The sequence below is a fragment of the Rhizobium sp. RAF36 genome, assembly GCF_052114105.1.
Taxonomy (GTDB): Bacteria; Pseudomonadota; Alphaproteobacteria; order Rhizobiales; family Rhizobiaceae; genus Rhizobium.
The window spans coordinates 387333-443629 of sequence record NZ_JBFREC010000001.1 but is presented as its reverse complement, the minus strand read 5'-3'; the positions used below and the strand labels follow the sequence as shown (position 1 = coordinate 443629).

The 56297-nt window shown below is 61.1% G+C and carries 52 protein-coding genes and 1 other RNA gene (1 of these 53 only partly in view); 15 read left to right on the top strand and 38 right to left on the bottom strand.

Features of this window, described 5'->3' with window-relative positions:
- Positions 1 to 217: 217 nt before the first annotated feature.
- Both AB4Z25_RS02215 and AB4Z25_RS02210 read left to right on the top strand, forming a co-directional pair.
- Complete coding sequence (locus AB4Z25_RS02215; protein WP_112537731.1) at positions 218 to 895, top strand: DUF1275 family protein; 678 nt, start codon at positions 218 to 220, stop codon at positions 893 to 895.
- Positions 896 to 963: 68 nt separating this feature from the next.
- Positions 964 to 3420, top strand: coding sequence for a UvrD-helicase domain-containing protein (locus AB4Z25_RS02210; protein ID WP_112537732.1), 2457 nt, complete (start codon positions 964 to 966; stop codon positions 3418 to 3420).
- Positions 3421 to 3425: 5 nt separating this feature from the next.
- On the opposite strand, the gene AB4Z25_RS02205 is transcribed toward AB4Z25_RS02210, so the two are convergent.
- From AB4Z25_RS02205 to AB4Z25_RS02195, 3 genes are all read right to left on the bottom strand, one after another.
- The gene (locus tag AB4Z25_RS02205; RefSeq protein WP_112537733.1) at positions 3426 to 4187 is read right to left on the bottom strand and encodes a DUF5131 family protein; all 762 of its coding nucleotides are present in this window, start codon (positions 4185 to 4187) and stop codon (positions 3426 to 3428) included.
- Positions 4187 to 5038 (bottom strand): three-Cys-motif partner protein TcmP, encoded by an 852-nt coding sequence (tcmP, locus tag AB4Z25_RS02200; protein WP_442207831.1) that lies wholly within the window; start codon positions 5036 to 5038, stop codon positions 4187 to 4189. Before tcmP ends, AB4Z25_RS02205 begins: the two co-directional genes overlap by 1 nt.
- A 139-nt stretch (positions 5039 to 5177) precedes the next feature.
- A complete protein-coding gene (locus AB4Z25_RS02195; RefSeq protein WP_112538001.1) occupies positions 5178 to 5525 on the bottom strand; it encodes a hypothetical protein in 348 nt (115 codons plus the stop codon).
- Between the two features lie 713 nt (positions 5526 to 6238).
- On the opposite strand from AB4Z25_RS02195, the gene AB4Z25_RS02190 reads away from it, so the two are divergent.
- Both AB4Z25_RS02190 and pncA read left to right on the top strand, forming a co-directional pair.
- A complete protein-coding gene (locus tag AB4Z25_RS02190; protein ID WP_112538002.1) occupies positions 6239 to 6790 on the top strand; it encodes a hypothetical protein in 552 nt (183 codons plus the stop codon).
- A 223-nt stretch (positions 6791 to 7013) separates the two neighbouring features.
- Positions 7014 to 7640: a bifunctional nicotinamidase/pyrazinamidase gene (gene pncA, locus AB4Z25_RS02185; RefSeq protein ID WP_112537735.1), complete on the top strand. Its 627-nt coding sequence runs from the start codon at positions 7014 to 7016 to the stop codon at positions 7638 to 7640.
- A 3-nt stretch (positions 7641 to 7643) separates the two neighbouring features.
- Here pncA and AB4Z25_RS02180 read toward each other — a convergent pair whose 3' ends face one another.
- Complete coding sequence (locus AB4Z25_RS02180; protein WP_112537736.1) at positions 7644 to 7892, bottom strand: DUF2164 domain-containing protein; 249 nt, start codon at positions 7890 to 7892, stop codon at positions 7644 to 7646.
- 128 nt (positions 7893 to 8020) lie between these two features.
- Between AB4Z25_RS02180 and AB4Z25_RS02175 the strand changes: the two genes are divergently transcribed.
- Both AB4Z25_RS02175 and AB4Z25_RS02170 read left to right on the top strand, forming a co-directional pair.
- On the top strand, positions 8021 to 8740 hold the full coding sequence (locus AB4Z25_RS02175) for an AzlC family ABC transporter permease (protein WP_112387451.1): 720 nt from the start codon (positions 8021 to 8023) through the stop codon (positions 8738 to 8740).
- A gap of 2 nt (positions 8741 to 8742) precedes the next feature.
- On the top strand, positions 8743 to 9051 hold the full coding sequence (locus AB4Z25_RS02170) for an AzlD family protein (protein ID WP_112387008.1): 309 nt from the start codon (positions 8743 to 8745) through the stop codon (positions 9049 to 9051).
- Positions 9052 to 9101: 50 nt separating this feature from the next.
- Here AB4Z25_RS02170 and AB4Z25_RS02165 read toward each other — a convergent pair whose 3' ends face one another.
- A complete protein-coding gene (locus tag AB4Z25_RS02165; protein WP_112537737.1) occupies positions 9102 to 10937 on the bottom strand; it encodes an aminopeptidase P family protein in 1836 nt (611 codons plus the stop codon).
- Positions 10938 to 11215: 278 nt separating this feature from the next.
- Between AB4Z25_RS02165 and AB4Z25_RS02160 the strand changes: the two genes are divergently transcribed.
- Entirely contained in the window at positions 11216 to 11389 is a 174-nt protein-coding gene (locus AB4Z25_RS02160) for a hypothetical protein (protein ID WP_310294647.1), read from the top strand.
- Positions 11390 to 11559: 170 nt separating this feature from the next.
- On the opposite strand, the gene AB4Z25_RS02155 is transcribed toward AB4Z25_RS02160, so the two are convergent.
- From AB4Z25_RS02155 to AB4Z25_RS02145, 3 genes are read right to left on the bottom strand one after another with little or no spacing between them, the layout of a single operon-like run.
- Positions 11560 to 12438, bottom strand: a complete 879-nt coding sequence (locus tag AB4Z25_RS02155) for a 50S ribosomal protein L11 methyltransferase (RefSeq protein ID WP_112537738.1) — start codon at positions 12436 to 12438, stop codon at positions 11560 to 11562.
- Positions 12439 to 12452: 14 nt separating this feature from the next.
- Positions 12453 to 13580: an FAD-dependent oxidoreductase gene (locus AB4Z25_RS02150; RefSeq protein ID WP_442207830.1), complete on the bottom strand. Its 1128-nt coding sequence runs from the start codon at positions 13578 to 13580 to the stop codon at positions 12453 to 12455.
- Between the two features lie 3 nt (positions 13581 to 13583).
- On the bottom strand, positions 13584 to 14192 hold the full coding sequence (locus tag AB4Z25_RS02145; RefSeq protein ID WP_112538003.1) for an SCO family protein: 609 nt from the start codon (positions 14190 to 14192) through the stop codon (positions 13584 to 13586).
- A gap of 368 nt (positions 14193 to 14560) precedes the next feature.
- On the opposite strand from AB4Z25_RS02145, the gene AB4Z25_RS02140 reads away from it, so the two are divergent.
- Positions 14561 to 16525 carry a methyl-accepting chemotaxis protein gene (locus tag AB4Z25_RS02140; RefSeq protein ID WP_112537740.1) on the top strand — a complete coding sequence of 655 codons (1965 nt, stop codon included), beginning with the start codon at positions 14561 to 14563 and terminating at the stop codon, positions 16523 to 16525.
- Entirely contained in the window at positions 16525 to 16995 is a 471-nt protein-coding gene (locus tag AB4Z25_RS02135) for a chemotaxis protein CheW (RefSeq protein ID WP_112387003.1), read from the top strand. The genes AB4Z25_RS02140 and AB4Z25_RS02135 overlap by 1 nt, the downstream gene beginning before the upstream one ends.
- A gap of 53 nt (positions 16996 to 17048) precedes the next feature.
- Here the strand turns inward: AB4Z25_RS02135 and AB4Z25_RS02130 are convergent, their stop codons facing one another.
- Complete coding sequence (locus tag AB4Z25_RS02130; RefSeq protein WP_112387002.1) at positions 17049 to 17537, bottom strand: CreA family protein; 489 nt, start codon at positions 17535 to 17537, stop codon at positions 17049 to 17051.
- 73 nt (positions 17538 to 17610) lie between these two features.
- The gene (locus AB4Z25_RS02125) at positions 17611 to 18201 is read right to left on the bottom strand and encodes a 3'-5' exonuclease (protein ID WP_112537741.1); all 591 of its coding nucleotides are present in this window, start codon (positions 18199 to 18201) and stop codon (positions 17611 to 17613) included.
- Positions 18202 to 18534: 333 nt separating this feature from the next.
- Here AB4Z25_RS02125 and AB4Z25_RS02120 point away from each other — a divergent pair, with 333 nt between their 5' ends.
- Complete coding sequence (locus AB4Z25_RS02120) at positions 18535 to 19002, top strand: GNAT family N-acetyltransferase (RefSeq protein WP_112538004.1); 468 nt, start codon at positions 18535 to 18537, stop codon at positions 19000 to 19002.
- Here AB4Z25_RS02120 and AB4Z25_RS02115 read toward each other — a convergent pair.
- The 11 genes from AB4Z25_RS02115 to aqpZ all read right to left on the bottom strand — a co-directional run bounded on the left by AB4Z25_RS02115 (position 18999) and on the right by aqpZ (position 32265).
- A complete protein-coding gene (locus AB4Z25_RS02115) occupies positions 18999 to 19376 on the bottom strand; it encodes an XRE family transcriptional regulator (protein ID WP_112537742.1) in 378 nt (125 codons plus the stop codon). The genes AB4Z25_RS02120 and AB4Z25_RS02115 overlap by 4 nt on opposite strands.
- Positions 19376 to 19672, bottom strand: coding sequence for a type II toxin-antitoxin system HigB family toxin (locus tag AB4Z25_RS02110; RefSeq protein WP_112537743.1), 297 nt, complete (start codon positions 19670 to 19672; stop codon positions 19376 to 19378). Before AB4Z25_RS02110 ends, AB4Z25_RS02115 begins: the two co-directional genes overlap by 1 nt.
- Positions 19673 to 19709: 37 nt before the next feature.
- Complete coding sequence (gene ligA, locus AB4Z25_RS02105) at positions 19710 to 21866, bottom strand: NAD-dependent DNA ligase LigA (protein ID WP_442207829.1); 2157 nt, start codon at positions 21864 to 21866, stop codon at positions 19710 to 19712.
- A gap of 387 nt (positions 21867 to 22253) precedes the next feature.
- The gene (gene recN / locus AB4Z25_RS02100; protein ID WP_442207828.1) at positions 22254 to 23927 is read right to left on the bottom strand and encodes a DNA repair protein RecN; all 1674 of its coding nucleotides are present in this window, start codon (positions 23925 to 23927) and stop codon (positions 22254 to 22256) included.
- 13 nt (positions 23928 to 23940) lie between these two features.
- Positions 23941 to 24810, bottom strand: a complete 870-nt coding sequence (locus AB4Z25_RS02095; protein ID WP_310294625.1) for an outer membrane protein assembly factor BamD — start codon at positions 24808 to 24810, stop codon at positions 23941 to 23943.
- Between the two features lie 266 nt (positions 24811 to 25076).
- Positions 25077 to 26033 carry a UDP-3-O-acyl-N-acetylglucosamine deacetylase gene (gene lpxC / locus AB4Z25_RS02090; RefSeq protein WP_112387448.1) on the bottom strand — a complete coding sequence of 319 codons (957 nt, stop codon included), beginning with the start codon at positions 26031 to 26033 and terminating at the stop codon, positions 25077 to 25079.
- 290 nt (positions 26034 to 26323) lie between these two features.
- A complete protein-coding gene (gene ftsZ / locus AB4Z25_RS02085; RefSeq protein ID WP_112386995.1) occupies positions 26324 to 28057 on the bottom strand; it encodes a cell division protein FtsZ in 1734 nt (577 codons plus the stop codon).
- Positions 28058 to 28114: 57 nt separating this feature from the next.
- Positions 28115 to 29446, bottom strand: a complete 1332-nt coding sequence (ftsA, locus tag AB4Z25_RS02080) for a cell division protein FtsA (protein ID WP_112386994.1) — start codon at positions 29444 to 29446, stop codon at positions 28115 to 28117.
- Complete coding sequence (locus tag AB4Z25_RS02075) at positions 29443 to 30375, bottom strand: cell division protein FtsQ/DivIB (RefSeq protein ID WP_112386993.1); 933 nt, start codon at positions 30373 to 30375, stop codon at positions 29443 to 29445. Before AB4Z25_RS02075 ends, ftsA begins: the two co-directional genes overlap by 4 nt.
- Positions 30363 to 31289, bottom strand: a complete 927-nt coding sequence (locus tag AB4Z25_RS02070; protein WP_112386992.1) for a D-alanine--D-alanine ligase — start codon at positions 31287 to 31289, stop codon at positions 30363 to 30365. The genes AB4Z25_RS02075 and AB4Z25_RS02070 overlap by 13 nt, the downstream gene beginning before the upstream one ends.
- A 289-nt stretch (positions 31290 to 31578) precedes the next feature.
- Positions 31579 to 32265: an aquaporin Z gene (gene aqpZ, locus AB4Z25_RS02065; RefSeq protein WP_112537746.1), complete on the bottom strand. Its 687-nt coding sequence runs from the start codon at positions 32263 to 32265 to the stop codon at positions 31579 to 31581.
- A 224-nt stretch (positions 32266 to 32489) separates the two neighbouring features.
- On the opposite strand from aqpZ, the gene AB4Z25_RS02060 reads away from it, so the two are divergent.
- Both AB4Z25_RS02060 and AB4Z25_RS02055 read left to right on the top strand, forming a co-directional pair.
- Positions 32490 to 33800 (top strand): MFS transporter, encoded by a 1311-nt coding sequence (locus AB4Z25_RS02060; RefSeq protein WP_442207827.1) that lies wholly within the window; start codon positions 32490 to 32492, stop codon positions 33798 to 33800.
- A 114-nt stretch (positions 33801 to 33914) separates the two neighbouring features.
- A complete protein-coding gene (locus AB4Z25_RS02055) occupies positions 33915 to 35009 on the top strand; it encodes a metallophosphoesterase (protein WP_112537748.1) in 1095 nt (364 codons plus the stop codon).
- Between the two features lie 7 nt (positions 35010 to 35016).
- Here AB4Z25_RS02055 and murB read toward each other — a convergent pair whose 3' ends face one another.
- The 17 genes from murB to AB4Z25_RS01970 all read right to left on the bottom strand — a co-directional run bounded on the left by murB (position 35017) and on the right by AB4Z25_RS01970 (position 53410).
- Complete coding sequence (gene murB, locus AB4Z25_RS02050) at positions 35017 to 35991, bottom strand: UDP-N-acetylmuramate dehydrogenase (protein WP_112386988.1); 975 nt, start codon at positions 35989 to 35991, stop codon at positions 35017 to 35019.
- Positions 35988 to 37403, bottom strand: coding sequence for a UDP-N-acetylmuramate--L-alanine ligase (murC, locus tag AB4Z25_RS02045; RefSeq protein WP_112386987.1), 1416 nt, complete (start codon positions 37401 to 37403; stop codon positions 35988 to 35990). Before murC ends, murB begins: the two co-directional genes overlap by 4 nt.
- Positions 37400 to 38524 (bottom strand): undecaprenyldiphospho-muramoylpentapeptide beta-N-acetylglucosaminyltransferase, encoded by a 1125-nt coding sequence (gene murG / locus AB4Z25_RS02040; RefSeq protein WP_112537749.1) that lies wholly within the window; start codon positions 38522 to 38524, stop codon positions 37400 to 37402. The genes murC and murG overlap by 4 nt, the downstream gene beginning before the upstream one ends.
- A 7-nt stretch (positions 38525 to 38531) precedes the next feature.
- Positions 38532 to 39686: a putative lipid II flippase FtsW gene (gene ftsW / locus AB4Z25_RS02035; protein ID WP_112515877.1), complete on the bottom strand. Its 1155-nt coding sequence runs from the start codon at positions 39684 to 39686 to the stop codon at positions 38532 to 38534.
- A gap of 1 nt (position 39687) precedes the next feature.
- Positions 39688 to 41100 carry a UDP-N-acetylmuramoyl-L-alanine--D-glutamate ligase gene (gene murD / locus AB4Z25_RS02030; protein ID WP_112537750.1) on the bottom strand — a complete coding sequence of 471 codons (1413 nt, stop codon included), beginning with the start codon at positions 41098 to 41100 and terminating at the stop codon, positions 39688 to 39690.
- A gap of 7 nt (positions 41101 to 41107) precedes the next feature.
- The gene (mraY, locus tag AB4Z25_RS02025) at positions 41108 to 42208 is read right to left on the bottom strand and encodes a phospho-N-acetylmuramoyl-pentapeptide-transferase (protein WP_112386983.1); all 1101 of its coding nucleotides are present in this window, start codon (positions 42206 to 42208) and stop codon (positions 41108 to 41110) included.
- Positions 42209 to 42230: 22 nt separating this feature from the next.
- The gene (locus AB4Z25_RS02020; protein ID WP_442207826.1) at positions 42231 to 43664 is read right to left on the bottom strand and encodes a UDP-N-acetylmuramoylalanyl-D-glutamyl-2,6-diaminopimelate--D-alanyl-D-alanine ligase; all 1434 of its coding nucleotides are present in this window, start codon (positions 43662 to 43664) and stop codon (positions 42231 to 42233) included.
- Positions 43661 to 45121 (bottom strand): UDP-N-acetylmuramoyl-L-alanyl-D-glutamate--2,6-diaminopimelate ligase, encoded by a 1461-nt coding sequence (locus AB4Z25_RS02015; protein ID WP_112537752.1) that lies wholly within the window; start codon positions 45119 to 45121, stop codon positions 43661 to 43663. The genes AB4Z25_RS02020 and AB4Z25_RS02015 overlap by 4 nt, the downstream gene beginning before the upstream one ends.
- Positions 45122 to 45183: 62 nt before the next feature.
- The gene (locus tag AB4Z25_RS02010) at positions 45184 to 46935 is read right to left on the bottom strand and encodes a peptidoglycan D,D-transpeptidase FtsI family protein (RefSeq protein WP_112386980.1); all 1752 of its coding nucleotides are present in this window, start codon (positions 46933 to 46935) and stop codon (positions 45184 to 45186) included.
- 3 nt (positions 46936 to 46938) lie between these two features.
- Positions 46939 to 47412 (bottom strand): cell division protein FtsL, encoded by a 474-nt coding sequence (ftsL, locus tag AB4Z25_RS02005; protein ID WP_112537753.1) that lies wholly within the window; start codon positions 47410 to 47412, stop codon positions 46939 to 46941.
- 1 nt (position 47413) lies between these two features.
- Positions 47414 to 48439, bottom strand: coding sequence for a 16S rRNA (cytosine(1402)-N(4))-methyltransferase RsmH (rsmH, locus tag AB4Z25_RS02000; protein ID WP_112537754.1), 1026 nt, complete (start codon positions 48437 to 48439; stop codon positions 47414 to 47416).
- 17 nt (positions 48440 to 48456) lie between these two features.
- Positions 48457 to 48894, bottom strand: coding sequence for a division/cell wall cluster transcriptional repressor MraZ (mraZ, locus tag AB4Z25_RS01995; RefSeq protein WP_112538005.1), 438 nt, complete (start codon positions 48892 to 48894; stop codon positions 48457 to 48459).
- Between the two features lie 418 nt (positions 48895 to 49312).
- Positions 49313 to 49709: RNase P RNA component class A (gene rnpB, locus AB4Z25_RS01990), an RNA gene on the bottom strand.
- A 55-nt stretch (positions 49710 to 49764) separates the two neighbouring features.
- Positions 49765 to 50940: an FAD-dependent oxidoreductase gene (locus AB4Z25_RS01985; protein WP_112537755.1), complete on the bottom strand. Its 1176-nt coding sequence runs from the start codon at positions 50938 to 50940 to the stop codon at positions 49765 to 49767.
- Between the two features lie 210 nt (positions 50941 to 51150).
- Positions 51151 to 51678 (bottom strand): lytic transglycosylase domain-containing protein, encoded by a 528-nt coding sequence (locus AB4Z25_RS01980; RefSeq protein ID WP_112515871.1) that lies wholly within the window; start codon positions 51676 to 51678, stop codon positions 51151 to 51153.
- Positions 51679 to 51944: 266 nt separating this feature from the next.
- Positions 51945 to 52706 carry an N-acetylmuramoyl-L-alanine amidase gene (locus tag AB4Z25_RS01975; RefSeq protein ID WP_112537756.1) on the bottom strand — a complete coding sequence of 254 codons (762 nt, stop codon included), beginning with the start codon at positions 52704 to 52706 and terminating at the stop codon, positions 51945 to 51947.
- Positions 52703 to 53410 (bottom strand): J domain-containing protein, encoded by a 708-nt coding sequence (locus AB4Z25_RS01970; protein WP_112386973.1) that lies wholly within the window; start codon positions 53408 to 53410, stop codon positions 52703 to 52705. The genes AB4Z25_RS01975 and AB4Z25_RS01970 overlap by 4 nt, the downstream gene beginning before the upstream one ends.
- Positions 53411 to 53745: 335 nt before the next feature.
- Here AB4Z25_RS01970 and AB4Z25_RS01965 point away from each other — a divergent pair, with 335 nt between their 5' ends.
- The 3 genes from AB4Z25_RS01965 to AB4Z25_RS01955 form a co-directional block, all read left to right on the top strand.
- A complete protein-coding gene (locus tag AB4Z25_RS01965; RefSeq protein ID WP_112537757.1) occupies positions 53746 to 54957 on the top strand; it encodes a pyrophosphate--fructose-6-phosphate 1-phosphotransferase in 1212 nt (403 codons plus the stop codon).
- 58 nt (positions 54958 to 55015) lie between these two features.
- Positions 55016 to 55651: a LysE family translocator gene (locus AB4Z25_RS01960; RefSeq protein ID WP_112386971.1), complete on the top strand. Its 636-nt coding sequence runs from the start codon at positions 55016 to 55018 to the stop codon at positions 55649 to 55651.
- 125 nt (positions 55652 to 55776) lie between these two features.
- Positions 55777 to 56297, top strand: partial view of a lytic transglycosylase domain-containing protein gene (locus AB4Z25_RS01955; protein WP_112386970.1) — the 5' portion only. The gene runs 433 nt beyond the window's last position; only the first 521 of its 954 coding nucleotides appear in the window; its start codon is at positions 55777 to 55779; its stop codon lies beyond the right edge, outside the window.

The window sequence follows — 56297 nt, the reverse complement described above, 5'->3', positions numbered from 1 at the left end:
CTGTCTGCGGCAATATCACCCCTTTACAAACCGGCTTCAAGCGTATCCGTCCGTCATTACAGAATTGTAATCTGGACGCGCCCCGGAAAGAGGCGATGCAAGTCACTTTTGCTTGAGAATGAGCGATTATCCGGGGAATTTTACCGTTTACTTCTTTAGCGGCACCAGAAAAGCGCAATAAAACCGGCGACACTCCTCCACAGAATAAGGCAGAACCATGCGCCGCGCCCTTCCCTTCCTGTTGAGTTTCACCGGCGGCTATGTCGATACCGCGGGCTTCCTGGCGCTCGGCGGATTGTTTACCGCTCACGTTACCGGCAACTTCGTGACGCTTGGCGCGGCCCTCACATTTGGCACTTCAGGCATCATCGCCAAGCTTCTGGCGCTGCCGGTCTTCTGTCTGACGATCTTTCTGCTGCGCTATGTGACGCGCCTGACGGCCACGGTTGAAGACCGCAGCCTGCGCCTGATGCTGATCCTGAAGCTCCTGTTCCTGATCGCCGCCGCTGTCATGGCGATCCGCCTTGGTCCGTTCGCCAATCCGGATGGCCTGCCGTTGGTGACAACAGGCATGTTGCTGGTGGTCGCCATGGCCATTCAGAATGCCGTGCACCGCATCCATCTAGCCAGCGCGCCGCCCACAACGCTGATGACCGGCACGACGACGCAGATGATGATCGATCTCGCCGACCTGGCACAGGGAACGCCCATTGACGCTGCTGCGCCGGTGAAAACCCGGCTGTCGAAGATGGCGCTCGCCGTCGCCTCCTTCGCGCTTGGCTGCGGACTGGCGGCACTGGCTTATGTCCTCGTGGGCATCTGGTGTTTCGCCCTTCCGCCGCTCCTGGCGCTGGTTTCGGTGACGCTGGCCTTCCAGTCACAGCAAACCCCATAAAAGCCTGGGGGTACGGAAGCAGAACATCTTTTCTGGTCTTTCGATACCGAATCACTACATTACGCGGCATGAGCAATAGTTTCGACGATATTCCCTTCTTCGACGAAGAGCCGCAGGCACCGCGCAAAGCGGTCCCCGCCGCGCAAGGCGGCGGCCTCGCGGCTCGCGCCATGGCGGCGCGAAATGGCGCAAACCAGAAGCCGGACTATCTCTCGGGCCTCAACCCGGAACAAACAGAAGCCGTCGAAACGCTTCAAGGCCCCGTCCTCGTGCTCGCCGGCGCCGGCACCGGCAAGACACGAGTGCTGACCACCCGCATCGCTCACATCTTGAACACCAACAGCGCCTTCCCCTCGCAGATCCTCGCCGTCACCTTCACCAACAAGGCAGCCCGCGAGATGAAGGAGCGTATCGCCCATCTGGTCGGCGGCGCCGTAGAGGGCATGCCCTGGCTCGGCACCTTCCACTCGATCGGTGTCAAGCTGCTGCGCCGCCATGCCGAGCTCGTCGGCCTGCGCTCCGATTTCACCATTCTCGATACCGACGACGTCGTGCGCCTCATCAAGCAGCTGATCCAGGCCGAAGGCTTGGACGACAAGCGCTGGCCGGCCAAGCAGTTCGCCGGGATGATCGACACCTGGAAGAACAAGGGCCTCAGCCCCGCCGATATTCCGGAAGGCGATGCCCGCGCCTTTGCCAATGGCCGCGGCCGCGAACTCTATTTCGCCTACCAGAACCGCCTTTCGACGCTGAACGCCTGCGATTTCGGCGACCTGCTGATGCATCCGATCCATATCTTCCGCAAGAACCCGGATCTGCTGAAGGAATATCACGGCCGCTTCCGCTACATCCTCGTCGACGAGTATCAGGATACCAACACCGCCCAATATATGTGGCTGCGGCTGCTGGCACAGCGTCCCAAGGGCGAGCCGCAGAATGTCTGCTGCGTCGGTGACGACGACCAGTCGATCTACGGCTGGCGCGGCGCCGAAGTGGACAATATCCTGCGCTTCGAGAAGGATTTCCCGGGCGCCAAGGTCATCAAGCTGGAGCGCAACTACCGCTCGACCGCCCATATTCTGGGCGCTGCCGCCCACCTGATTACCCATAACGAGGGCCGCCTCGGCAAGACGCTGTTCACCGATCGCTCCGACCCTGACGACGTCAAGGTGCAGGTGCATGCCTCCTGGGACTCGGAAGAGGAAGCCCGCGCCATCGGCGAAGAGATCGAGCAGCTCCAGCGCGACAAGCACAATCTGAACGACATGGCGATCCTTGTGCGCGCCTCCTTCCAGATGCGCGAGTTCGAAGACCGCTTCGTGACGCTCGGTCTAAACTACCGCGTCATCGGCGGCCCGCGCTTCTACGAGCGCCTCGAAATCCGCGATGCGATGGCCTATTTCCGCCTCGTCGCGCAGCCTTCCGACGACCTGGCTTTCGAGCGCATCATCAACACGCCGAAGCGCGGCCTCGGCGACACCACGGTGCGCGCCCTTCACGACTATGCCCGCGCCCGCGACATCCCGATGCTGGCGGCAGCCGCCGATATCATCGAGACCGATGAGCTGAAACCCAAGGCCCGCAAGGCACTGTTCGACGTGATTCAATCGTTCCGCCGATGGCAGGACATGCTTGAAAGAACTCCACATACCGATCTCGCCGAGCAGATCCTCGAAGAGTCGGGCTATACCGACATGTGGAAGAACGACAAGAGCGCCGAGGCGCCCGGACGCCTCGACAACCTGAAGGAACTGATCCGCTCGATGGACAGTTTCGAATCGATGCGCGGCTTTCTCGAGCATGTCTCGCTGGTCATGGATGTCGAGCAGAACGAGAACCTCGACGCCGTCTCGATCATGACCCTGCACTCCGCCAAGGGCCTGGAATTCGAGACCGTCTTCCTGCCGGGCTGGGAGGAAGGCCTCTTCCCGCATCAGCGGTCGCTCGACGAAAGCGGCCGCGCCGGCCTCGAGGAGGAACGCCGCCTCGCCTATGTCGGCATCACCCGCGCCAAGCGCCGCTGCCACATCTGGTTCGTCTCCAACCGCCGCATCCACGGCCTCTGGCAATCGACGATCCCCTCGCGGTTCCTCGATGAACTGCCGGAAAGCCATGTCGAAGTCGCCGAAGTCGAGCAGAGCTACGGCGGTTATGGCCGCGGCGGCTACGGCCAGTCGCGCTTCGACAAGTCGGACCCCTTCTCCAATTCCTATTCGACCCCCGGCTGGAAGCGCGCCCAGCAGAACAAGACCGAAGCCACCCGCGACAACTGGGGCAGCCGCTCCGGCCACGCCGTCGAGCGCATCGGCTATGGCGAAAGCGGCCCCAAGGGCCGCACCATCGAAGGCGAACTCGTCGCCAAATCGACCTCCGCCGAACCCTCTAAGTTCCAGACCGGCGACCGCGTCTTCCACATCAAGTTCGGCAACGGCAATATCACCGGCATCGAGGGCAACAAGCTGACGATCGACTTCGACCGGGCGGGGCAGAAGCGTGTACTGGATGGGTTTGTGGAGCGGGTTTGAACCTTTTAAGTTGAGATCGCCGCCCGAGGCATCTCATCCCAAGTTTTGCCTTGATATTCCCGTCCAGCCTTCTTCTTATTCACACCTCCCCATTGCTTGAAGAAGAATGCCGTTTCGGAGTAATCGCAGGCTGCCTTGATTTCATCAATCCAGTCTACATCCATAGGGCGTGCACCAGGCCCAGACTCACCGCCGACAATAGCCCAATCAATATCATCTAATTTAACTGGACCCACGCTCTTCAAAAGTGGCTCGAATGAAACGAACCGGACGGCCGCCGGCGTCGCTCGAAGCTCATCGATTCTGAACGTGAAGTCGCTACCTTCTACGGAAGTTCCAAGCCATACATTTTCGAGAATGGGAAATTCGCCGGACGATAATATCCTTGCCATGTTGTCCGGTCTCTTCGTCAAGATCTGGAAGACATGCCAATGTGCATCGCTCATAGTCTCCCATACGCGACGGATGAAATCGACCGGAACCTTGTCCTGAAAAAGATCAGACATGGAATTAACAAATATCATGCGCGGCTTGCGCCAGGAAATTGGAGCCTCGACAACACGATCGTTCAACACGACTTTGCCTGTCCAAACCTGCCGCTTGCCACTCTTTCTTGTTGTCTCGCGGTAGCCGGCATGCCCCATAGCATCTAGTCGCGCCGCCATCCGCATTGCGTAGCAGTTAGTGCATCCGGGTGAGATTATGGTGCATCCCGAAACCGGATTCCATGTGGCATCAGTCCATTCGATATCAGATAGGCCCGCCATTACTTCCTCGTCATTATTTCGCGCGCAACCTTTTGAGCTAGTTCCTTCGCACGCTTGCCTGGATTAGAGCACGCGAAAAGCAGCGAATAGTGTGGCTGACCTCCTCTACCGAGCGGAAGCCAACTTTTAGCAACGCCGCCGCCAAAAATGCTCGCCATACATTCAATCATGAAGCGCGTCATTCCGTCAGCGCTGGCAATTTTCTCTAGTTCAACCGGCGCGTCTGCGAAGAAATCACCTTGAGAGGAAGTAGTTTTTGCTATCGCATGACTACGCCAATCGAACGGTCCGAACATGCTATCAATGGATCGCTCAGCTTCCTTTACGACTTGGCCGTTATTTTTAACCTGACGCGCGATCCCCAACCATGCCGGAAAAAGATACCACAGATCGACTTTTTCCGTTGCCGCGATAATCTCTAGTGTCTCCCATCGAACTTGGTTTCCAAATGGGTCCAAGAATATTAGCGCCCTATCACCTTTACCCAAACTCGAGCAAAAATCTCTGACGACATCGTTAGCATCACGTCCAACGATCTCAATGTGATCTTTAAGGTGCGAATAGTCGGCCGCTAGGGTCTGCAGTTCTTTGGTATTTTTGCGGCGGAGATCAGAAAACACGTAACGAGAAAATGGCATATCAACGCTAAGTGCGCGTCGCACAGAGCCAACAATTACTTCCTCAGCATCAATTATGCCCTCCAGCGTCGGCAAGCTGACTCCCAGTGGAATTTCGCCGGTCCCTGCGAACGCATCAAGATAATGCAACCTAAACGGTCTCTCCGGAGAGGGTTTGTTTCGCAAGACTTTTGTGTAGAAATTTGCGTAATTAAATACCGTATCGAGCTTCACCTTTGTATGCGTGCTACCAAAGGATCTTTGCACCACGTCTGCCCCTCCGTGAACAATAAAGGAACAAACTACACAGGATTAGCAATAACACAACCCTGAATTTAATAAAGATTCAAGCAGAGGTCTACGAAACCTAACCTCACCCCAACATCTGCATCGACCCCAGCCCAAGAATATCATTCAGCAGCGCAATCCCCATGCCCAGCGCCACGATCACCAAGCCGATCAGAAACAGCCGGCGTGAGCGGTCGTATTTGGCGGCGATCAGCGAGTCGCGGGCGAGAAGGTCGGCGAAGACCTTAACCTGGATGGCGATGCCGATGGTCAGGAAGACCATTGGCACGATGTCGATGCGGCTCCAGTCGTTGGGGTTCGAGACCCAGCGGCCGATGAAGTTCAGCGAGAAGCCGAGGATGATCCCGGCCGCGGTCAACGAACCGTTGCGGAACGTCGAATCGATCTTCTCCTCAGGGTCCTGCTCGGCCATCGCTCTCCTCCCGATGACGGTCATCGAAAGAAAGGCAGAAATGGGCGGGATCGGCAAGAGCCCGTCTGCAGGTGCCGCGCGCGACGAAGCTTCGGTGGCCCGGGCATCGGCGATGTCACCCATTCGTGACTTCGTCCACAGCACCTCTTCCCGCATACTGCGCGCGGGCTGGCAAAGGAGGATGCAGATGAAACGCTACTCGCTGCCGATGATCGCCCTCGCGCTCCTGGTCGCCGTGCTCGGCAATCCGGGCATCGCCATGGCTTGCAACAAGATCATCGGAACTTGAGCCCTCGATGAGAACGAAGCGGAGGCGCGGGCCGGGGTTCGCGCCTTCATTGTTTTCGGCGAACGGAAACGAGCGCGCTGATTCTTCCGCCGCGCGAAAAGCGCAAAATCGCCCGACAATTTGCCGCAGCAGCACAAGCAGCGTCAAACAGCGCATTGCACCCGCTGGCTGCCGAGACGGCTGGCCATGCGCAACCGGCGGACGCCAACAGCACATAGATTCCGCCGCGGCAGACAAAAATTCAATAACGATTTCAATGAAATAAATACGGTAAACGAAAGATTAAACTGCGTCGCAGCCATCCGTCAATCGCAGTTATCCCCTGTCAAAACGTCGCTTTGACCACCTCCGCAAATCGGCTTAGCCCGGCTCCTGTCCGGCCATGAAGACCGGGCTTCACGAAGAACTCGCAAAGGAGGTTCCAGTGACCAGCGTTTCATCCTTGGGCAGCGCCCTCACCCAGTATCAGTCCCCGATTTCGAGCCTCGACAAGAACGGCGACGGCATTATTTCCGCCGACGAGCTTGCAGCGGCAAACATTTCCACCGGTGCTTCGACGACCGCCAGCAGTACTGCGAAGGCGTCCTCCACCAGCAGTGACGACGACAGCGGTTCCACCACAGACGTCGTGCAGCGCATCACCGCCGATATCCTCAACATGATGCTGCAGATGCAGCAGCAGTCCGATAGCGGCGCCAGCGATGACGGCAGTGACACCGGCAGCGATGCAAGCGGCACGCAGGGCATTCTCGCCTCGCTCGACGCCAATGGCGACGGCAAGCTGACGACAGACGAAATCCTCTCCGGCGATACGCAGGCCCTTTCAGGCGATGCCTCCGGCGGCGAAGACGATCAGTTCCTGACCAATATGCTGACCGATATCCAGAAATCGCAGCAGGCTTACCAGAGTACCTACGGTTCTTCGCCGGCCGCCGCGGATGCGGCAGACCATCAGGGCGAAATCCAGGCTATCTGACCCGTGCCGGGCTCCGCCGGGGGAGCCTTGCCGGTGAAGACCATTGTTTGAAGAAGGCCGCAGCATTTCGCGGCGCCGTCAGATTGGCGGAACTGCTTAAAGTACCGCACCATCAATCGAAATACCCGAAAAATAGGGCTTGCATGCTGAGCGCCAGCCCCCCACTAATCGGTGGATACTCACGATCCCGATTGCGGACGGCACGCTTCGACGGAGTCCTTGCATGAGAGCTCTTCTGCTCGTCGATATCCAGAATGGCTTTTGTCCCGGCGGCAATCTTCCTGTTCCCGAAGGCGACAAGGTGGTGGCGGTCGCAAACCGCCTGATCGACAGCGGAAAATACCAGTTCATCGTTGCCTCGCAGGACTGGCATCCACCGGGTCACGGCAGCTTCGCCTCCTCGCATCCGGGAAAGCAGCCTTTCGAAATGGGCGAGCTTGCAGGCAAGCCTCAGATGATGTGGCCCGATCATTGTGTCCAGTACACACTCGATTCCGAGCTGCATCCCGAACTGAAGGCCGAAGAGATCGACCTCATCCAGCAGAAGGGCGAAGATCCGCGCGTCGACAGCTACTCCGCTTTCCGCGACAACGATCACGACGCCTCGACAGGCCTTTCCGATTTCCTTGAGGACCAGGGCGTCACCGATCTCGACGTCTGCGGCTTGGCGACCGACTACTGCGTCAAGTTCTCGGCCATCGATGCGCTGGACATGATCCCCGGCGTCCGGGTGCGCTTCATCGAGGATGCCAGCCGTGGCATCACGCCCGAGGGTGTCGCGACCGCAATCGCCGAGATGAAATTCCGCGGCATTGCCATCATCGACAGCCGCGACGTGCTCGAAGGCTGAGCCTCAACCGGTCGCTGCCCGTTCCAGGCCGTAGATATCGTCGGCCAGATCCTCGGCGCGCTTGGTGAAAGCCGCATGCGCATCCTGCAGCCCCTTCTTGTAGTAGGCCGCCCCGACCTCCTTGGCGAAGAAATCCATCACCAGCTCCGCCTTGATGATACCTATGGATTGATCGAGTTCGGCATCGAAGAAATGCTGGATACTCGCCATCAGCTGCGCCTTCTCATCCTTTGAAAACTCGATCGCGACCATCTGCTGTCTCCGTGGTTTGCAGCCCACCGTTCAGCGAAATCGATCGTTCAATCAAGGAAATTCGATTGCGGCAGCGGCCTTTGCCTCCTAGAGGAAGCCTATTCGAGAAAAAGGAAGCATGCATGCCGATGAGTCGGTCGGAATTCGTTGACGGCTTGCGGGGCGGCTCTGCCGTGGCCCTCGCCTCCGCCCCCTTCGGCGCACTGTTCGGGGCGCTTGCCGCCGATCACGGCATGTCGCTGGCCGAGCTCACCTTCATGAGCGCCACGGTCTATGCCGGCGCCAGCCAGATGGTCGGCATCGAGCTTTTCGGCGGCAACGTCCCTGCCTGGGTGATCATCGCCTCGATCCTCGCCGTCAATTTCCGGCACGTTCTCTATTCGGCGGCGATCGCCAAGCACATCCGCCATTTCACGGCGCTGCAGAAATTCTTCACCTTCTTCCTGCTGGTCGATCCGCAATTTGCCGAAACGGTCAAGCGCAGCGAATCCGGGAGGCAGGTCACCTTTGCATGGTACTTCGGCTTCGGCATCATCATCTACGTTCCCTGGGTGCTGATCAGCCTGCTCGGCGGCGTGCTCGGCAGCTTCATCGGCGATCCCAAGACGCTCGGCCTTGATATCCTGCTACCAGCCTATTTCCTCGGCATCGTTCTCGGCTTCCGCAGCCGCGATAACTTCCTGCCGGTCGCAGCGGTCAGCGCCGTCGCCTCTGTCATCGCCTACCACCTGGTCGGCTCGCCCTGGCATGTCAGCCTCGGTGCGGCCGCAGGCATCGTGCTCGCCGCCGTCCTGCCGCTTCCCGCCGTCCACCAGCCGGAACCGGCCAACGAACCGCACGAGGTCTGATCATGGAATTTGATCTTCACATGGTCCTGGTCATCATCGCGGCCGCCATCGCCACCTATGCGACGCGTATTGGCGGCTACGTGCTGATCACCACGATGAAGCGCATCCCGCCGCGCATGGAAGCCGCACTCAATGCTGTCCCGGCAGCGGTCCTGACCACGCTCGTCGCCCCCGCCTTCTTCGACGGCGGCTGGGATTCGAAGCTGGCACTCGCCGCAGCGCTGGTCATCGGCCTGCGCTATTCGCATATGTGGATGCTGGGTGTTGCCTGGGTCATCGTCATGGCCTGGCGCCATACGATCGGCATGTAATGAAAAAGGGCGGTCAAACCGCCCTTTTCTTTATCCGCTCGTTGAGCCGCTCAATATTCCAGCGGCAGCGTCGCATTCTCCAGCCACGCCTGGATATCCTTGTCATGGATCATCGGCATCAGCGCCTCGCGGGTGCGGGCGTGATAGTCATTGAACCAGTGCAGCTCGTCATGGGTCAGCAGCTCAGGGATAACGATCGAGCGATCGATCGGGCAGAAGGTCAGCGTCTCGAAGCTGCGCATCGGCGTATCGCCGCCCTCGACCTCCTCGGCCTCGCGCACATAGATCAGGTTCTCGATGCGGATGCCGAAACTGCCCGGCCGGTAGTAGCCGGGTTCGTTGGAGAGAATCATGCCGGGCAGCAGCTCCTGCGTCGAAAGCTTGGAGATGCGCTGCGGCCCCTCATGCACCGAAAGATAGGAACCGACGCCATGGCCGGTGCCATGGCCGAAATCGGCCCCTGCCCGCCAGAGCGCGATACGTGCCAGTGGATCGAGGTCGCAGCCGCGCGTCCCCTTCGGGAAGCGCGCCGTGCTGATCTGGATCATCCCCTTCAGCACCAGCGTGAAGAAGCGCTTGTGCTCCTCGGTGACGGCACCGATCCCGACAGTGCGGGTAATATCAGTCGTGCCGTTGATATATTGCGCCCCTGAGTCAATCAGGAACAGCTCGCCCGCCTGGATCGGCCGGTCGGTATCGACGGTAACGCGGTAATGCATGATCGCCGCGTGCTCACCGGCACCGGAGATCGTATCGAAGGACACATCCTTCAGAGGGTTCTGCATGCTCTGGCCAACGCTGGCGCGCACCACCTCGAGCTTTTCGGCCGCCTGGATCTCGGTAATACCGCCGGGCTTCTGCGTCGAAAGCCAGTAGAGGAACTCGACCATGGCAGCACCATCCTGCAGATGGGCGGCAGCCGAGCCATTGATCTCGACATCGTTCTTGATGGCCCGCGGCAGCTTTGCCGGATCGGCACCCTCCACCACTTCACCGCCCGTCTTGCGAATGATGTCGGCCAGCGCATAGGAGGCGATCTCGGGATCGATCATCACCCGGCCACCGTCCCTGGACACAGCCGCCAGCCGCTCGTCGAGCGAAGACGGCGGCAGCTGGGTGGAGATCTGCGCCAGATAGGCTTCCTGCTCGATACCGGTCTTGCGCTTGTCGAGGAAAAGCTCGGCTTTGCCGTCGGCATGGATGATGGCGCGCGCCAGCGGATGCGGCGTATGCGGCACGTCGGCGCCGCGGATATTGAAGATCCAAGCGATCGAAGATGGATCGGCGATCAGCACCGCCGCCACCTTCTTCTTCGCCAGGTCGGCGGCAACGGTGGCGATCTTGTCGCGCGCCAGCACGCCTGCCTGGGCAATATTCTGGATCGCCACGGCACCGAGCGGTTCGGCGGGGCGGTCGCTCCAGAGCTTGTCGAGCGGATTGTGCGGCAGGAACACCAGACTTCCGCCGATCTCCGACAGCGCCTGCTGCAGCTTACGCACTTCCGAACCGGAATGCAGCCACGGATCGATGCCAAGGCGCATGCCTTCCTTGCCGTGCTTCGGCAGCCACAGATGCGGCGGCTCGTTGACCAGATCACCGCCGGTGAAGACCGAACCGTCCACCTGCTCGGCAAGCTGCGTCACGTAACGGCCATCGACGAAGACCACGGCCTGGGTGCGGGCGATCAGTGCGATACCGGCCGAACCGGTGAAGCCGGTCAGCCATGACAGCCGCTCGGCGCATTTCGGCACATATTCGCCGTTGAACTCGTCGCCGCGCGGCACGAGGAAGCCATCAATCCCGAGCGCATCGAAACTCTCACGCAAGGCGCTGACGCGATCGCGGCCGAATTGCGGCGTGGAGGTCACTTCGAAAGACTGAAACATGCTGAAAACCCAATGCTGAAGGCCGAATCCGCTTAGAGCGGTTGGCGCTATGTTACCGGAATTCCTAGGGAAGTGGAGAAAAACAAGATCACCTCCCCTTAAGGCAAGCCGCCCATTATTTTGGCAGAAATGTGACAACAAAACCGAAACTGGCACGCTTTATGCATTCCGTGCATGGCTCCCATGACGCAAACCCTCTGCCAGAGTTTTTTCGGATGGTTATATAGGGCGCATCAAACGGGTTCGAGATGAACCTCAAACGAAAAAGGAATTATGAAATGACTGCCTCTCTGTCGCGCTTCGCTTACAGCAGCCCGGTGCAGGCTGGCGAGCGCCAGACTGTCCGTCACGTCATCGGCGCGCGCCGCCCGCTCAACGAGGATAGCCTCAAGATGCTCGGCACCAGCCACAAGTCTACGCGCCACAAGGGCGCACCCAGCTACGCGTTCTGAGCTATTTGCCGCTTCGTCTCTCCTCCTCCCTCGACGGACCGGCAATCAGAACTGTAGAGCCCACTCGAGCGCTCCTCCTCCTTTAGCTCGTGGGCACGACCGTTTGACGGTCAAAAGGCGGTGCCACTGGCACCGCCTTTTCTTTTTCCCGGTATTGCTCTTCCCTGACCTTACGGACGATCGAGATGGATCGTCACCCAGCCGTTGCGCCAGATGGTGCGCACATGGCGAAGCTTCTGGCCGTTATAGGCCGACAGCACCTTCCAGCGCTGCGATGCCAGAATGCCAGACAGGATCACCGTTCCGCCGGCCGCCAGATTGTCGGTCAGCTTCGGCGCCATGCGGATCAGCGGCCGTGCCAGAATATTGGCGATGATCAGGTCGAAAGGTCCGTATTCGGAGAAAGCCGTCGAATGAAAACCCGGCGCCGTCTTGGTGACGATGCCGTTGGCAATGCCGTTGGTGCGCACGTTCTCCGCGGCAACGCGCGTGGCGATCGGATCGATATCGGTCGCAAGAACCGGAATGTTCTTCAGCTTCCGCACAGCAATCGCCAGCACACCGCTGCCGGTACCGAGATCGAGGGCGTTCCGGATGGTGCGCGAGCGCATCACGCTGTCGATGACTTCGAGGCAGCCCGCCGTCGTCCCGTGATGGCCGGTCCCGAACGCCTGGCCGGCATCGATCTCGATGCCGATATCGCCGGAGCGTACCTTGTCCCGGTCATGCGAGCCATGCACCAGGAAACGCCCTGCCCGGACAGGCTTCAGACCTTCCAGCGACTTCGCCACCCAATCGACATCCGGGATCACTTCGCGCTCGATGGAAAGTTCGGGATAGGCGGCCGTCAGCGCCTCATCGACGCGCTGCCGCACCTCGTCCTCGTCCTCGCGCATCATGTAGACGGACGCTTCCCAGATGTCCTTCTTCTCGTCGATCTCTGTCGTCGCAATGGCGAAATCCTCTTCGCCGAAAACTTCGCTCAGGAGGTCGAGAACCTGCTCGGCCTGCTTCTCGGTGGTCGAGACGTAGAGGCGGATTTCACTCACGAATTCGTCTTTCTTTATTTGGCGCCGTCGATCCAGGGCGGAGGCGGCGTATCGTAACCTGCAATGCCGCGCAGAAGGCGGTCTGCAACGAATGGGATGCGGACGGCGATCGGCATCAGCGCGTTTCGCAGTCCTGTCACCACCGGATTACGCATCGTCACCAGCGACGTCAAACCATAGGTTTGCTTCAGCACGGTTTCCACCGCGGGAAGGCGCAGCCCGGAATACTCCTGTTCGCGTCCTTCGGAGATCAAATAGGCGAGCCAGCAGGCATCCTCGATGCCGAGATTCATACCGCGCGCACCGGCCGGCGAATGAATATGCGCCGCATCACCCGCGAGAAAGATGTTGCCCGATGACATGCGCTCGACATGGCGGAAATGGATGCGGAAATTCGAAACCCAGACGGCCTGGCCTCCCGCAACCGGATGCCGAATCCGCTTTTCGAAATCCGAAAGCGTCGAGAGATAGCGCACCGTATCCGAAGATACCGGCAGACGACCGATCATGCCCGGATTGAACAGATCGATTTCGACATAATGCGGATCGATCGGCGCAGGATAGCGGAAGTCGGCAATGTAGAAGCTCTCTTCCAGCGCCTGCCCGGGAAACCCGAGACCAGCCCCCTTGCGCACCGCCGAATGCGCTCCGTCAGCGCCGATCAATATATCCGGGGTCAGTTCTTCCGCCGAACCATCGGGACGCCGAAGCACGACATGCGGCTTGCCGCCGGCGTTTTCGACGCGCTCCAGAACCGTCTGCCATTCCGGCACCACTTCATAGTCGGAGAGCTTGCTGAGCAGCAGCCGCTCGGTCTGTCCCTGCGCCAGCATCTGGATGGCAGGGAATTGTCCGGTGACCCGGCCGGGATCGAGTTCGAAAAGCAGCTTTCCGCCGGAACGGGCCCGAAACCGGTCGATGCGGTACGCATCCTGCAGTACGACATCGCTCACCCGGGAGGGCGAAAGCAGCGTCAGCGTCCGGGCATTGATACCGAGCGCCCGGCTTTCCACCATCGGCACCGGCCCCTCATCGCTGTCGATGATGCGCGGCCGGTGACCCCGCCGCACAAGTTCCAATGCTGCCGTAAGCCCGGTGGCGCCTGCCCCGGCAATCAGAATGTCACGATGTCCCCCCGGCATGTGTCACCCCTTGGTAACCAGGTTCTCCAGCTTCTTTACAGCCGTATCGGGATTTTCGCCATAGGCGATGGTTCCGGCAAAGCGGCCCTGCCCGTCGAGCAGGAAGACCGATGCCGTATGGTCCATCGTGTAGTCACCGTTCGGATTGTTCTCGTCGACCGGCACCTTCTTGGCGTAAACGCGGAAGCCCTTGACGACATCGGCTATCTTGTCCGGCGGGCCGGAGATGCCGGTGATGCGCTTCGAGACATTCGAGACATACTGGTTCATGATCTCCGGCGTATCACGCTCCGGATCGACGGTAACGAAATAGGCATTGAGCTTGTTGCCCGCCGGATCAACCTTCTCCATCCAGCCATTGAGCTCGAACAGCGTCGTCGGGCAGACCTCCGGGCAATGGGTAAAGCCGAAGAACAGTGCGCTCGGCTTGCCGCGCAGCGCCTGCTCGGTGATCGGCTTGCCGTCCTGGGCGACAAGCGTGAACGGAACGCCGTAGGGACCCTCAGCCGCCAGCGGCAGGTCCTTGGTCTTGGTAATATTGAGCGTCAACCAGCCCAACACACCGGCAACGAGCAGCACGGCAATCCAGACGGCAATACGAAAATTCTTCATCATCCAACCCCTAGCGGCGCCAAAGCGCCCATCGACAGCGGGATATAACCTCCCGCCCGTCCACGCAATTCAACAACCCGTTTTCTTACCCGTGATTAATTGCCTCACCTTGCAAGATCCGAAATGTTGAAAACCGGGAAGGCAGGTTTCTTAAATTGCATATCCTGCAAGCATTTAGATGGTATTTCTGTATCACTTCCAAGAAATACATCGTTATCGAACGCTTAATTTCTGAAAGCTATATTTGACACTGCGTCCGGCGCTATTGGTGCCGTACTGACATGATGTCTGCGCGGGCGGAAAGCTCCAGCGATCGCATAGTGAAAACCGTATTTTATCCGGCGTTTTCAGGCGGGGGACATCATTTCATGAGCAGCAATACAATACGTAAGACTTTTTCCGTCAGCCAAAGGCTGTGGACACTCGCCGGCGCGGCACTCATCGGCTTCGGATCGATGGTCGCCGTTGGCTGGTATGAAAATATCCGGATCGACCGCGCCCTCAATCGTGCGAACGACATTCAGCTGAGTGTCGATCGCATCAACGAGATGCGCATGGCCAACCTGACATTGGTCCTTGCCGCCATGGACACGATTGTTGACCGCGGCGACAAGAAGGTCGATCCGGCCCGCCTCACTTCAATGTCGAAATCGATCGAACAGCTGAAGAACGGATCGAAGGAAATGGCGCTCCTCGCTGACGAGCTCAAAGCCGGCAGCCTGGTCGCCAGCTATGACGCTGACGTCGCAGCACTGCAGAAGGCGATCCTCGTCGATCTCAAGGCGGCCGTTGAAGCGAGTGCAGCAGACGATGCCTTCGACAAGCTGGACGATGCGATTGATGGCGGCGGCGAGAAGCTGACGGCGACGCTCGACAAGCTTGCGCAGGATGGCAGCGCCGTCGCACAGCAGCGGATCGACCAGGCCAACGAGATATCGGCCGGCGCGCTCTGGATCCAGATCGGCCTCGGCGCCTTCGCCATTCTGTCCATGTCCCTTCTCCAATACGTTCACGGCGGTTCCATCCGCAACGGCATCGAAGCCGTTCGCTCAAGCATGGCGCGCATCATGCAGGGCGATCTCTCCAGCGAAGTTCCTGCGACGGAGCGCGGTGACGAGATCGGCGAAATGGCCCGTGCGGCCGAGAGCTTCCGTCAGTCGGCGATCGACAAGCGCAATCTCGAAAGCCAGACGGAGACCGAGCGCCGCAAGAGCGATACGGAACGCCGCGAACGCGAAGCCCTGAAGCTTGCCGACACCGAGGCGCTGAACAGCGCGGTCAACGCTCTCGGCCAGGGGCTGAACCGCCTTGCCGGCGGCGACGTGACGACGACGATCGATCAGCCGTTCAAGGCGGAGCTCGAACGCCTGCGCAGCGACTTCAACCAGACGACCATCAACCTGCGCCGGGCGATGTCCGATATCACCTCCAACAGCAGCTCCATCCAGGCAAACAGCCGCCAGATGAGCTCTGCCGCCGACGACCTTGCAAAGCGCACCGAGCAGCAGGCAGCCTCGCTGGAGCAGACATCAGCAGCGCTCGACGAAATCACGGCAACCGTGCGCAGCGCCACCAGCCGCGCCGAAGAGGTCGGCCACATGGTCGCGCATACGCGCCAGAACACCGAAAAGTCGGATCTGGTCGTCACCCAGGCCATGGCCGCCATGGAACGCATCGAAGGCGCCTCGCGCGAAATCGGCCAGATCATCAACGTCATCGACGAGATCGCCTTCCAGACCAACCTTCTGGCGCTGAATGCCGGTGTCGAGGCGGCTCGTGCCGGTGAAGCGGGCAAGGGCTTTGCGGTCGTAGCCCAGGAAGTCCGCGAACTCGCCGGACGAGCGGCAGGTGCCGCCAAGGACATCAAGGCGCTGATCACCAAGTCAGGCGCCGAAGTGAAGACCGGCGGCGAGCTGGTGACGGCCGCAGGCGAGGCTTTGCGGCAGATCGGCGAAGATGTTTTGCGGATCGATGAACATGTTAAATCAATCGTAACCTCTGCACGCGAACAATCCACCGGACTGCACGAGATCAATACAGCCATCAGCCAGATGGACCAGATGACGCAGAAGAATGCGGCAATGGTCGAGGAAACGAACGCTGCGAGCCATACGCTCGCCTCGGACGCCGACAATCTGATCAGGCTGGTTGGACAGTTCCAGATCGGCGAAGGCATGAATGCCCGTTCCACGCCGCGAGAAGCATCCGCCGCCTCGCATCCTAAACCTTCACCCGCACGGAGCTTGATCGGCAAGGTCGCGGGCGCATTCAGTGGCGGCGCCGCCGCCAGAGCCATGGCCGCTCCGGCCGGAGACAATTGGGAAGAATTTTGATGACCAACGCCATTATCACACAGGCCGGTTCCCACCTGGAAATCGTCTCGTTCCATCTCGGTGAGCAGGAATTCTGCATCGACATCATGGCGATTCGCGAAATCCGCGGCTGGGCGCCGGTAACCCCGATGCCGCATACGCCGCCTTACGTTCTCGGCCTCATCAACCTTCGCGGTGCGGTGATCCCGGTCATCGACATGGCCTGCCGCCTCGGCATGAAGATGACCGAGCCGTCCGAGCGCTCGGCGATCATCGTCACCGACATCGCCGGCAAGCTGGTCGGCCTTCTGGTCGAGCAGGTTTCCGACATGATGACCATCAAGAGCGAAGACCTGCAGCCGGCGCCGGAAATCATCCCGGAGCAGCAGCGCGCGTTCTGCCGCGGCATCGTCGCACTGGAAAAGACCATGGTCTGCTTCCTCAATCTCGACACGGTCATCGCCGACGAGCTGGCACGCGAAGCCGCCTGACCGGCAACATATCTCAGATACAGAAAGGCCCGGTCATCGCCGGGCCTTTCTGCTTATTGCGGCTTGCCGTTCTTCCAGACCGGGTTCTGTCCATAGAGCGGCACGGTCGAGATCGACATCTTCGCCGAACCATCTGTCAGCTCGCGCGAATGGGCGAGATAGATCAGCGTGTCGTTGGTCTTGTCGTAGATGCGGTTGACGACCAGTTTCTTCCAGATCAGCGACATGCCCGCCTTGAACACCTCGTCGCCATCCTTCGACAGGTTGATGTCGCCGATCTCGATCGGCCCCGTCTGGCGGCAGGAAATCGAGTTGTTGGACGGGTCCTCGAACCAGTTGCCGTTCTTCACCCGGTCGATCAGGCTGCGGTCGAAATAGGTGACATGGCAGGTGACGCCCTTCACCTCGGGATCGGGAATGGCATCGACGATGATATCGTTGCCGATCCAGTCGACCCCGACCTTGCCGACCACTTCGGCAGAAGCCGCACCCGCACAAAGCGTGGCAGCTGAGGCAGCGGCAAGAACGATCTTTCGAAACATGGATGGAAGCTCCCTGGTTGGCCCGCTTTGTAGATAAGCAGCACGAGGGACAATGCAAGAAACCGCTGATAAATCAGGCGCGCTTGCAGGTGCAGGGTTCGTAGCCGGTGGCGAGCAGCCGCCCGGGCTTCATGCCGATCGCAGCCGGGATCGCATGCACCGCCGCCGCCTTCACCGCCTTGGCCATCTCGATCGCCGCCTGGGCGCAGACCACGGCATCCTCGGCCGCATTATGATGCACGAACCGCAGGCCGAGATGCTCGGCGATGATGTTCAGCCGGTGCGACAGGAACTGCGGCCAGATGCGCTGCGCCATCTTCAGGCTGCAGAGATAGGTGAGTTCGGGATAGGTCTGCCGGTAGAGATCAAGCGAGGCCCGCCAGACGCTGAAATCGAAGGCCGCATTATGGGCGATCATCGTCGCGCCCCTGAAGTCATCATGAAACTCGTCCATGACCTCAGGAAACTCCGGCGCATCCTCGACATGCTCAGGGCGAATACCGTGGATCGCGATGTTCATGCCCGAAAAGCGCATATCCTTCGGACGGATCAACCGCTCCTCGACGCGCGTCACCCTGCCGTCCTCGATCCAGGCAAGCCCGACCGAGCAGGCGCTGCCGCGCTGTTCGTTGGCCGTTTCGAAATCGATGGCAATGGTCTTCAAGGTCGGTCCGTGATTCGCGGGTGATGAAACAGGCTTAGCGGTGCGAGCAGGCGCAGGCAAACGCACCAGTTGACTTCGCACCTGTGATCAACGACTTTTCCCGTCATGATCGTATCGAACGCGCATCTTGCCACCATGCATCTCACCACGGCCCCTGCAGGGCTCGGGGAGGCGTTGGCGCGTTAAGCGTGCGATCTGTCCCGAAGACCCTGCCGAGGTGAGCAGGGTTTTCGAAGCCGGCTCTCCTCCATCATTTCAAAGGAGAGCATTTTGAAAATCCCCGAAGACAATCCACCCAAGCGATCGGCCGCCGCAGGTCTCACCATCCGCGCCATGCGCGTCAGCGATGCCGAGGCCGTCACCACCCTCGTCAATCTGCCTGCCTTTCGCTACGGCACGCTTCGCATTCCCTTCCAGACGCTGGAGGAAACGCGAAAGCGCATCGAGACCATGCCGCAGGGCAATATCAGCATCGTCGCCGAACTCAACGGCACGCTGGTCGGCGACGCCCACCTGATGCGCAACCAGGGCCGCCGCGCCCACGCCGCCAGCATCGGCATGGGTGTTCACGACGACCATGCCGGCAGGGGCATCGGCAGCGCGCTGATGGCGGCCCTTGTCGATACCGCCGACAACTGGCTCGATATCAGGCGGCTGGAATTGACCGTCTACACCGACAACCCGGCAGCCCTTGCCCTCTACCGGAAGTTCGGCTTCGAACAGGAAGGCCTGCTGAAAGCCTTCGGCTTCCGCGCCGGGGACTATGTCGACGCCTATACGATGGCGCGGGTCAGGGTTTAGGCGACTTCGAGCTTATACGGCTTGATGAGACATTCCGCAGGCAGGCCCCAGGCCTCGCCAAGCTTAAAGATCATATCCACCGTAAGCCCGCGCTTGCGGTGGAGAATTTCAGAGGCACGCGACCGCGATGACAGGAGATCGCCGAGATCCGTCTGGGTGCGGCCCGTCATATCCATAAAAGCTTGGAGAAACTCGACGGGATCGAGTTCACCAGCCGGAAAGTGCCTAGCATCGTACGCCTCGATAAGGTCTGAAAGGACATCGAAGCGATCGGCTTCGGCCGTGCCCTTTTCTGGCGGGCTCGCGAAATACGGGGCCACTTCACCAATCGCCCAGGCGAGATCGCTGTCGTTCCTGATCGGCTTGATATCCATCACACGGTCTCCGGGTCGATCCGGTCATAATCCGAATGCGTGCCGACGAATTTGATCAGCACGCGGCGATACGCATAGGCAACATGGACGATCAGCCGATACTTGTTACCGCCGATGTCGAAAATGATGCGGTTGTCTCCGACAAAATCGACATTCGCACCGAACATGCGTTTAACGTCCGAAGGGCCTGCCCAATCAGCTTTGCTGACAGCGGCATACCAGACGTTCAGCGGCACCCTCGCCTGCGGATGCGACTCCCAAAACGCGCGCAACGGCGATCTGGCGATCACCTGCATTGATCAATAATATTCCCAATACGGGAACAACGCAAGATCACCCACCGATCAACGCCAGCCACTCGTCTTCGTCCATCGTCTGGACGCCGAGTTCTTTGGCCTTGTCGAGCTTGGAGCCGGCGCCCGGGCCGGCAACGAGGATGTCGGTCTTCTTGGAGACCGATCCGGCAACCTTGGCGCCGAGGCTTTCGGCGCGGGCCTTGGCTTCGTCGCGGGTGAATTTCTCCAGCGAGCCGGTGAAGACTACGGTCTTCCCGGCGACCGGACTTCCCGATGTTACCGGCTGCTCGGCCTTCTCGGGCACGACCTCTTCCAGCAAGCGGCCGATGACCTCGACATTGCGCGGCTCCTTGTAGAACTCGACGATGGCGCGGGCGACGATCTCGCCGATGCCGTCGATGGCGTTCAACTCGTTCCAGCCATCACCGGACAAGGGCGCCGCATCCTGCATGGCGGCGCCGAAGGCCTCATAGGTGCCGTAGGAGCGGGCGAGCAGCTTGGCGGTGGTCTCACCGACATGACGGATGCCGAGCGCATAGATGAAGCGGTGCAGCGCGATGCTGCGTCGTTCGTTGATCGCTGCGTAAAGCTTGCCGACGCTGACCTTGCCGAAGCCGTCGATATTCTCGAGCTTCGTCAGCGTCGAGGCCTGCTGGCGCTTCTCCAGCGTGAAGATATCGGGCGCCGTCCGGATCTGCAGCGATGCGTCGTCGCTCTCGAAGAAGAAATCGACCTGCTTGGTGCCGAAGCCCTCGATATCGAAGGCGTTGCGCGAGACGAAATGCTTCAGATGCTCGGTTGCCTGGGCGCGGCAGATGAAGCCGCCGGTGCAGCGCGTCACGGCATCGACCTTGCCGGTCTTCTCGTTGACTTCGCGAACGGCATGCGAGCCGCAGACCGGACATGTCTTCGGGAATGTATAGGCCGCAGCCCCCTCCGGCCGCTTTTCCATCACCACGTCGAGCACCTGCGGGATGACATCGCCTGCCCGCTGGACGATCACGGTGTCGCCGATGCGGATATCGTGTTCTTCCTCGCGGATGCGCTCGCCGGAATTGCCGATGCCCTTGATATAATCCGCGTTATGCAGCGTCGCATTGGTGACGACGACGCCGCCGACGGTGACGGGGGTCAGACGCGCCACCGGCGTGAGCGCGCCGGTGCGGCCGACCTGGATGTCGATATTCTCGACAACGGTGAACGCCTGCTCGGCCGGGAACTTGTGTGCCGTCGCCCAGCGCGGGCTGCGCGAGCGGAAGCCGAGGCGCTGCTGCAGTTCGAGGCTGTCGACCTTGTAGACGACACCGTCGATGTCGTAGTCGAGATCAGGGCGCTTGAGACCGATATCGTCGTAATGCGCCAGGATATCGGCCACCGAGTTCAGCCTCTTCATCAGCGGATTGACCGGGAAACCCCATTCCTTGAAGGTCTGCACCATGTCGAACTGGGTCTTCGGCAGATCGTTGGGCTCGGAGATTTCGCCCCAGGCATAGGCGAAGAACTTCAGCTTGCGGCTCTCCGTCACCTTGGCATCGAGCTGGCGCAGCGATCCCGCCGCCGTGTTGCGCGGGTTGACATAGGTCTGCTTTCCCTCGGCCTCCATCTGCTTGTTCAGCGCCAGGAAGTCGCTCTTGGCCATATAGACCTCGCCGCGTACCTCGACGATCTCAGGAACGCCCTTCGGCAGTACCTGCGGGATTTCCTTGATGGTGCGGATATTGGCCGTGACATTCTCGCCGGTCGTACCGTCGCCGCGCGTTGCGGCACTGACGAGCTTGCCGTTCTGGTAGCGGATCGACATCGACAGGCCGTCGATCTTCGGCTCGGCGGTAAACGCGATCGACTGATCCGGCAGGCGCCCCAGGAAGCGGTAGACGCTACCGACGAAATCCTGCACGTCGTCCTGCGAAAAAGTATTGTCGAGCGAGAGCATCGGCCGGGCATGGGTGATCTGCGCAAAGGTGACGGACGGCTCGGCACCCACGCGCCGCGACGGGCTGTCCTCGCGAACGAGCTCGGGAAACCGCGCCTCGATCGCATCGTTCCGCCGCTTCAGCGCGTCGTAGTCGGCATCGGAAATTTCTGGCTGGTCCTTGCCGTGGTAGAGCGCGTCGTGATGGGCGATCTCTTTCGCCAGACGCTCCAGCTCAGCTGCGGCCTCTTCGATCGTCAGGGTTTCAACTTCGCTCGACATGCATGATCACTCCGGAGAATCTGTGATCGTTTTTAGCGCAAATTGTCCGGATGGGAAGTGGCGGGGTGGTGGCCACCCTCGTCCGTCGAGGCTCCCTGCGGCCACACCTCAGGATGAGGGTGGAGGGAGCGTGCTCGGAGTGGTCGGCCTTGATGATTGCTAGTCGCAGCCCCCCCGGGAGCCCTCATGGTTCGAAGCTAAGCAAGGTGGCCACCCTCGTCCTTCGAGGCTCCCTTCGGTCGCACCTCAGGATGAGGGTGGAGGGAGCGCGCTTGGAATGGTCAGCCTTGATGACTGCCAATCGCAGCCGTCTTTAGAGCCCTCATCCTGAGGTGCGAAGCCGAAGGCGTAGCCTCGAAGGACGAGGGCGGCGCCCTCAACAGTCCCCTACCCGTTTCCCGACAGCAGCTTGGCGGCCGCGGCACGCGCCTCGTCGGTGACCGAAGCACCGGCCAGCATCCGGGCAATCTCCTCGGTGCGGTCCTTGGGCGCCATGGCGGCCACCCGGGTGGCGATCTTTTCGGATCCGGCATCGACCGGTCCCTTGGAGATAAGCAGATGCGTCGCCGCCCTCGCCGCCACCTGCGGCGCGTGGGTGACGGAGAGAACCTGCACCTTGTCCGACAGCCGCTTCAGCCGCTGGCCGATGGCATCAGCCACCGCCCCGCCGACACCGGTATCGATCTCGTCAAAAACAAGCGTCGGCGCCGAACCGCGATCGGCAAGCGCCACTTTCAGTGCCAGAAGGAAGCGCGAGAGTTCGCCACCCGAGGCGACTTTCATGATCGAGCCCGGACGCGTGCCCGGATTGGTCTGCACATGGAATTCGACGACGTCGGTGCCTTCTGCGGCTGCCTGCTCCGCATCCGTGGTGATTTCCACCATGAAACGGGCGCGCTCCAGCTTCAGCGCCGGAAGCTCGGTCATCACGGCCTCCGCCAACGCATTGCCGGCATGGTGACGCTTTTCGGACAGCGAACGGGCAGCTTCGCCATAGGCCGCCTTCGCGCGGCCAACCTCGGCGTCGAGCTTGACGAGCTTCTCCTCGCCCGCATCGACATCGGCGAGATCGGCGATCATCCTGACGGCAAGGGCCGGAAGCTCGACGACGGGCACCGAATATTTGCGGGACGCGGCGCGCAGCGCAAACAGCCGCTCCTCGACGCGCTCCAGCTCCTTCGGATCGTATTCGGTCTTGCGCAGCGCCGCCTCGACTTCCATTTGCGCGTTGGAAAGCTGGTCCAGCGCGGCGTCCAGAAGCGCAACCGTGTCTTCCAGCAATCCGGGCGCCTCGTGGCTCTTGCGCTCCAGGCGGCGCACCAGCGAGGCGATATGAGGCACCGGAGAGGCATTGCCGTTCAGGAACTCGGATGCCTCCGCAATATCGCCGGCGATCCGCTCCGCCTTCATCATCTTCTGGCGGCGGTCGGCAAGCTCCTCCTCCTCGCCGTCACGCGGCGACAGCTTTTCTAGCTCTTCGACGGAGGCGCGCAGATAATCGGCCTCGCGGGCAGCGTTCTCCACCTTCTCGCGGTGCTTCTTCAGCGTCCTCTCGGCATCGCGCCAGATCCTGTAGAGCTCGGACACGCCTGAGACATCCTCGGTGATACCGGCAAAGGCGTCGAGCAGGATGCGGTGGGCATTGGTATCGACAAGCGCCCGGTCGTCGTGCTGGCCGTGGATTTCGACCAACGCCTGGCCCGCCTGGCGCATCAACTGCACACTGACGGGCTGGTCGTTGACATAGGCCTTGGTGCGGCCGTCGGCGGATTGCTGGCGGCGGAAGATCAGGTCGCCATCGTCGTCGATGCCGTTTTCGCGCAAAAGCTTGCGGGCGCCGTGATCCATCGGCACGTCGAAAGCGGCCGTCACCTGCCCCTTGTCTTCGCCGTGGCGCACAAGCCCGCCATCGCCGCGCCCACCGAGCGCCAGCGAAAGACTGTCGAGAAGGATGGATTTGCCTGCACCCGTCTCCCCGGTCAGAACCGAGAGCCCGGCCTCGAACGAGAGATCCAGCCGCTCGATCAGAACGATATCGCGGATCGAAAGCTGGATCAGCATTGCGTTACTGGCCTCACGAGCCGAGGAGCAGCTTCTTGCCCGCTTCGGAGAGCCAGGAACCCTTGTTCTCCCGAGGCTCTGCGCCGCCGCTCTTCAGCAGCTTGTAGGAATCGGCGTACCACTGGCTATCCGGATAGTTGTGGCCGAGAACGGCAGCGGCGGTCTGTGCCTCTTCGACGATACCCATCGCGTAATAGGCTTCGACCAGACGCGAGAGCGCTTCCTCGACCTGATTCGTATTCGGGTACTTTTCAACCACGATACGGAAACGGGAGATAGCCGCAAGATACTCCTTGCGCTCGAGATAGTAGCGGCCGATCTGCATTTCCTTGCCGGCGAGCTGGTCGCGGGCGAAGCGGATCTTGGCCTGCGCGTCGTCGACATATTCGGAGTCCGGATACTTGTCGATGACGGCCTGCATTGCATCGATGGTCTTCGATGAGGCGCGCTGGTCCTGCGTCACGTCGGAAATCTGCTTCGAATAGCTGAGACCGACCAGATACTGGACATAGGCCGCGTCCTTGGACTGCGGATACTGCGCCATGTAGCGGTTGCCCGATGCCAGCGCTTCGTCGATCTTGCCTTGGCGGTACTTGACGAAGGTGCTCATGACCAGCGCCTTGCGGGCCCATTCCGAGAACGGGTTCTCACGGTCGATGGCGTCGAACTTGCGCGCCGCCTCGGCCATGTTGCCTGCCTTCATGTTGGCAAGCGCCTGATTGTAGAGAACGTCAGGCGGGTCGTTGTCGAGGCCGAGTTTGGTGATGTCGATGTCCGGATCCGACTGGCAACCGGAAATCAAGGCGCCTGCGCTCAGCACCACGAGCGATGCGAGCAAAGCGCGCGCTGTCTTCATCATACCTTCAGACCTTGCATAACCCATAGATTAATCCCGACTCCCGCTACCCACTCTTAACGGCAGCCACACCTCGCTGGCGTTTCTAGCCACAAATGCGAGGCGAGAGCAACGCAATGATGACGCATTAACGCATTTTTGTGGCATAGGCCCAGAGAATATCCGGGTTTTCATCTTTGATTTCCCGTGTTGCAGCTAAGCATCTGCGCCGAAAACACTATCGGCCGGAAAATCCGCATAAAAAAACCGCCTCCCGAAAGAGGCGGTCCTGGTCTAGGAAATCGTTCTGGAGGTCACGCCGACCAGGGGGCGAATCCGGGAGCATTCACGGCAATGAAATCACGCGCAGCAACGCGCGGACGGGCGGCAGAGGTCTCAACGACCTCATAGGCGCTGGGATCGCTGAGCAGTGCCTTGAGCGCATTGGCATTCATCTTGTGACCGCCGCGATAGGAACGGTAGCACCCGATGAACGGTGCGCCCGCCAGCGATAGGTCGCCGACGGCATCGAGCGTCTTGTGACGCACGAACTCGTCCTTGGCGTAACGCAGACCTTCGACATTGATCACGGTGTTGTCGTCGGAGATGACGACAGAGTTCTCGAGCGAGGAACCGAGAGCGTGGCCGGACGCCCAGAGACGCTCGACGTCGCGCATGAAGCCGAAGGTGCGGGCCCGCGACAGCTCGGTCTTGAAGGTCTGGGCTGTCAGGTCGCCTTCCCACTTCTGGCGGCCGATCAGCGGGCAGTCGAAATCGATCTCAACTTCGAAGCGCGTGCCGTCATAGGGGCGGAATTCGCTCCACGAACCGCCATGCTCGATACGAACAGGCTTGGTGATGCGGATGTAGCGGCGCTTGACGCCAAGAGAAACCAGACCGACCTGCTCGATCGCATCGATGAACGGAGCAGAGCTGCCATCCATGATCGGCATTTCGGCGCCGTGAACTTCGATCAGCACGTTGTCGAGGCCAAGCGCGTAAACGGCGGCCATCACATGCTCGATCGTCGCGACCGAATGTGCAGGAGAGAAACCGAGAACGGTGCAGAGATCCGTATTGCCTACCTGCGAGGAAACCGCGCGCAGCTCGGTGACAGAACCGTTGTCATGCATGCGATGGAAAACAACGCCCGTATCGGTCTCGGCCGGATTGAAGGTGATCGAGACTTCCGCGCCAGAATGGACGCCGGTACCCGAAAGCGTTACCGGGCGAGAAACCGTCGTCTGGAAGCCAAGCATGCCAATAACCATAAAATCTGCCTTCATTGCCCTTCAAGGTTCGTAGCGCTCAAGGCACAGGAATCAAACCACGAAGTTCTTTTGTCCACACCGCTGAATTGTCGCCAAAATGCGTCAAAGTGCGGTCATTTGACCTCATACATACGTGTGCCCGCTCTGCATTCCAAATCACTGTTCGTTTCGGATTGTTACGAAACCATGCAATTGAAATGACTTGTTAATTTAGCCTTCACGCAAGGCTTTGAAACAGAAGCGCCCGGGACTGTGATCCCGGGCGCGGAGCGTGGCGATTCTGTGTCGCGTCAGTTCGACTGGCGGCGCAGGAATGCGGGGATTTCGAGCTGGTCGTCTTCCTGCATCATGCGGGCCTGCGGAACGGCGCGGCCCTGGTCGTCGAGATTGCCGCGGCGCGGAGCGTAGAGGCTGGCTTCCGGCGACAGCGGACGGCGCTGCTGCGAAGCGGCTGCCGGAGCAGACGTCATCTCAGGAGCAACTTCCTCTTCGCGGCGGTTCAGCGAGTTCGTGATCCGCTTGAGCAGGCCCATCGGGCCGCGCTCTTCGTGAGCCTGTGCTGCGACGGGCTGCGAGCGGTGATCGATCTCGGCCTGAACGACCGGCGGGAAGTCCTCGACCTTCGGCATGCGCGTCGGCTGCTGCATGGCAGGTTCCTGGCGGACCGGCTGTGGCGCCACCGGTGCTGGCTGCTGCATCATGACAGGCTGCGGAGCCGGCTGGCTCATGACCGGAGCCGGAGCGGGCTGCATCTGCATCGGGGCCGGACGGGCAACAGGAGCTTCCGGTGCTGCTGCGAAGATGCGGCTCTGCGGACGGAAGGTTTCCTGTGCGACAGGCTGCTGGACCGGAGCCGGAGCGCGCGGGGCAACGATGTCGAGTTCACGTTCCATCTGGGCTTCTGCCATGCGGATCGTCTGCGCAACGGTATCAACCGGCTTCGGTGCCTGCATGACCGGAGCAGGCTGAACTGCGGCCGGAGCCGGAGCAACGGCCGCCGAAGGACGGATGATCGGCTTTGCAGCCGGCTGGAAGGTCTTGGTGGAGGCTTCGGCGGCAGCGCGATCGATACCGGTCGCAACGACCGATACGCGGATGATGCCTTCGAGCGATTCGTCGAACGTGGCGCCGAGGATGATGTTGGCGTCCGGATCGACTTCTTCGCGGATGCGGGTTGCGGCTTCGTCGACTTCGAAGAGCGTCAGGTCACGGCCACCGGTGATCGAGATCAGCAGGCCCTGCGCACCGCGCATCGAGGTTTCGTCGAGCAGCGGGTTGGCGATTGCGGCTTCAGCAGCCTGCATTGCACGGCCCTGGCCCGAAGCTTCGCCGGTACCCATCATTGCGCGGCCCATTTCGCGCATGACCGAACGGACGTCGGCGAAGTCGAGGTTGATGAGACCTTCCTTCACCATCAGGTCGGTGATGCAGGCAACGCCCGAGTAGAGAACCTGGTCGGCCATCGCGAAAGCGTCGGCAAAGGTCGTCTTGTCGTTGGCGATCCGGAAGAGGTTCTGGTTCGGAATGACGATCAGCGTATCGACCGACTTCTGCAGCTCTTCGATACCGGCTTCGGCCAGACGCATGCGGCGGCCGCCTTCGAACTGGAACGGCTTGGTGACGACGCCGACGGTCAGGATGCCCTTGTTGCGGGCGGCCTGCGCGACGACAGGAGCAGCACCGGTACCGGTACCGCCGCCCATGCCGGCGGTGACGAAGCACATATGCGTGCCGTTCAGGTGATCGATGATCTCATCGATGCACTCTTCGGCAGCCGCACGGCCGACTTCCGGCTGCGAACCTGCACCGAGGCCTTCGGTGACGTTGGCGCCGAGCTGGATGATCCGCTCCGCCTTGGTCATCGTCAGAGCCTGCGCATCCGTGTTGGCAACGACGAAGTCGACGCCCTGGAGGCCAGCGGAGATCATGTTGTTGACAGCATTGCCGCCGCCGCCGCCGACACCGAATACGGTGATACGCGGCTTCAGCTCTGTGATGTCAGGCTTTTGCAGCTTGATAGTCATGGTACCCGTTCCTTCTCTTTATGGCCGCATCGCCACGCCGGCCAATTCACTCAATGTTCAGAAGCTTTCCTTCAGCCACTGGCCCATCCGGGCTATGCGGCTGTTATTTCCCCCAAGCGACAAGAGCAGCCCGCTCTGTGACGCATGTGTTTCCATGTCTGCGACCTGCGGATAGATCATCAGGCCGACCGCCGTCGAAAAGGCCGGGCCCTTGGCCGCCGTCGGCAGACCCGAGACGCCCATCGGGCGGCCGATACGAACGTTGCGGGCCAGAATCTTGCGGGCAACGTCTGCAAGGCCGGTGAGCTGGCTTGCGCCACCCGTCAGCACGACGCGCTTGCCGACGATCGGGCTGAAGCCCGAGCGCTGGATCCGGTCGCGGATCAGTTCCATCGTTTCCTCGATACGGGCGCCGACGATGCGCGACACCAGCGCACGCGGCACCTGCGTCGGCAGATCGCGCTCGTCTTCGCCGATCGGCGGGATCGAGATCAGTTCGCGTTCGTCGGACGAGTTCGCCATCGCCGAAGCGTGAACCACCTTCAGACGCTCGGCATCCTCGATGCGGGTCGAAAGACCGCGTGCGAGGTCCGTTGTGACGTGGTGCCCGCCAAGGCCGACGGCGTCGGTATGGACAAGCTTGCCCTCGGCAAAGACCGAGATCGTCGTCGTGCCGCCGCCCATGTCGATCGCTGCGCAGCCAAGCTCGACTTCGTCATCGACGAGAGCCGCAAGACCGGAAGCGTAAGGCGTCGCGACGATGCCTTCGACGGAGAGATGCGCACGGTTGACGCTGAGTTCGAGATTCTTGAGCGCAGCGCGCTCGGCGGTAACGACATGCATATCGACGCCGAGCATGTCACCGTACATCGACAAGGGGTCGCGAATGCCGCGCTCGCCGTCAAGCGAGAAGCCCGTTGCCAGCGAATGGAGTACGGCGCGGTCCTGGCGCAGCGACTGCTGGCAGGCTGCCGAAAGAACCTTCTTCAGGTCGTTGAGTTCGACTTCCTGACCGCCGAGATCGATCGTCGCCGTATAGACATCGCTACCGAGACGGCCGGCCGTCAGGTTGACGATCAGGCTTTCGACGGTGAGGCCAGCCATGCGCTCGGCGGCATCGACCGCGAGACGAATGACGCTTTCCAGCGCATCGAGATCGGCAATGACGCCGGTCTTGATACCGCGGGAACGCTGATGGCCAATGCCGATGATCTCGATGTCATGCGTGCGGCCCGGGAGAATCTCGCTCTCCTCGCGCGGCGTCAGCCGGCCGATCATGCAGACGACCTTGGTCGATCCGATGTCGAGCACCGAAACGATATGCGACCGCTTCGACGAAAGCGGCTTCAGGCGCGGCAATCCGAAATGGGATGAACCGAACAAGCTCATATATTTTGCCCCGCCTTTTTCAAATCCTTCGTCCGCTGGTCGAGCACCACCTGCCGCCGGGCCATGGCCTCGGGGGTGAGCTGGATTGCGGTCCGGTCTGCCAATCTGAGATCGACGGCTGCGATGTCGCGCGCCAGAAGATCCTGTTCCTTGTTGAGCTTCGACAGCGTCGCCAGCGCCTGATCGACATCGTCGGCCGGCAGCTTCACGACGACACCGTTGTCGAGATGCAGATCCCAACGGCGGCTGGAAACCCAGACATAGGCCTTCACCCGCGCCTTGATGTCGGGCCAGTTGGCGAATTCGCCTTCAAGCGCAACAGCAGCCGTCTCGGCATCGCGGCCGACGACGAGCGGAAGGTTGGAAAACTTGTTGTCGCGCAGCGGCGCGATGACGCTGCCATTGCGCTCGATCAGCGAAAGCTCCTGGCCGTGCTGCCAGATCGCATAGGCCTGACGCTCCTTGAGCTTCACTTCGATCGTCTTCGGATAGATCTTGCGAACTTCGGCGCTTTCGACCCAGGGAAGTTTGGCGATCTTCTGGCGCGCCGTATCGACGTCCAGAGCGACCAGCGAGGTCGTGCCGTCGAGACCGAGGAGATCGAGGATCTCGATTTCCGAGGTCGCCAAATTGCCAGACACTTTCACGTCTTCGATCGCAAAGCCTGCAGCCGTGGTCGTCGCCTGAGCGACCGCTTCCGTGTGACCGCCGAGCGACATGCCGTAGAGGCCGGTCGCAGCCAGAAACGCCAGAGCCGAAACAGTGCCGGTATGCGCAGGGATATAGATGCGGCCAGTGCCGAGGCTGACAAGAAAGCGGACGGCGCGGCGCAGCGGACGCGGCAGCACCATGCGGCTATCGCCTTCCGGGAAGGCAATATCGTCGCGATGGCTCGGGCGCCCCATCCTTTTGACCGTCAACGAGAACAAGAAGCGTCCTCCACCATCCAGCGCAGAAACTCACCAAAGGAATAACCGGCATAACCGGCCATTTCGGGCACCAGAGAGGTTGGAGTCATTCCCGGCTGAGTGTTGACCTCGAGCCAGATGATTTCGCCATCTTCGGAGAAGCGATCGTCGTAGCGAAAGTCAGACCGGCTGACGCCACGGCAACCAATTGCTTGATGCGCCCTTAGTGCCAATGATTGTATTTTTTGGTAAATTTTCGGTGAAATTTTCGCCGGAATGACGTGTTTTGAACCGCCAGCCGCATACTTGGCGTCATAGTCATAAAAGTTGTGGCCCTGCGGCACCACTTCCGTGACACCCAGCGCCGTATCGCCCATCACGCCGCATGTCAGCTCTCGGCCATGGATATAGCGCTCGACGAGAACCTCTTCCCCATAGCGCCACTCCGAAGAACTGATCACCTGCGGCGGATGCGACTGATCCTCTTGCACGATCAACACACCGAAGCTCGACCCCTCGCGAACCGGCTTCACCACATAAGGCGGCTTCATCGGATGCTCGGCCGGAAAGGCGAAACGGTTGATGACTTCGGATTGCGCCACCGGAATACCGGCAGCAGCGGCAACACCCTTCGCCTTGCTCTTGTCCATAGCGAGAGCCGAGGCAAGAACGCCGGAATGCGTATAGGGAATTTCGAGATATTCGAGAATGCCCTGGATCGTACCGTCCTCGCCGAACGGGCCATGCAGAGCATTGAACGCGACATCCGGGCGGGCAGCAACGAGCTTGGCCGACACATCACGGTCGACATCGATACGGGTGACCTGAAAGCCTTCGGCTTCCAGCGCGTCAGCACATGCCTTCCCCGAAGACAGGCTTACCGGCCTCTCCGAGGAAAATCCGCCCATTAGGACAGCGACATGCTTGCGACTCATACGTACCCCCAAAATAACTTACGGCATGAATTCCGACGCTTGCGCGAGGCTTTCGCCCACCGAATCTTGCCCACTCAGGCTTGATGGCAGTTTGACAACAATATGGTTAACGAAGCGTTTACTTTTGTTAACCTGCCGCCTCCAGGCTGCCGAACAGCGCGGCAAACCTGTGCCGTTTCGACTCTAAATCAGTGGCTTGCACCAGCATCCGGAAGTTCGTTCGGAGGATGAAAAAACCCGCACAGACGAGCTGTGCGGGTTGGCATGCGCAGCGTGATTACGACGGCGCTTAGTCGTCTTTCTCAAGCAGTTTCCAGACCGTCCCGCCGAGCGCGCCGCCCACGATCGGCGCCAGCCAGAAGAGCCAAAGCTGCTGCAGAGCCCAGCCGCCGGCAAAGAGCGCCTGCCCTGTCGAACGCGCCGGATTGACCGATGTGTTGGTAACCGGGATCGAGATCAGATGGATCAGCGTCAGCGCCAGGCCGATCGCCAGCGGCGCGAACCCGGCAGGCACGCGCCCATGCGTGGAGCCCAGGATGACGATCAGGAAGAACATCGTCAGCAGGACCTCGATGATTAGCGCCGACGTCAGCGAATAACCGCCCGGCGAATGCTCGCCATAACCGTTCGAGGCAAAGCCGCCCAGTTCGAAACCGGCTTTTCCGCTGGCAACCAGATAGAGAAGTGCCGCTGCCGCGACGGCACCGATGACCTGCACGATGATGTAGGGAATGGCGCGGCCCGCCGGAAACCGCCCGGCAACCGCGAGACCCACGGACACCGCCGGATTGAAATGTCCGCCGGAAATGCCGCCGACCGCATAGGCCATCGTCAGCACCGTCAGTCCGAATGCCAGGGCGACACCGGCAAAGCCAATTCCGAGCGCCGGAAATGCTGCCGCCAGCACAGCACTGCCGCAACCGCCGAAAACGAGCCAGAACGTACCCAAAAACTCTGCAATAAGATTTCTTTGCATGATTTACCCTCCGAGGCTCTCAACCAGAGCGAGAACAGCAAGCCGCCTCAAATCGAGTCCCGTCAATCTGGTAATTTTGCTAGAAACGCGGATTGGCCGGTCCGAAAACACCCTCAGCATCGGCCAGGGATTTCATCAGTTTATTGCTCATTTAGCGTTTGCTGAGACCGAAAATTGCGCTATGAGCCGGTTGCCTCCCAAGGCAAACAGCAATCCTGATTGGAATGACAATGTCTGACGCGATATCTCCGGTATCGCCGACGCCCTCCTCATCGAACAATGCGCAAGTCAATTCGCCGGCGCGTGTTCTGATCGCGAGCCTCGTCGGCACCACTATCGAATTCTTCGACTTCTACGTCTACGCCACGGCCGCCGTGCTGGTCTTCCCGCACCTCTTCTTCCCGGCCAGCGATCCGGCGTCTGCACAGCTGCAGTCCTTCGCCACCTTCTCGATCGCCTTCTTCGCCCGCCCGCTTGGCGGCATCCTTTTCGGCCACTTCGGTGACCGTATCGGCCGCAAGGCGACACTCGTCGCAGCGCTGATGACCATGGGCCTGTCGACCGTGGCGATCGGCATGCTCCCGGGCTATGATTCGATCGGCATCGTCGCGCCTCTGCTTCTCGCACTGTGCCGTTTCGGCCAAGGCCTCGGCCTCGGCGGAGAATGGGGCGGCGCCGTGCTGCTCGCAACCGAAAACGCCCCTCCTGGCAAGCGCAGCTGGTACGCCATGTTCCCGCAGCTTGGCGCGCCGATCGGCTTCATCCTCTCTTCCGGCTTCTTCCTGATCCTGACCGAGACGATGACTAACGAGGACTTCCTGGCCTTCGGCTGGCGCATTCCCTTCGTGGCCAGCCTGGCACTCGTCGCCGTCGGCCTCTATGTCCGCCTGAAGATCGCCGAAACGCCGGAGTTCCAGAAGGCCGTCGAGAAGCACGAGCGCGTTGCCGTTCCGGTTGCCGTCGTCTTCCGCAAGCATTTCCGCAGCCTGGTTCTCGGCACCTTCATCGCCGTCGCCACCTTCGTGCTATTCTACCTGATGACGGTCTTCACGCTGTCTTGGGGCACCTCGAAGCTCGGCTATTCGCGTGAGCAGTTCCTGGTCATTCAGCTCGTCGGCGTCGTGTTCTTCGGCCTGACGATCCCGATCTCCGGCCTGCTTTCGGACCGCTATTCGCGCCGCCTGATCCTGATCCTGGTGACAATCGGCATCGCGATCTTCGGCTTCTTCTACGCCTCGCTGCTGACCGCAGGCCTGATGGGCGCCTTCCTGTGCTCGATCATCGGCCTGGCGCTGATGGGCTTCACCTACGGTCCGATCGGTGCAGCACTTGCCGCCCCCTTCCCGACCACGGTGCGCTATACCGGCGCCTCGATGACCTTCAACCTCGGCGGCATCTTCGGCGCCTCACTGGCGCCGAACATCGCCAGCTGGCTGGCAACGACCTACGACCTCTCCTATGTCGGCTATTATCTTTCCGGCGCAGCAGTGATCTCCCTGGTCTGCATCCTGCTGTCAGGCCGCGAAGAAGTCTGAGGACTTCGGGTTCAATGGATCCAAGGCCGCGGCGGAGACGCCGCGGCCTTTTTTGATTCTTGTCTGTTAACGGCTTGCTCCTACTCTTCCATTTAAGAAATACGGGAGACGACAATGCTGACAAGACGATCGCTGCTGACACAGGGCCTCGGCGCCGGAATGGCCCTTTCACTGCCGTCGCTGTCGCGCGCCGCCGTCCCTGATGTCAACGTCACCTTCCTCGTCATCAACGACGTCCATGCCTGCCGCATCGGCGATGGGCTCAGCCCCAATTGCCAGCAGGAAGGCAAGACCGACGCCAATCTGCTGCGCCATATCCTGGCGCTCAACAACATCCACCACCAGACATGGCCCGAACAGATTGCTGGCAAGTCGAGCGGCCTCAGCGTTGCCGGCCAGACGATTGCCCGGCCTCAAGGCATCATCGTCTGCGGCGACGTCACCGACGATGGCGGCGGCCAGATGGCGGAGTTTGCGGAAGGGTCGCAGCTCCTGCAGTTCTCGCACCGCTACCAGGAGGGCCGCGGCCCTGACCATGTGCATTTCCCTGTCTATGTCGGCCTCGGCAATCACGACCTCGATCAGGACGGCCGTCCGCCGCAGGTCGACTGGTATCGCGACGAGCTGCGCGACTACGTGCAGATGAACCACAAGCCGAGCGTCTTCTTCAAACCGGTCGTGCCTGTCGACAATTACGACGAAGCCTCCGACAACTACTCCTGGAACTGGGGCGGGTTGCATCTGATCCAGGCGCAGCGCTATGGCGGCGACAACAGCAAGGGCACGGCCAACAGCCTCGACTGGATGAAACAGGACCTGAAGACCTATGCATCCGACGGCAGGCCCGTGGTGATCTTCCAGCACTATGGCTGGGATCGTTTCTCCACCGAGCGCTGGGATCCGGCCAGGAGCACCTTCGATGACACGGGCACCGGAACGCCGCATTGGTGGGATGAATCAGAACGTCAGGATCTGCTCGCAACCCTCAGCGGCTACAATGTAATCGGCATCTTCCACGGCCACGAGCACGACACCGCGATGGCCTACAAGATCAACGGCATCGACGTCTTCAAGGCCAAGGCCGCCTTCATGGGCGGCTTCACGCTGGTGCGCGTTGCCAACGGCCGCATGGACGTGGCGATCGGCGAGGCCGCAGACGACAAAGGCGGCGTCATCTTCGACACCGCCTTCAGCAAAGCTCTTCGATAGAAAGCAATCAGTCGCTGGTCACGCCCTGGAACGGGCGGACTTCGCGGCCTGGCATGAACACGCCGAGACGCTTGATCTCCCATTCCAGCTTGACGCCGGAATTTTCGAACACTTCGCGGCGAACCTGTTCGCCGAGATATTCGAGATCGTAGCCGGTCGCCTGGCCCATGTTGATCATGAAGTTGCAATGCAGCGACGACATCTGCGCCCCGCCGATGACCAGACCGCGGCAGCCCGCTTCGTCGATCAGCTTCCAGGCCGAATGTCCCTCGGGATTCTTGAAGGTCGAGCCGCCGGTCTTCTCGCGGATCGGCTGCACCGTCTCGCGATGGTTGCGCACCGCATCCATATCGGCGCGGATCTTGGCGCGGTCTTCGGCATAGCCTTCGAACAGCACCGAGGTGAAGATCAGATCCGATGCGGCCGAGGAATGACGGTAGGAATAACCCATCTCGGCATTCGAAAGCACGACCTTGTTGCCCTTGCGGTCGATCGCCGTCAGTTCGACGAGCCGCTCGCGGGTCTCGCCGCCATTGGCGCCGGCATTCATGCGCGCCGCGCCGCCGATGCTGCCGGGAATGCCGTAGTAGAAATGGAAGCCGCCGATGCCATTGTCCATCGCCATGGCCGCAACGTGCTTGTCCGGGCAGATCGCACCGGCGCGGATGCGGTTTTCACCGGCAATCTCCAGCCCGCCGAAACCCTTGGCCGACAGGCGCAGAACCACACCCGGAATGCCGCCGTCGCGCACCAGAAGATTCGATCCGACACCGACAACGGTGACAGGCACGTCCTCAGGCAGAAGCTTCATGAAAGCGATGAGATCGTCTTCGTCATGCGGCTGGAACATCAGCTCGGCGAGGCCGCCGGCACGGAACCAGGTCACGCGGTCCATGGGGGCATCCGGCGTGATACGGCCGCGGATGTCCTTGACGCCTTCTCCGAGAGTTTCGAGAAGCTTTTCCCCATTTACCTGTTTCATGCCGACTTTCCCGAAAGGCCTTCCAGTTGCTTTGGCAGGGCCGCTGCCCAGTAGGTGATACTTCCAGCCCCCAAGAGAACCACAAAGTCGCCCGGCTTTGCAATCTCTCCAACCATCTCCGGTAGTACGTCTTGCGACGGAAGATAGCGTGCGTCGCGATGGCCGCCAGCCTTGATGCGCGAGACCAGCGTCTCGGAATCGGCGCCCTCGATCGGGTCCTCACCGGCCGCATAGACAGGCGCCAGGAAGATGCTGTCGGCATCGTTGAAGCAGTTGGCGAACTCTTCGAAGAGGCTCGAAAGGCGCGAATAACGGTGCGGCTGATGAACGGCGATGACGCGGCCCTTGCAGGCCTCGCGCGCAGCCCTGAGCACCGCCTTGATCTCGACCGGGTGGTGACCGTAATCGTCGAACACCTGCACGCCGTTCCATTCGCCGGTCAGCGTGAAACGCCGCTTGACGCCGCCGAAGGAGGCAAGCCCTTTGGCAATGTCCTCGTTGGAAATGCCGAGGCGGTTGGCAACGGCAATCGCAGCTGTCGCATTGGAAATGTTGTGACGGCCAGGCATCGGCATGACGAGATTGTCGAGCTTGAAGACCTTGCCCGTGCGGCGGCGGCGGATCTCGACGTCGAAGATCGAGCGCGGCCCGTCGATACGCACATTGGTGAAGCGCACGTCGGCTTGCGGATTTTCGCCGTAAGTCACGACCTTGCGGTCCTCGATACGGCCGACCAGCGCCTGCACTTCGGGATGATCGAGGCACATCACGCCGAAGCCGTAGAACGGCACATTCTCGACGAACTGCCGGAAAGCGGCGCGCACGGCGTCGAAATTGCCGTAATGGTCGAGATGTTCGGGGTCGATATTGGTGACGACGGCAACGTCGGCCGGCAGCTTCAGGAAGGTGCCGTCGGACTCGTCGGCCTCGACCACCATCCACTCGCCCTCGCCCATGCGCGCGTTGGTGCCGTAGGCGTTGATGATGCCGCCATTGATGACGGTCGGATCGAGCCCGCCGGCTTCGAGTAGAGTCGCCACCAGCGAAGTGGTGGTCGTCTTGCCATGCGTGCCGCCGATGGCGATCGCATTGCGGAAGCGCATGAGCTCGGCCAGCATTTCGGCGCGGCGAACGACGGGCAGCAGCTTTTCGCGCGCCGCGATCAGTTCCGGATTGCTCTTCTTGATCGCCGTGGAAACGACGACGACTTCGGCATCGCCGAGGTTCTCGGCCTTGTGGCCGACGAAGACCTCAATGCCTTTTTCGCGCAGACGCTGAACGTTCGCACTGTCGGACTGATCTGATCCCTGGACCTTGTGGCCGAGATTGTGCAGCACTTCGGCAATGCCGCTCATGCCGATGCCGCCGATGCCGATGAAATGGACGAGGCCTATAGCCTTCGGCAGTTTCATGACTGTGCCCCCTTGAACTCTGCAATTGTACGTCCGGCGGCAATAGCCTCTACCATGCCGGCAAGCAAGTTCGCAGCATCCGGTTTCCCGGTCTGCTTTGCCGCCGCCGCCATGCGCGCCAGCTTTTCCGGGTCGTTCATCGCATGCGTCAGGATCGCAGCGATCTTCTCGGAGGAAAGCTCGGCCTGGACGATGACCTTGGCGCCACCGGTCGCGGCAAGTGCTGCGGCATTGGCAGCCTGGTCATGATCCAGCGCATGCGGATAAGGCACGAGAACGGCCGGACGGCCGATTACCGAGATTTCCGAAACCGTCGAAGCGCCCGAACGGCAGATGATCAGATGCGCTTTTGCGAGACGTTCGGCCATGTCGGTGAAGAACGGCGCGATATCCGCCCCCGTCTTCAGCTGCGCGACGCAGCCGCCGACCATCTCCATATCCTCGGGCCGCACCTGCTGGGTGATCCGCAGCCGCGCCCGGAGATCGTCGTCAAGCAGGCTGATCGCCGTCGGCATCGCCTTGGAGAAATACTGCGCGCCCTGGCTGCCGCCGAAGACCACGAGATTGAAGGGTTCGCCGGGATGCGACGGCGCATAGGGAACCTTGGCGGCCTCGATGATCGCCGGGCGAACCGGATTGCCGGTTGTGACAGTCTTTTCGGGATAGACGCCGCCATTTTCCGGCAGGAATCCACCGGCAATCGCCTGGACACGCGCCGCCAGCGCCTTGTTGGCGCGGCCCATCACTGCATTCTGCTCGTGGATCATGGCGGGCACGCCAAGGCGCGTTGCGGCCAGCAGCGGCGGCACGGTCGGATAGCCACCGAAACCGACGACGACGGCAGGCTTCAGCTTCTGGATCAGCTTCTTCGCCGCCCGCATGCCGCTCCACAGCGTCCAAAGCGAACGGGCGACCGCGATCGGGTTCTTCGAACCGATCGTCGCAGACGGTACGACATGGATCTGCTCGGCCGGGAACTTGCCGGCATAGCGCTCGGCCCGGCTGTCGGTGACCAGATGAACGGAATAACCGCGGGCCTTCAGCTCATAGGCCAAGGCTTCCGCGGGAAAGACGTGGCCGCCGGTTCCCCCGGCGGCAAGAAGGACGATGCCTTTACTCATAGTTCTTTTACTCCGCCGGCATTCCGTGCGGCACGCGGAAGAGGCTCCGCTCCTGCGCACGTTTTTCCGGCCGATGGCGCGTCAGCGCGAGAATGAAACCGGCGGTGACGCAGATCGCCACCATCGACGAACCGCCGTAGGAGATCAGCGGCAGCGTCATGCCCTTTGCCGGCAGCAGTTCGAGATTGACGCCGATATTGATGATCGACTGGATGCCCATCTGCAGCACGAGGCCGGCGACGGCAAACCGGTTGAAATCGTTCTTCTCCTTATATGCGTGCGACAGCCCCCTCAAGACAAGGGCCGTGAACAGCGCAACAAGGGCGATGCAGAAGATGATGCCGAACTCTTCGGCCGCGACCGAGAAGATGAAGTCGGTATGGGCGTCGGGGATGATGCGCTTGACGATACCCTCGCCCGGCCCCTGACCGAACCAGTCGCCGCGGATGATCGCCTCGCGGGCGGTATCGATCTGGAACGTGTCGCCCTCGCCGGTCATGAACTTGTCTATTCGCCCCGCGACGTGCGGGAAGACATAATAGGCCGAGACGAGGCCGCCCGCCCCGCCGACGCCGAGCACGATGATCCACAGCCACGGCATGCCCGCCATGAAGAACATGCCGCCCCAGACGGCGGTGGTGAGAATCGTCTGACCAAGGTCGGGCTGGGCCACGAGCAGCGAGGCGACCATGCCGAACAGAATGATGGCGAAAAGATTGCCCGGGATTTCAGGCTGGCGCGCATGCTCGGCAAACAGCCAGGCGCAGACCACCACAAAGGCCGGCTTCATGAACTCGGAAGGCTGGATCGAGATACCGGCCAGCGTTACCCAGCGGCGGGAACCCTTGACCTCGACGCCGAAGAACAGCGCCAGCAGCATCATCGCTATCGCGACGATCAAAAGCAGGATCGCCGTGCGCCTCACCTGGCGCGGCGTCAGGAACGACAACCCGATCATCACCATCAGCGATGGGATCATGAAGGCCGCGTGGCGCTTGACGAAATGGAAGGGCTCAAGCCCGATGCGCTCCGCCACCGCGGGCGATGCGGCGAAGGACAGCATGAAGCCGATGCCCATCAGGAAGACGAACATCGCCAAGAAAAAGCGGTCGATGGTCCAAAACCAATCGGCCAAAGGCCCACGTTCCGCACGGCTTACCATGTCACTTATCTCCTGTTGCCGAACCGATCAGCATGGTGATTCCGTCGAGCGCTGCCACATGGCTGACAAATGCATCGCCCCTGACTTCAAAGTTCTTATATTGGTCGAAGCTTGCGCAAGCCGGGGATAACATCACCGCGACAGGGCCAGTTTCATCTTCTTCCGCATCGGCAGCCGCATGCGCGACGGCGCGCTCCAACGTGCCCGAGATCTCGTAGGGGACGGCCTCGCCGAGGGTGGCCGCAAACTCCGCTGCCGCCTCGCCGATCAGATAGGCCTTGGCGATGCGCGGGAAGAACGGCGCCAGCGTCGTGATGCCACCGGATTTCGGCAGGCCGCCGGCGATCCAGTAGATGCGGTCGTAGCTCGACAGTGCCGGTGCCGCCGCATCCGCATTGGTCGCCTTCGAATCGTTGACGAAGACCGCATTGCCGCGCTTGCCGACCGGCTGCATGCGGTGCTTGAGGCCGGGGAACGAGGCAAGCCCCACACGAATCTCATCGGCAGAGACGCCGACAGCAAGGCAGGCCGCGACGGCAGCCGCGGCGTTCTGCGCGTTGTGGCTGCCGCGCAGCGTCTGGATGCCGTCGAGATCGGCCAGCGGAAGCGCCGCGCCATTGGTTGCGTGAATGAGTTTCGTGCCCTCGGCATAGATGCCATCGGCCAGCGGATGGCGGCGCGAAATGCGCACCACCTTGGTGCCGGCGCGCTCGACGCGGTCGGCAATCATTTCGCAATGGCTGTCATCGACACCGACGATCGCCGTATCGCTGCCCGCCACCAGCCGCTCCTTGACGTCGGCATAGTGCTGCATCGTTCCATGGCGATCGAGATGGTCGGGCGTCAGGTTGAGCAGGATACCGGCTGACGGGTTCAGCGTCGGTGCCAGATCGATCTGATAGGACGAGCATTCGACGACATAGAAGCGCTGGGCCTTCGGCGGATCGAGGGTCAGCACCGCCGTACCGATATTGCCGCCGAGCTGCGTGTCGCGGCCGCTGGTCTTCAGGATATGGGCGATCAGCGCCGTGGTGGTCGATTTGCCGTTGGTGCCGGTGATGGCGATGAACGGGCAATCCGGCGCATGCGCCCGGCGCTCGCGGACGAAGAGCTCGACGTCTCCGACGATGTCGACACCGGCGCCACGCGCCAGATCGACGGTCCAGTGCGGCTTCGGATGGGTCAGCGGCACGCCGGGAGAGAGCACGAAAAGCGATTGCGACGCCCAGTCGATGCTACGCAGGTCCGCGGTGGCAATCCCCTCGGCGCCGGCTTTTGCAACGCTGTCAGGATTGTCGTCCCAGGCAATGACATCAGCCCCGCCCGCGACCAGCGCCCGCGCCGTCGCAAGGCCGGACCCGCCGAGCCCGAAGAGCGCGACCTTTTTGCCAGCAAGTGTGGTGACCGGGATCATCGTCCGCTTACCGCAGCTTGAGGGTCGAGAGGCCGAGCATCGCAAGGCCGACCGCGACGATCCAGAAACGGATGACGACCTGGCTTTCCGTCCAGCCCTTCTTCTCGAAATGGTGGTGGATCGGCGCCATCAGGAAGACGCGCCGTCCGGTCATCTTGAAAAAGCCGACCTGGATGATGACAGACAGCGTTTCCATGACGAACAGACCGCCGATGATCGCCATGACGATCTCGTGCTTGGTGGCAACGGCAACCGTGCCGATCGTGCCGCCGAGCGCCAGCGAACCGGTGTCGCCCATGAAGATTGCGGCGGGCGGCGCATTGAACCAAAGGAAGCCGAGACCGGCGCCGATGACGGCACCGAGAACGACCGCAAGCTCACCCGTGCCGGGCACGAAATTGATCTGCAGATAGCCCGCGAACACCGCGTTACCGGCAAGATACGAGATGATGCCGAAGGACGCGGCTGCGATCATGACAGGCACGATCGCCAGACCATCCAGACCATCCGTCAGGTTCACGGCATTGCCGGCGGCAACGATGACGAAGCCGCCGAACACCACGAACATGATGCCGAGATTGATCAGGAAATCCTTGAAGAAGGGGAATGCGACCGACGAACCGAAGGTCGAGCCTGCAGGGCCTGACGCCAGCGACGTGCGCATCATGAAATAGACGGCAATGCCGGCGATGATGAATTCGATGCCGAGGCGAGCCTTGCCGGAAAAGCCCTTGTCGCTCTGCTTCGTCACCTTGAGATAGTCGTCATAAAAGCCGATGGCGCCGAAACCGAGCGTCACCAGCAGTGTCGCCACGACATAGACGTTCGAAAGGTCTGCCCAGAGCAGCGATGCCCCGACGATGCCCGCCAGGATCATCAGGCCGCCCATCGTCGGCGTCCCGGCCTTCTTGAAATGCGTCTGCGGCCCGTCTGCACGGATCGGCTGACCCTTGCCCTGGCGGATGCGCAGCGAACGGATGATCACCGGCCCGAACAGGAAGACGATCAGCGCGGAGGTAAAGAGGGAGGCCCCTGTGCGGAAGGTAATGTATCTGAACAGGTTCAGAAATTTAAAATGTTCCGACAGTTCGACTAGCCAAATCAGCATTCAGGGCCCCTTGTTTACCCGGTCAAATCTCGCGCTGCGTGTCCGCAAATGGCGCAAACTTGTCAAGGAGCGCGGCAACGATCTTGCCGAAACCTATCCCCAATGACGATTTGACCATCAAGACATCGCCCGGCTCGACCGAGTTCAGTACATAATCTTTGAGTTCTGCCGTCGTCTCGCGATACTCGACGGCGACACTGTCAGGAAGCGATTCCCTCAGCGCCTGCATATCCTTGCCTGCCAGCCAAACATGTTCGATACCGGCCGCCAGAAGCGGACCGGCCAGATCGGCATGCACCCGTTCGGCAAATTCCCCCATCTCCAGCATGTCGCCGAGAACGGCGATCCGGCGTCCGTAGCCCGAGGGTACGGCAGCCGCGAGCAGCGCGATCGCCGCGCGCATCGAGGCCGGATTCGCATTGTAGCTTTCGTCGATCAGCGTCAGGCTGCCTACGCCGAGCCGCAGCTTGTGGCGCTGCCCCCTGCCCTTTTCGGGTTGCAGGGTCGCCAGCGCATCGATCGCCTTGTCAAGATCGGCACCGACGAGCGTCACGACGCCGAGGGCGGCAAGCGCGTTTTCGGCAATGTGGCGGCCAGGCGCCCCGATCGCCACTTCCAGCGTGTCGCCATCGATCGTCAGCCACAGCGCCGAGCTCTCGTCCGAGCCGTTGAACTCGGCGAGACGATACTCGGCCTTGGCGTGCTGGCCGAAGGAATGGATGTTGCCGATCCCAAGCGCCTGTGCCGTGCGCTCCAGGAAATTATACTGGTCGTTGTCGCGGTTGAGAACGACATGACCACCGGGCACCAGACCTTCGAATATCTCGGCCTTGGCGGTGGCGATTTCCTTGATGCTCTTGAAGTTGCCGAGATGCGCCGGTGCGATCGTGGTGATGACGGCGACATGCGGGCGGATCATCTGCACCAGCGGACGGATTTCGCCCGGGTGGTTCATGCCGACTTCGAACACGCCGAAATGCGTATCGAGCGGCATGCGCGCCAAAGTCAGCGGCACGCCCCAGTGATTGTTGAAGGATGCGACGGACGCATGCACCTTGCCGGATGGCGACAGCACATGGCGCAGCATTTCCTTGGTCGTCGTCTTGCCGACCGAACCGGTGACGGCAATGATCTGCGCCCGCGACCGCTGGCGCGATGCGACGGCGAGACGCTCGAGCGCCGCCAGCACATCCTCGACGACGATCATCGGCACCGTCAGACGGCCAAGACCCGCAAGCCGCGCCTCACTGACGACAAGCAGCGACGCACCGTTGGCCATCGCCATCGAGGCATAGTCGTGACCATCGACGCGATCGCCCTTGATGGCGAAGAAAGCTTCGCCTGAAGCAATCGAGCGGCTGTCGATGGAAATGCCTGTTATGCCCTGGGGAAGCGTCCCGAAAGGACGCCCCGCCATGGCGGCAATCATGTCTTCCGTGTTCCAAAGCCAGTTCAAGGTTTCGCCTCCTCCAAGGCTTCACGCACTTCGGCGTGGTCGGAGAAAGGCAGCGTCACACTCCCGATGGTCTGCCCCTCTTCATGTCCCTTGCCCGCAACGATCAGCGTGTCGCCAGCCTTCAGCATCGCCACCGCCTTGCTGATCGCCAGTGAGCGGTCGGCGATTTCGGTGGCGCAGGTCGCGGCCGCCATGATCTCGGCGCGGATCGTCGCCGCGTCTTCCGAGCGCGGATTGTCGTCGGTGACGATCACCACATCGGCCAGACGGCAGGCGATCTCGCCCATGATCGGCCGCTTGCCCTTGTCACGGTCGCCGCCGCAGCCGAACACCACGACGACACGGCCGGTTGTGAACGGGCGGACGGAATTCAGAACGTTTTCAAGCGCATCCGGCTTGTGGGCGTAATCGACATAGGCGAGCGCGCCATCATGGGTATGGCCGACAAGCTCCAGACGCCCTGAGGCGCCCTGCAGCTTTTCGAGAGCCCCCATCGCCACCTTGGCCGGCACGCCCGTCGACATCGCAAGACCCGCGGCAACCAGTGCATTGGCGATCTGGAAGTCGCCCGCCAGCGGAATATCGACCTCGAAGATCTCTCCACCGACATGCACTTCGGCCACCTGCTTGTGACGGAAATGCTCGACACGCTTCAGGGTGAGGTAATCGCCCTTGCGGCCGACAGTGCGGACGTCGTGACCGGCATCGGTCGCTGCCTTGATCGCCTGCGCCGACCAGGCATCGTCGGCGAAAATGATCGCCGGCGCGCCCTTCGGCAGCAGCGTGTCGAACAGCCGCATCTTGGCCGCCATATAGTCTTCGATCGTCGGATGGTAATCCATGTGATCGCGGCCGAGATTGGTAAAGGCGGCGGCGGCAAGCTTCACGCCGTCGAGACGGCTCTGGTCCAGGCCGTGGCTCGAGGCTTCCATCGAGGCATGTGTGACGCCTTCATCGGCGAGTTCCGCCAGCAGCTTGTGCAGCGAAACCGGATCCGGCGTGGTCAGCGAACCGTAATCGTTGCGCGTGGGCGAGACGACACCCGTCGTGCCGATCATCGCTGCCGGGTGGCCGGCATGCGCCCAGATCTGGCGCGTGAAGGAGGCCACCGAGGTCTTCCCTGCGGTACCCGTCACGGCAACCATGGTGGCAGGCTGCTTGCCATAGAAATTGGCGGCAGCCAGCGATAGGAAGCGGCGCGGTTCCTTGACGGCGAGAACGGGAATGGAGGCTTCGACCGGCTGCGAGGTGATGGCGACGGCGGCACCGTTCTTCGCCGCATCGGCGATGAAACTTGCGCCATCGGCCTTGGTGCCAGCGACGGCGACGAAGGCCGCGCCGTGCCCGGCCTTGCGGCTGTCAGCCGTGAGACCCGATATCTCCAGCGTGCCTACCGGTCCGTCGAGTTGATCCTTGATTTCCGGAAATGCGCTTCCGGCAATGTCCCGCAGTTTCATCGAACGTCTTTTCTCTCTGGCGCCGTTCACCCCACGCGAATCGGCGCCGTATTCATTCAGACTCAATAAGACACCAACAAGGCCGATCCGTCTTCGCCGAATTGCGGCTCGACGCCGAGAATGGGGGCAGCGCGGCGGATAATGTTCTTGACCATCGGCGCGGCGGTGTAGGCCGCGATGTTCTGGCCCTTCTCGCCGTTATGCGGCTCGTCGCAGAAGGTCAGCACCACATAACGTGGATTGTCGATCGGGAAGGCCGCCAGGAAGGCGTTGAAATTGAGGTTATGGGCGTATCGGCCATTGACGACCTTGTCGGCCGTCCCCGTCTTGCCGCCGACATTGAAGCCCGCCACATCGGCGTTACGGCCCGAGCCCTTCAGACCGTTCAGCTTGAAGAGATAGCGGATCGCGTCGCTGGTGCTCTTCTTGACGACGACTTCGGCGGTCTCGTCAGCCTGCTCGCGGGTACGCGGCAGGAAGGTCGGCTCGATCAGCTTGCCGCCGTTGACGAGCGCCGCACCGGCAACCGCCGTCTGCATCGGCGTCGTCGAGACGCCGTGGCCGAAGGAGATCGTGATCGAGTTGATCTTCTTCCAGACCTTCGGCTGGCTCGGCATCTTGACTTCGGGAAGCTCGGTCTTCATCCGCGTCAGCAGGCCGAAGCGCGTCAGGTAGTCCTTCTGCATCTCCATGCCGACGATATCGATCATCTTCGCCGTACCGATGTTCGACGAATATTCGAAGATCTCAGGCACGGTCAGCCAACGGCGCTGGCCGTGGAAGTCGTTGATGGTGAACCCACCGATGCGGATCGGGCGGCTGGCATCGAAGCTGTCGTTGATGCTGACCTTGCCGCTATCGAGTGCCATGGCCGTCGAGAAGGTCTTGAAGGTCGAGCCCATTTCGAACGTGCCGTTCGACATGCGGTTCAGCCAGCCTTCCTTGGCGCCCTCCTCCGGATTGTTCGGATCGAAATCCGGCGCGGAGGCCATACCGAGCACTTCGCCGGTATGGATGTCGAGCACGACGGCACCGGCACCCTTAGCTTCATAATTGGTGACGGCGCTGGTGACGACGTCGCGAACAATATTTTGGACACGGATATCGATCGACAGCTTCACCGGCTCGAGCGGCTGGTCGCTGGTCATGCCTACGGAGGCGAGATCGGCAAGCCCCTGGTCGTCGATATATTTCTCCATGCCGGAGACGCCGCGGTTGTCGATATTGACGTAACCGAGAATGTGCGAAGCAGTCGGGCCACCCGGATAGAAGCGGCGCTTCTCCGGACGGAAGCCGATGCCGGGAATGCCGAGCGCCAGGATCTGGCTCTGCTGCTTCGGCGTCAACTGGCGGCGCAGCCAGGCGAAGTGCGAGGTCTTTACCGACAGTTTCTTGTAGGTACCCTTGGCGTCGAGATCCGGCAGCACGGTCGCCAGCTTCTCGATCGCCTCGTCAACGTCGACAATCTTGTTCGGCTCGGCAAACAGCGAGACGGTGCGAATGTCGGTGGCCAACACCTCGCCGTTGCGGTCGAGAATATCGGGGCGCGATGCCATGAGACGATCGGGCGGCAGGATAGAGGAAACGATCTCCTGATCCTTCATCGCGTACTCGACCAGACGGCCACCGATGACGCCGTAAAGCGCAGTAAAGCCGAGGATCAGCAGACCGACCCGGCTTTTCGCCTGCCCGGCCTTTTTCTTGCGCGAGCCCTCGAGCGGAATGCTGCCCGACGGGCCGCCGAAGCGGTTATAGACGCCGGAGGAGAAATGCGCCTGGCTCTTCAACACCATGATGCGGGAGAGAAACGACATGGCCTACTCCACCGATCCGGTTGCGATCTGATCCGTATCGTCCTCAGGCTCTTCGACCCGCGGCACCGGCTTCGGAGTTACCTTTGCGGCAACCTTGGCACTGGCGGCAGGCTTTGCGGCGGACGCCACAGCACCCGTCGCATGCTTCTGGTCTGCCTTGGCCTCTGTCACATCCGGAACAGGAACCTGCGCCTTCAGCATCGGCAATTCGCGGGCATGGACGAGAGCGGTGGAATCGGTCGGCTGCAGCTTGAGTTCGTCATTATAGGTGTTGACGAGGCGCTCCAGCCGGTTCGGCTGCGATTGCAGCGCCCAATCGGCCTTCAGCAGCTCGATCGTATCCTTCTCGAGCTTGATCTCGGATTCGAGGCGGTGAACCTCCTCGAGCTTCAGCTCGGCGCGATGCTTGATCGTATAGGTCACGGCCGCCGCGGCCGTCATCACACCGATCAAGACGAAGTCGAACGTTCTCAGCACATCAACCCCCAAGTTTTCCGAGACTGGCCAGGCTAGGCAGACCGAAGATGGACATGTCCGCCGCTTCGGCCGGAGCCGATGTGCGCTCCCCAGCGCGCAGCTTGGCGGAACGTGCCCGTGGATTCACTTCGGCTTCCGCCTGACTGGCAGCAACCATAGACTTCCCGACTGCAGTAAAGGTCGCGGCGCGCTCATGCGCCACCGGCAGGTGACGCGAGCCCGAGGCCTTGCCTGCGCGGTCGGAGAAGAATTTCTTGACGATCCGGTCTTCCAGCGAGTGGAAGGTGACGACGACGAGCCGCCCGCCGGGCTTCAGCGCCCGCTCGGCGGCAAACAGCGCCTGCGCCAGCTCGCCAAGCTCGTCATTGACGAAGATGCGCAGCGCCTGGAACACCTGCGTTGCCGGATGGATCTTGTCCTTCATCTTGCGCGGCGTCACCAGCTCGATGAGACCAGCAAGATCGCGGGTCGTTTCGAACAGCTTTTCGGCGCGGCGCTTTTCGATCGCGTGCGCGATGCGCGGCGCCTGATCTTCTTCGCCGAGGAAATGAAAGATACGGATCAGTTCGGCCACCTTGGCGCGATTGACGACATCGGCGGCAGAAACACCGGCAGCCGACATGCGCATGTCGAGCGGGCCGTTCTTCGAGAACGAAAAGCCACGCTCGGCCTCGTCGATCTGCATCGAGGAGACGCCGATATCGAGCACGACACCGTCGAGGCCCGCATCAGGCGCATGATCGGCAAGATGCGAAAATTGCGAATGAATGAGCCGCAGATGACCGGCATGTTCCGCGACCAGCGCCTGACCGGCAGCGATTGCCGTCGGGTCGCGATCGAGCGCGATCACATCGGCGCCAGCCGCAAGGATCGCCGACGTATAGCCGCCAGCCCCGAACGTGCCGTCGAGAACGCTCTTGCCGGACGCAGGCGCCAGTGCATCAAGGACTTCGCGCAGAAGAACCGGAATGTGACGAACCGGTCCGCCACTGGCATCAGAAGAATCTCCGCCAGGATTCGTCACCATTCCGCGCCCTCGCTTGTTCAGGAGCGCTTGCCCGCCAGCGCGCGCTCCCCTCGTGCCTGAAGCTGTGCCGCCTGAAATGCCTGCGGCTGCCACAGCTGAAAATGATCTGCCCGACCAACGAAAGTCACTTCGTCCGAGATCCCCGTGAAATCCCGCATGAAATCCGTGACCATCAAACGCCCCTCGGCGTCGAGCTTCATGAAGACCCCGCCCCCATGAATGAGAAGCGACATCTCGTTCGCAACCGGCGAAAACGGATCCTCCGCAGCAATCTGCCGCTCGAACCTTTCGAGAAGATCCGGACCGCCGACGCTGATCGCCGGAAACACAAAATCCTGGAAGCAATACAGCTCCTGGATATTGCGCTGCGCCAGCACGGAACGAAACGCCGCCGGCACGGAAACCCTGCCCTTGGAATCGATCCTGTTGGTCGCATTTGAGAGGAAGCGGCTCATGACACGAAACATCCGTTCCCGAAAGAGCCCGGACAGAAACAACGCGCCCAAAACTCCCAAAATCAGACACAGCTTCGCTAGCCGGATGAATGGAATTCCATCCGGCGCTTCCGGAGCGGAAGGCGCCTTGGCTTTGCGATTGATGGGCAGATGATTGCCCTTGTGCAGTGCTCTTATGGGATACCATGGGACCATATGGGCGTCAATGGGAAACGCCCCTCTCGCGATGAGCGCAGTATCGAAAATTTATAAGCTGTTAAGTTTAACAAAGGGTTAGGATCGGCATTTTCCGGCACCCGGAAAAGCATCCGTAAGAAAATGGAAATATAGACTGGAGGCCCGATTTCGCTCCGCGAAAATCACGCGATAACAACACCTTCGGCTTTTACGCCGAATGTGCTGAGAGACAGAAAGTGTAATCGCCAGTTGGCCTGTAAGCCGGGTTCTGTATGGCTCCGGTTTGACCCGGAACGTGGCAGCCATTCCTCTGGGACGGCGTTTGCACGCCGCCTCTCGCAACCCACCCGGATGACTGGCCTGGAAACCGGCCGGAAGGCTTGCGCCAACCACGTCATCCCTATTCGGTCTTGCTCCCGGTGGGGTTTACCTTGCCATCGCCGTTGCCGGAGACGCGGTGGGCTCTTACCCCACCCTTTCACCCTTACCTGCGCAAGCGCAGGCGGTTTGCTTTCTGTGGCACTTTCCCTAAGGTCGCCCTCGCCGGACGTTATCCGGCACCGTATTTCCGTGGAGCCCGGACTTTCCTCACCTTACCACCTTTCGGCATTGTAAAGCGCGGCTGCCCGGCCAACTGGCAGCGCTCCCTTAGCGGAGCCGTCAGGGAATTGCCACAGCAAATATCGCCGCCGCTTAACGGAAAGACGGTTTGAAATCCGTCCGATAGCCCTGAGGAGCAATCTGGCCGGTCAGCAACAGCTCCGCCCCGAGCCGACCGATCTCGTCCGAGCTCTTCGCCGAGGTCCCGGCGCAACCGGTCAGAACGGCGATATTGGGCGACGAGGTGAAGCCGATCATCGGGTGCTTGCTGGATGTCTTCGACACCACGCAGGAGGCCGTGGAGACCGAAAGTGGCTTCAGTTCGGGAATCAGACGTCTGGTAATCAGCATCAGGCGATCGCGCGCCCGCGGCCTGCCGTCGGTGCGAAACCACGCCCGCAGTTCTGCATCGGTCTTCAGCTGATAATCATCAGGGTCGCCACCGATCTTCAGGTAGAGCTTGCCATCAGGGTAGCGGATCGGCGGCAGCAAGTAGATGTCGATACCAGGCGCATCCAGAATGAGCGACGGCATGCCGGCAAAAGCTGCTGCCTGCTCCTCGCTGACTTCGAACAGCGTCACCGTCCGCCCGTAAACCGACATGTCAACGGTTTCGGCCAAGAGATTCTCGCTGATAGAAAAACCGCCTGCGGCGAGCAGGACTTTTTCGGCCGTGATGGTCTCGCCTGATGCGGTGATTACGGCGACCGTATCGCCCCGCTCCCGGATCGCCGTGATATAGTCACGGATCACGGTGGCACCACGTTTTTCAGCGATGATCGACTGCGCCTTCACCAGCCGCCGCGGGCTGATATAGCCAGCGTCCTTCGCCTGGAAGACACCGTCGCAGCCCTGCGGCAGCGAGAAATACGGAAAGGTCTGCGCGAGTGCTGCAGCATCCAGCGTCTGGACATCGACTTTGAGCGAATCCGCCGCCGCCCTGGTCTCGCTGACATAGTCGCCACCCGCGGGGGCGACCACAACACAGCCTGCTTCGGTATAGAAATCCACACCGCTTTCGGAAGCGATCTCCGCGTAACGCGCGATCGAACGATTGGCGAGAAGCGCCCAGTCCCGATCCGGATCGACCGTGCGGGTGATGCGGCCCTCGTCATAATGGCTGGCAAAGACGCCTTGATGCGCCTTGCGATTCTCCGGTTCGTCGGGGCCGATGACAGCCACACCATCCGCCTGCATCGCAAGATGCTTGGCCGCAGCCGCACCCATCATGCCCCGGCCGACGACGATGTATTTGAAATCTGCTGCCATCGCTGCCTTCCCTGTCTGCCGGAACACGATTCCGGAAAATTCGGGGATAGGGATAGCCGCCTGCGAAGTGAGCGGCAAGGCGGCCGAACCGTCTTCAACCCGGCCATGCCTTACCTCGCTTCGCGATGTCAGACACTCAGGCCGGCAAGTTGAATCATTTTCTGAAGTGCAGGCGGAAAGGGATTCCGCATCAACAGGTTACGGGCGCCCTTAGAGAAGCGCCAGAACCTTGCCGCAATAGGCCTTGGAGACCGGGTTCATACGCTTGGCGGCATGACCCGCATTGTATTTCAGGATCGTGCCGCAGGTTTCGCCGCCGCCGAGTTCATGCGCCATGGAGAGATACTTCATACCGTATTTGATGTTGGTCTCGGGATCGAAGAGACCTTTCTTCGTACCGGCATAGCCCATCATCCGTGCGGTTGCCGGCTTGATCTGCATCAGGCCGACCTCGCCTGCGCTGCCGCGGGCATTCGGATTGAAGTTGCTTTCAACCCGCACCACGGCGGACGCCAGCGCTACGGGGACATCGTATTGCTTTGCGTATTTTGCGATCAGCACCGAATATTTGTTGGTCGCAAAGTCTGGCATGGCGTAGCCGCTGCCACGATCGACGGTCTTGAATTTAACGGTTTCAGTCTTATCAGTTTTATTATCTGCTTCGCCTGCGAAGGCACAGTTATACCCTGCCAGCAGCACGCCAACGCATGCCGCAGCACCAATAATCGCATTTCTCATGTAGTCTTGACACTCCGACCCAAAGAATTGCCGGACTGCGCGCCTCGCCGTCTCACGGTAACACGCAGCCAAGGAATGACTGCATGCCGCAGCAATTCTTATCGTTTCAGTTGGCGCCCTTCCGCTACACTATACCCAAGGCGGCGGACGCTGTTCAGCGGCAGGGGTTAGACCATCGCAATGAGGAGATAATAGGGAAATGATGTGGCACTGCACAATTCAAGTGTGAATCGGCAAATTCGCCGGTGAAGGCACCGGCACGCCGCTTAGGAATAGCGGGGCAGCGCGGCAAGCAGGCGATGCAGCGTATCGATCGTCGAGAAATCGGCTATCCCATCCACCCGCTCAGGGCGGAAATGGCGCTGAAAAGCCTCCAGTTCGCCGGCCATCTTGTCGGAGAATTCACCCGTGATTTCCGTGCCGTAACCATAAAGCGACAGCATCGATTGCAGCGCCTCGATCGGCTGCCCCCGGTCGCCTCGCTGAAAGAACCGCCCGCCGGTGATCGGCGCCGGTTCGACCCAGTGCCCGACCCCTGCTTTATGCAGCTCTCCCCAGGGGAATCTCTCGCCCGGATCGACCTTGCGAACCGGTGCCACATCGGAATGCCCAAGCACCCTTTCAGGCACGATGGACCAACGTTCGCCACAATCCCGACACAGTTCGATCACTGCCGCAATCTGCTCTTTCGGGAATTCGGGCAGCCCGCCGGGATGGCCGGCATTGGCGATCTCGATGCCGATCGACGCCGAATTGACGTCGTCCTGTCCATGCCAGCTGCTCTTGCCCGCATGCCAGGCACGGCGCGTTTCCGGCACCATCTGCACGACCTCGCCATTCTCATGCACGAAGTAGTGCGACGAGACCTGGCTTTCCTCGCGACAGAGCCAGTCGAGCGCCGAGTCTGGCGTCGACATGCCCGTATAATGGAGAAGAATGATATCCGGCTGGCGTCCATCCGCACGCTCGCCATGGTTCGGCGACGGCTTGACGGTGGCCTTGCGGTAATCGGCCTCGAAGGAGGTCATGCTGCCCGGCGTTCCTTTTCGATCGCCGCATAGGCGTCGTTGAGGGCTGCCATCCGCTCGTTGGCGATGGCATGAAACTCCTCCGGCACACCGCGCGAGACCAGCCGGTCAGGATGATTTTCGCTGACCAGCGCCAGGTAGCGGCGGCGGATCGTCGGGAAATCGTCAGCCGAGGAAACGCCGAGAACCTTGTAGGGGTCACGGCCGATCGACACATGACGGGCGGCGATCTGCTCGAAGCGCTGCTCGCTCATCTGGAAGATTTCGGCGATGTGGCGAAGGAAGTTCATTTCCTTCTCATGGATCAGCCCGTCAGCCTTGGCGATGTGGAACAGACCATCGAGCACATCTTCCAGCACCGGGCAGTTGGCCGCGCAGGTGACGCAGAGCGAAGACAGCTTCTCGGCATAGGCCTCGTAACCGGCCACGTCCTGACGCGCCAGATTATAGAGACGGGCGACATTCTTCGCCTGATCCTGCGGAAATTCGAAGATGTCGCGGAAAGCCTGGACTTCCTTCTCGCTGACGATGCCGTCTGCTTTCGCCATCTTGGCGGAAAGCGCGATCACCGCCACAGAGAAAGCCACCTTCCGGCGCGTCTCCGGGTCGCCTTCGAAAACCGTCCGCACAGCCTCGACAACCGCGGAGAGCACGTTGCCCGCGGTATTGCCAATGGCGTTCAGCAGTTTTTCCCAGAAGGACATCGAAGTTTCTCGCATCGCAATATCTGACAACACCATGACCAAATAATCGTTGCTAATGCAAGGCAGCGATTAGTCGTAGGGTTGAAAACACTTTTCACAATTCGGTAATTGTGCGCCGATCTGGTGCCGCAATTTGCGTCTCGTCTGAGACAGTTTCCACAGATCTCGGCGATACAGTTTCGCCGCCTGAACCGATTATATCGCCGCTTCCACAGACCCTTCGCCTGGAGCACTGATTTTTCGTCAATTCTTTACTTTACAGGCCTCTTTCCCTGCCGCATGCATGCATTAGCTAAGCGCGTGCAATCGCACATCGAAGCCGTCTAGGAGGGATTATGGCCAAACAGAAAGTCGCAATGCTGACCGCCGGAGGCCTTGCCCCCTGTCTGTCATCAGCCGTCGGCGGCCTCATCGAACGCTATAGCGATGTCGCTCCCGATATCGAGCTGATCGCCTACAAATCCGGCTATCAGGGCGTACTCCTCGGCGACAGCATCAAGATCACAAAGGACATGCGCGACAAGGCGCCGCTGCTCCACCGCTACGGCGGCTCGCCGATCGGCAACAGCCGCGTCAAGCTCACCAACGCGGCCGATTGCGTCAAGCGCGGCCTGGTCAAGGAAGGCGAAAACCCGCTGCGCGTCGCGGCCGAACGGCTCGCGGCTGACGGCATCACCATCCTGCACACGATCGGTGGCGATGACACCAACACCACGGCAGCCGATCTCGCGGCCTATCTCGCAGCCAACAACTATAACCTGACCGTCGTCGGCCTGCCGAAAACTGTCGATAACGACGTCGTGCCGATCCGCCAGTCGCTCGGCGCCTGGACGGCAGCCGAAGTCGGCGCGCATTTCTTCGACAATGTCAGCAACGAGCAGAGTGCTGCCCCGCGCACCCTCGTCATCCACGAGGTCATGGGCCGCCATTGCGGCTGGCTGACGGCTGCGACCGCCGATGCCTATCTGCGCCGCACGAAGCACAATGAATATGTCGACGGCATGCTGATGAATGCCGGCATGAAGAGCATCGACGCCGTCTATCTGCCCGAGATGGCCTTCGACCTGCAGGCCGAAGCCGCCCGTCTTAAGGAAGTGATGGACCGCACCGGCCACGCCACCGTCTTCGTGTCGGAAGGCGCCTGCCTCGATGCCATCGTCGCCGAGCGCGAAGCTGCCGGCGAGACCATCAAGCGCGACGCTTTCGGCCATGTGAAGATCGATACGATCAATGTCGGCGGCTGGTTCCAGAAGCAGTTCGCGAGCCTGCTCAATGCCGAACGCTCGCTTGTTCAGAAGTCCGGCTATTTCGCCCGCTCGGCCCCTGCCAACGGCGACGACCTGCGCCTGATTCAGAGCATGACCGATCTTGCGGTCGAAAGCGCACTGAACAGGATCTCCGGCGTCACCGGCCACGACGAGGACCAGAACGGCAAGCTGCGCACCATCGAATTCCCGCGCATCAAGGGCGGCAAGGCCTTCGACACCTCGACCAAGTGGTTTGCCGAACTGATGAATAAGATCGGCCAAAAATACCGCGCCGCATGATTGACGCAGGGTTGATATGGTGTCTTTGCTTGTTTCCTGGGGAATAGGAGGAGATTCCATGTCGCTCGAAGCCTGGCTCGCTTTTGCCGCTGCTTCCGCCATTATGCTGGCCATTCCGGGTCCGACGATCCTGCTCGTCGTATCCTATGCGCTCGGCCATGGCCGCAAGACGGCACTGGCGACCGTATCGGGCGTGGCGCTCGGCGATTTCACCGCCATGACCGCCTCTCTCTTCGGTCTCGGCGCCCTGCTCGCGGCGTCCGCGACTCTCTTTACCGTTTTGAAATGGGTGGGCGGCGCCTATCTGATCTGGCTCGGCATCAAGCTCTGGCGCGCCCCGATCATCCCCGGCCCTGTCGCCGACAACGACAATCTGCCGGAAGAAAAGTCGCTGAAGATCTTTCTTCACGCCTATGTGGTGACTGCTCTCAATCCGAAGAGCATCGTCTTCTTCGTCGCCTTCGTCCCGCAGTTCCTGAACCCCGCTGCTCCCTTCTTCGAGCAGATGCTGATCATGGAACTCACCTTCCTGGTGCTGGCCACGATCAACGCTTCCAGCTATGCCCTGCTTGCCCATGCCGCCCGCGGCCTGATCCGCAAGGCAAGCGTCCAGCGCGCCGTCAACCGCACAGGCGGAACGTTGCTGATTGCCGCCGGCGCCGTCACCGCCGGCTACCGCCGCATCGCGGCCTGAACGCAATCGCAATTTTCAGCGGGTTGCGACGCCCAGTCGAATAGGTTAATGGGAAAAATCAGTGCTTAGCTTCTCAGTAACTTTTTAAACGCTGCCTGGGCGGCGCGATTCCCGAAAGTGACAGAATGGTAGCGAACGGATTTTCCGGCCTGAAACGCAGTCTGGTCGTTTCGACGATGCTCTGCGGGATCATGACCGGATGCTCGACCGTCGAGTACACCTCACAGGCTGAGTTGAGCGCGGTGCAGACCGTCGTTCCGACGCCGAAGCCGGGTGAAGACGCGATGATGATGGCCGCCGTTCCGGCTGCCGACGGCTCCGCTCCGCAGACCCCGATGGCATTCGCCTCCGCCAATCCACAGGCAACGCCTGCCCTTTCGGCGCAGGCAGCCGTCCTGCCGATGGCCGTTTCCCCTGCCGATGCAGCGTTCCAGCCCGTGGCCGGCGCCAGCGTTGCGACCGAAATTCCGCTGACGCCAGAGATGACCGCGATGCAGTCGGTGATCCCGACGCCGCGTCCGGCAACCCCGGCCTCGCCGTCGACGCAGCTTGCCTTCGCGGCAACGACGCCGCAGAACGGCGCGCTTGCAGCGCTCGCCGTTCAGGCCAGCGCGCCGCGCTCGATGTCGGACTTCTCCTTCGACGA

What these genes read in the sequence shown, in the direction of transcription:
- AB4Z25_RS02215 (WP_112537731.1), top strand. Translation starts at nt 218, where the DNA reads ATGCGCCGCGCCCTTCCCTTCCTGTTGAGTTTCACCGGCGGCTATGTC.
- AB4Z25_RS02210 (WP_112537732.1), top strand. Translation starts at nt 964, where the DNA reads ATGAGCAATAGTTTCGACGATATTCCCTTCTTCGACGAAGAGCCGCAG.
- AB4Z25_RS02205 (WP_112537733.1), bottom strand. Translation starts at nt 4,187, where the DNA reads ATGGCGGGCCTATCTGATATCGAATGGACTGATGCCACATGGAATCCG.
- AB4Z25_RS02195 (WP_112538001.1), bottom strand. Translation starts at nt 5,525, where the DNA reads ATGGCCGAGCAGGACCCTGAGGAGAAGATCGATTCGACGTTCCGCAAC.
- pncA (WP_112537735.1), top strand. Translation starts at nt 7,014, where the DNA reads ATGAGAGCTCTTCTGCTCGTCGATATCCAGAATGGCTTTTGTCCCGGC.
- AB4Z25_RS02180 (WP_112537736.1), bottom strand. Translation starts at nt 7,892, where the DNA reads ATGGTCGCGATCGAGTTTTCAAAGGATGAGAAGGCGCAGCTGATGGCG.
- AB4Z25_RS02175 (WP_112387451.1), top strand. Translation starts at nt 8,021, where the DNA reads ATGAGTCGGTCGGAATTCGTTGACGGCTTGCGGGGCGGCTCTGCCGTG.
- AB4Z25_RS02170 (WP_112387008.1), top strand. Translation starts at nt 8,743, where the DNA reads ATGGAATTTGATCTTCACATGGTCCTGGTCATCATCGCGGCCGCCATC.
- AB4Z25_RS02165 (WP_112537737.1), bottom strand. Translation starts at nt 10,937, where the DNA reads ATGTTTCAGTCTTTCGAAGTGACCTCCACGCCGCAATTCGGCCGCGAT.
- AB4Z25_RS02160 (WP_310294647.1), top strand. Translation starts at nt 11,216, where the DNA reads ATGACTGCCTCTCTGTCGCGCTTCGCTTACAGCAGCCCGGTGCAGGCT.
- AB4Z25_RS02150 (WP_442207830.1), bottom strand. Translation starts at nt 13,580, where the DNA reads ATGCCGGGGGGACATCGTGACATTCTGATTGCCGGGGCAGGCGCCACC.
- AB4Z25_RS02145 (WP_112538003.1), bottom strand. Translation starts at nt 14,192, where the DNA reads ATGAAGAATTTTCGTATTGCCGTCTGGATTGCCGTGCTGCTCGTTGCC.
- AB4Z25_RS02140 (WP_112537740.1), top strand. Translation starts at nt 14,561, where the DNA reads ATGAGCAGCAATACAATACGTAAGACTTTTTCCGTCAGCCAAAGGCTG.
- AB4Z25_RS02135 (WP_112387003.1), top strand. Translation starts at nt 16,525, where the DNA reads ATGACCAACGCCATTATCACACAGGCCGGTTCCCACCTGGAAATCGTC.
- AB4Z25_RS02130 (WP_112387002.1), bottom strand. Translation starts at nt 17,537, where the DNA reads ATGTTTCGAAAGATCGTTCTTGCCGCTGCCTCAGCTGCCACGCTTTGT.
- AB4Z25_RS02120 (WP_112538004.1), top strand. Translation starts at nt 18,535, where the DNA reads ATGCGCGTCAGCGATGCCGAGGCCGTCACCACCCTCGTCAATCTGCCT.
- AB4Z25_RS02115 (WP_112537742.1), bottom strand. Translation starts at nt 19,376, where the DNA reads ATGGATATCAAGCCGATCAGGAACGACAGCGATCTCGCCTGGGCGATT.
- AB4Z25_RS02110 (WP_112537743.1), bottom strand. Translation starts at nt 19,672, where the DNA reads ATGCAGGTGATCGCCAGATCGCCGTTGCGCGCGTTTTGGGAGTCGCAT.
- ligA (WP_442207829.1), bottom strand. Translation starts at nt 21,866, where the DNA reads ATGTCGAGCGAAGTTGAAACCCTGACGATCGAAGAGGCCGCAGCTGAG.
- recN (WP_442207828.1), bottom strand. Translation starts at nt 23,927, where the DNA reads ATGCTGATCCAGCTTTCGATCCGCGATATCGTTCTGATCGAGCGGCTG.
- AB4Z25_RS02095 (WP_310294625.1), bottom strand. Translation starts at nt 24,810, where the DNA reads ATGGGTTATGCAAGGTCTGAAGGTATGATGAAGACAGCGCGCGCTTTG.
- lpxC (WP_112387448.1), bottom strand. Translation starts at nt 26,033, where the DNA reads ATGGTTATTGGCATGCTTGGCTTCCAGACGACGGTTTCTCGCCCGGTA.
- ftsZ (WP_112386995.1), bottom strand. Translation starts at nt 28,057, where the DNA reads ATGACTATCAAGCTGCAAAAGCCTGACATCACAGAGCTGAAGCCGCGT.
- ftsA (WP_112386994.1), bottom strand. Translation starts at nt 29,446, where the DNA reads ATGAGCTTGTTCGGTTCATCCCATTTCGGATTGCCGCGCCTGAAGCCG.
- AB4Z25_RS02070 (WP_112386992.1), bottom strand. Translation starts at nt 31,289, where the DNA reads ATGAGTCGCAAGCATGTCGCTGTCCTAATGGGCGGATTTTCCTCGGAG.
- aqpZ (WP_112537746.1), bottom strand. Translation starts at nt 32,265, where the DNA reads ATGCAAAGAAATCTTATTGCAGAGTTTTTGGGTACGTTCTGGCTCGTT.
- AB4Z25_RS02060 (WP_442207827.1), top strand. Translation starts at nt 32,490, where the DNA reads ATGACAATGTCTGACGCGATATCTCCGGTATCGCCGACGCCCTCCTCA.
- AB4Z25_RS02055 (WP_112537748.1), top strand. Translation starts at nt 33,915, where the DNA reads ATGCTGACAAGACGATCGCTGCTGACACAGGGCCTCGGCGCCGGAATG.
- murB (WP_112386988.1), bottom strand. Translation starts at nt 35,991, where the DNA reads ATGAAACAGGTAAATGGGGAAAAGCTTCTCGAAACTCTCGGAGAAGGC.
- murC (WP_112386987.1), bottom strand. Translation starts at nt 37,403, where the DNA reads ATGAAACTGCCGAAGGCTATAGGCCTCGTCCATTTCATCGGCATCGGC.
- murG (WP_112537749.1), bottom strand. Translation starts at nt 38,524, where the DNA reads ATGAGTAAAGGCATCGTCCTTCTTGCCGCCGGGGGAACCGGCGGCCAC.
- ftsW (WP_112515877.1), bottom strand. Translation starts at nt 39,686, where the DNA reads ATGGTAAGCCGTGCGGAACGTGGGCCTTTGGCCGATTGGTTTTGGACC.
- murD (WP_112537750.1), bottom strand. Translation starts at nt 41,100, where the DNA reads ATGATCCCGGTCACCACACTTGCTGGCAAAAAGGTCGCGCTCTTCGGG.
- mraY (WP_112386983.1), bottom strand. Translation starts at nt 42,208, where the DNA reads ATGCTGATTTGGCTAGTCGAACTGTCGGAACATTTTAAATTTCTGAAC.
- AB4Z25_RS02015 (WP_112537752.1), bottom strand. Translation starts at nt 45,121, where the DNA reads ATGAAACTGCGGGACATTGCCGGAAGCGCATTTCCGGAAATCAAGGAT.
- AB4Z25_RS02010 (WP_112386980.1), bottom strand. Translation starts at nt 46,935, where the DNA reads ATGTCGTTTCTCTCCCGCATCATGGTGTTGAAGAGCCAGGCGCATTTC.
- rsmH (WP_112537754.1), bottom strand. Translation starts at nt 48,439, where the DNA reads ATGGTGACGAATCCTGGCGGAGATTCTTCTGATGCCAGTGGCGGACCG.
- mraZ (WP_112538005.1), bottom strand. Translation starts at nt 48,894, where the DNA reads ATGAGCCGCTTCCTCTCAAATGCGACCAACAGGATCGATTCCAAGGGC.
- AB4Z25_RS01985 (WP_112537755.1), bottom strand. Translation starts at nt 50,940, where the DNA reads ATGGCAGCAGATTTCAAATACATCGTCGTCGGCCGGGGCATGATGGGT.
- AB4Z25_RS01980 (WP_112515871.1), bottom strand. Translation starts at nt 51,678, where the DNA reads ATGAGAAATGCGATTATTGGTGCTGCGGCATGCGTTGGCGTGCTGCTG.
- AB4Z25_RS01975 (WP_112537756.1), bottom strand. Translation starts at nt 52,706, where the DNA reads ATGACCTCCTTCGAGGCCGATTACCGCAAGGCCACCGTCAAGCCGTCG.
- AB4Z25_RS01970 (WP_112386973.1), bottom strand. Translation starts at nt 53,410, where the DNA reads ATGTCCTTCTGGGAAAAACTGCTGAACGCCATTGGCAATACCGCGGGC.
- AB4Z25_RS01965 (WP_112537757.1), top strand. Translation starts at nt 53,746, where the DNA reads ATGGCCAAACAGAAAGTCGCAATGCTGACCGCCGGAGGCCTTGCCCCC.
- AB4Z25_RS01960 (WP_112386971.1), top strand. Translation starts at nt 55,016, where the DNA reads ATGTCGCTCGAAGCCTGGCTCGCTTTTGCCGCTGCTTCCGCCATTATG.